Annotated in this window: 43 protein-coding genes, 1 tRNA gene and 1 pseudogene; 17 read left to right on the forward strand and 28 right to left on the reverse strand. The window is 38.0% G+C overall.

The features are described 5' to 3' along the window. The 11 genes and pseudogenes from Q0039_RS00605 to Q0039_RS00655 all read right to left on the reverse strand — a co-directional run. Positions 1-1,962 (reverse strand): annotated as a pseudogene (locus tag Q0039_RS00605) (hypothetical protein); the annotation flags it as partial. A 332-nt stretch (positions 1,963-2,294) separates the two neighbouring features. Then, a tRNA-Pro gene (locus Q0039_RS00610) sits at positions 2,295-2,368 on the reverse strand. A gap of 44 nt (positions 2,369-2,412) precedes the next feature. Further along, complete coding sequence (locus tag Q0039_RS00615) at positions 2,413-3,543, reverse strand: methionine aminotransferase (RefSeq protein ID WP_297507455.1); 1,131 nt, start codon at positions 3,541-3,543, stop codon at positions 2,413-2,415. Positions 3,544-3,631: 88 nt separating this feature from the next. Next, positions 3,632-4,318, reverse strand: coding sequence for a hypothetical protein (locus Q0039_RS00620; protein ID WP_297507458.1), 687 nt, complete (start codon positions 4,316-4,318; stop codon positions 3,632-3,634). 150 nt (positions 4,319-4,468) lie between these two features. Continuing rightward, on the reverse strand, positions 4,469-6,595 hold the full coding sequence (gene scpA, locus Q0039_RS00625; protein WP_297507461.1) for a methylmalonyl-CoA mutase: 2,127 nt from the start codon (positions 6,593-6,595) through the stop codon (positions 4,469-4,471). Positions 6,596-6,597: 2 nt separating this feature from the next. Further along, entirely contained in the window at positions 6,598-7,962 is a 1,365-nt protein-coding gene (locus Q0039_RS00630) for a methylmalonyl-CoA mutase subunit beta (protein ID WP_297507465.1), read from the reverse strand. Between the two features lie 92 nt (positions 7,963-8,054). Further along, the gene (locus tag Q0039_RS00635; protein WP_297507468.1) at positions 8,055-8,405 is read right to left on the reverse strand and encodes a septum formation initiator family protein; all 351 of its coding nucleotides are present in this window, start codon (positions 8,403-8,405) and stop codon (positions 8,055-8,057) included. A gap of 2 nt (positions 8,406-8,407) precedes the next feature. After that, positions 8,408-9,016 (reverse strand): uridine kinase, encoded by a 609-nt coding sequence (gene udk, locus Q0039_RS00640; RefSeq protein ID WP_297507471.1) that lies wholly within the window; start codon positions 9,014-9,016, stop codon positions 8,408-8,410. A 93-nt stretch (positions 9,017-9,109) separates the two neighbouring features. After that, entirely contained in the window at positions 9,110-9,874 is a 765-nt protein-coding gene (locus tag Q0039_RS00645) for a TIGR02757 family protein (RefSeq protein ID WP_297507473.1), read from the reverse strand. Beyond that, positions 9,852-11,561: a hypothetical protein gene (locus Q0039_RS00650; protein WP_297507476.1), complete on the reverse strand. Its 1,710-nt coding sequence runs from the start codon at positions 11,559-11,561 to the stop codon at positions 9,852-9,854. Before Q0039_RS00650 ends, Q0039_RS00645 begins: the two co-directional genes overlap by 23 nt. A gap of 2 nt (positions 11,562-11,563) precedes the next feature. Further along, on the reverse strand, positions 11,564-12,220 hold the full coding sequence (locus tag Q0039_RS00655; protein ID WP_297507479.1) for an ABC transporter ATP-binding protein: 657 nt from the start codon (positions 12,218-12,220) through the stop codon (positions 11,564-11,566). A 148-nt stretch (positions 12,221-12,368) separates the two neighbouring features. Between Q0039_RS00655 and folE the strand changes: the two genes are divergently transcribed. Both folE and Q0039_RS00665 read left to right on the forward strand, forming a co-directional pair. Continuing rightward, positions 12,369-13,040, forward strand: coding sequence for a GTP cyclohydrolase I FolE (folE, locus tag Q0039_RS00660; RefSeq protein ID WP_297507481.1), 672 nt, complete (start codon positions 12,369-12,371; stop codon positions 13,038-13,040). 30 nt (positions 13,041-13,070) lie between these two features. Then, the gene (locus Q0039_RS00665) at positions 13,071-13,628 is read left to right on the forward strand and encodes a CIA30 family protein (protein ID WP_297507483.1); all 558 of its coding nucleotides are present in this window, start codon (positions 13,071-13,073) and stop codon (positions 13,626-13,628) included. An 85-nt stretch (positions 13,629-13,713) separates the two neighbouring features. Here Q0039_RS00665 and Q0039_RS00670 read toward each other — a convergent pair whose 3' ends face one another. The 5 genes from Q0039_RS00670 to Q0039_RS00690 all read right to left on the reverse strand — a co-directional run bounded on the left by Q0039_RS00670 (position 13,714) and on the right by Q0039_RS00690 (position 17,858). Next, the gene (locus Q0039_RS00670; RefSeq protein WP_297507485.1) at positions 13,714-14,031 is read right to left on the reverse strand and encodes a DUF6787 family protein; all 318 of its coding nucleotides are present in this window, start codon (positions 14,029-14,031) and stop codon (positions 13,714-13,716) included. Between the two features lie 20 nt (positions 14,032-14,051). Continuing rightward, positions 14,052-14,483: a DUF6146 family protein gene (locus Q0039_RS00675; protein ID WP_297507487.1), complete on the reverse strand. Its 432-nt coding sequence runs from the start codon at positions 14,481-14,483 to the stop codon at positions 14,052-14,054. Between the two features lie 87 nt (positions 14,484-14,570). Further along, positions 14,571-15,527, reverse strand: a complete 957-nt coding sequence (locus Q0039_RS00680; protein ID WP_297507490.1) for a D-2-hydroxyacid dehydrogenase — start codon at positions 15,525-15,527, stop codon at positions 14,571-14,573. Positions 15,528-15,600: 73 nt separating this feature from the next. Continuing rightward, complete coding sequence (gene serC / locus Q0039_RS00685) at positions 15,601-16,671, reverse strand: 3-phosphoserine/phosphohydroxythreonine transaminase (protein WP_297507493.1); 1,071 nt, start codon at positions 16,669-16,671, stop codon at positions 15,601-15,603. 128 nt (positions 16,672-16,799) lie between these two features. Then, on the reverse strand, positions 16,800-17,858 hold the full coding sequence (locus tag Q0039_RS00690) for an acyl-CoA reductase (RefSeq protein ID WP_297507496.1): 1,059 nt from the start codon (positions 17,856-17,858) through the stop codon (positions 16,800-16,802). 60 nt (positions 17,859-17,918) lie between these two features. Between Q0039_RS00690 and Q0039_RS00695 the strand changes: the two genes are divergently transcribed. The 7 genes from Q0039_RS00695 to Q0039_RS00725 all read left to right on the forward strand — a co-directional run bounded on the left by Q0039_RS00695 (position 17,919) and on the right by Q0039_RS00725 (position 28,511). Beyond that, on the forward strand, positions 17,919-18,269 hold the full coding sequence (locus Q0039_RS00695; protein ID WP_297507499.1) for a 4Fe-4S dicluster domain-containing protein: 351 nt from the start codon (positions 17,919-17,921) through the stop codon (positions 18,267-18,269). A 106-nt stretch (positions 18,270-18,375) separates the two neighbouring features. Continuing rightward, positions 18,376-19,545: a hypothetical protein gene (locus Q0039_RS00700; protein WP_297507502.1), complete on the forward strand. Its 1,170-nt coding sequence runs from the start codon at positions 18,376-18,378 to the stop codon at positions 19,543-19,545. 59 nt (positions 19,546-19,604) lie between these two features. Next, entirely contained in the window at positions 19,605-20,699 is a 1,095-nt protein-coding gene (gene ychF / locus Q0039_RS00705; protein ID WP_297507507.1) for a redox-regulated ATPase YchF, read from the forward strand. Between the two features lie 266 nt (positions 20,700-20,965). Then, positions 20,966-22,111, forward strand: a complete 1,146-nt coding sequence (locus tag Q0039_RS00710) for an FIST N-terminal domain-containing protein (RefSeq protein WP_297507510.1) — start codon at positions 20,966-20,968, stop codon at positions 22,109-22,111. 6 nt (positions 22,112-22,117) lie between these two features. Continuing rightward, positions 22,118-23,635, forward strand: coding sequence for a response regulator (locus Q0039_RS00715; protein WP_297507513.1), 1,518 nt, complete (start codon positions 22,118-22,120; stop codon positions 23,633-23,635). A 127-nt stretch (positions 23,636-23,762) separates the two neighbouring features. Next, the gene (locus Q0039_RS00720; protein ID WP_297507515.1) at positions 23,763-25,619 is read left to right on the forward strand and encodes a DNA topoisomerase IV subunit B; all 1,857 of its coding nucleotides are present in this window, start codon (positions 23,763-23,765) and stop codon (positions 25,617-25,619) included. Positions 25,620-25,790: 171 nt separating this feature from the next. After that, positions 25,791-28,511, forward strand: coding sequence for a DNA gyrase/topoisomerase IV subunit A (locus Q0039_RS00725; protein ID WP_297507518.1), 2,721 nt, complete (start codon positions 25,791-25,793; stop codon positions 28,509-28,511). Between the two features lie 91 nt (positions 28,512-28,602). Here the strand turns inward: Q0039_RS00725 and Q0039_RS00730 are convergent, their stop codons facing one another. The 7 genes from Q0039_RS00730 to Q0039_RS00760 form a co-directional block, all read right to left on the reverse strand. After that, positions 28,603-29,445, reverse strand: coding sequence for a TerC family protein (locus Q0039_RS00730; RefSeq protein WP_297507522.1), 843 nt, complete (start codon positions 29,443-29,445; stop codon positions 28,603-28,605). A 38-nt stretch (positions 29,446-29,483) separates the two neighbouring features. After that, positions 29,484-29,861: a DNA topoisomerase IV gene (locus tag Q0039_RS00735; protein ID WP_297507524.1), complete on the reverse strand. Its 378-nt coding sequence runs from the start codon at positions 29,859-29,861 to the stop codon at positions 29,484-29,486. Between the two features lie 106 nt (positions 29,862-29,967). Beyond that, a complete protein-coding gene (locus Q0039_RS00740) occupies positions 29,968-30,198 on the reverse strand; it encodes a DUF6095 family protein (protein ID WP_297507528.1) in 231 nt (76 codons plus the stop codon). Between the two features lie 280 nt (positions 30,199-30,478). After that, positions 30,479-31,291 (reverse strand): N-acetylmuramic acid 6-phosphate etherase, encoded by an 813-nt coding sequence (gene murQ, locus Q0039_RS00745; RefSeq protein ID WP_297507530.1) that lies wholly within the window; start codon positions 31,289-31,291, stop codon positions 30,479-30,481. Between the two features lie 2 nt (positions 31,292-31,293). Beyond that, on the reverse strand, positions 31,294-31,674 hold the full coding sequence (locus Q0039_RS00750; RefSeq protein ID WP_297507533.1) for a PH domain-containing protein: 381 nt from the start codon (positions 31,672-31,674) through the stop codon (positions 31,294-31,296). Between the two features lie 96 nt (positions 31,675-31,770). Further along, a complete protein-coding gene (locus Q0039_RS00755) occupies positions 31,771-32,442 on the reverse strand; it encodes a ZIP family metal transporter (protein WP_297507536.1) in 672 nt (223 codons plus the stop codon). Between the two features lie 156 nt (positions 32,443-32,598). Then, complete coding sequence (locus Q0039_RS00760; RefSeq protein WP_297507539.1) at positions 32,599-33,354, reverse strand: class I SAM-dependent methyltransferase; 756 nt, start codon at positions 33,352-33,354, stop codon at positions 32,599-32,601. A 133-nt stretch (positions 33,355-33,487) separates the two neighbouring features. Between Q0039_RS00760 and Q0039_RS00765 the strand changes: the two genes are divergently transcribed. Beyond that, positions 33,488-34,657, forward strand: coding sequence for a THUMP domain-containing protein (locus Q0039_RS00765; protein WP_297507542.1), 1,170 nt, complete (start codon positions 33,488-33,490; stop codon positions 34,655-34,657). Further along, positions 34,650-34,883: a hypothetical protein gene (locus tag Q0039_RS00770; RefSeq protein ID WP_297507544.1), complete on the forward strand. Its 234-nt coding sequence runs from the start codon at positions 34,650-34,652 to the stop codon at positions 34,881-34,883. Before Q0039_RS00765 ends, Q0039_RS00770 begins: the two co-directional genes overlap by 8 nt. Here Q0039_RS00770 and Q0039_RS00775 read toward each other — a convergent pair whose 3' ends face one another. Genes Q0039_RS00775 through rlmD form a run of 3 tightly spaced genes read right to left on the reverse strand, consistent with a single transcriptional unit; the run spans position 34,884 to position 37,626 of the window. Then, a complete protein-coding gene (locus Q0039_RS00775; RefSeq protein ID WP_297507547.1) occupies positions 34,884-35,729 on the reverse strand; it encodes a DUF6048 family protein in 846 nt (281 codons plus the stop codon). Further along, positions 35,701-36,204, reverse strand: coding sequence for a DUF6452 family protein (locus Q0039_RS00780; protein WP_297507550.1), 504 nt, complete (start codon positions 36,202-36,204; stop codon positions 35,701-35,703). Before Q0039_RS00780 ends, Q0039_RS00775 begins: the two co-directional genes overlap by 29 nt. Positions 36,205-36,213: 9 nt before the next feature. After that, the gene (gene rlmD, locus Q0039_RS00785; RefSeq protein WP_297507553.1) at positions 36,214-37,626 is read right to left on the reverse strand and encodes a 23S rRNA (uracil(1939)-C(5))-methyltransferase RlmD; all 1,413 of its coding nucleotides are present in this window, start codon (positions 37,624-37,626) and stop codon (positions 36,214-36,216) included. 93 nt (positions 37,627-37,719) lie between these two features. On the opposite strand from rlmD, the gene Q0039_RS00790 reads away from it, so the two are divergent. The 3 genes from Q0039_RS00790 (at position 37,720) to rocD (ending at position 40,282) form a co-directional block, all read left to right on the forward strand. Next, on the forward strand, positions 37,720-38,253 hold the full coding sequence (locus Q0039_RS00790; RefSeq protein WP_297507556.1) for a DUF1697 domain-containing protein: 534 nt from the start codon (positions 37,720-37,722) through the stop codon (positions 38,251-38,253). A 61-nt stretch (positions 38,254-38,314) separates the two neighbouring features. Then, on the forward strand, positions 38,315-38,779 hold the full coding sequence (locus tag Q0039_RS00795; RefSeq protein ID WP_366520856.1) for a DUF1003 domain-containing protein: 465 nt from the start codon (positions 38,315-38,317) through the stop codon (positions 38,777-38,779). Between the two features lie 228 nt (positions 38,780-39,007). Beyond that, positions 39,008-40,282, forward strand: a complete 1,275-nt coding sequence (gene rocD / locus Q0039_RS00800; protein ID WP_297507559.1) for an ornithine--oxo-acid transaminase — start codon at positions 39,008-39,010, stop codon at positions 40,280-40,282. Between the two features lie 51 nt (positions 40,283-40,333). On the opposite strand, the gene Q0039_RS00805 is transcribed toward rocD, so the two are convergent. Then, positions 40,334-40,669, reverse strand: a complete 336-nt coding sequence (locus Q0039_RS00805) for a CCC motif membrane protein (protein WP_297507563.1) — start codon at positions 40,667-40,669, stop codon at positions 40,334-40,336. 12 nt (positions 40,670-40,681) lie between these two features. Then, positions 40,682-40,966 carry a DUF2752 domain-containing protein gene (locus Q0039_RS00810; protein ID WP_297507566.1) on the reverse strand — a complete coding sequence of 95 codons (285 nt, stop codon included), beginning with the start codon at positions 40,964-40,966 and terminating at the stop codon, positions 40,682-40,684. Between the two features lie 92 nt (positions 40,967-41,058). On the opposite strand from Q0039_RS00810, the gene Q0039_RS00815 reads away from it, so the two are divergent. The 3 genes from Q0039_RS00815 to Q0039_RS00825 form a co-directional block, all read left to right on the forward strand. After that, positions 41,059-41,235, forward strand: a complete 177-nt coding sequence (locus Q0039_RS00815; protein WP_297507569.1) for a hypothetical protein — start codon at positions 41,059-41,061, stop codon at positions 41,233-41,235. Further along, positions 41,222-41,785: a Smr/MutS family protein gene (locus Q0039_RS00820; protein ID WP_297507572.1), complete on the forward strand. Its 564-nt coding sequence runs from the start codon at positions 41,222-41,224 to the stop codon at positions 41,783-41,785. The genes Q0039_RS00815 and Q0039_RS00820 overlap by 14 nt, the downstream gene beginning before the upstream one ends. Positions 41,786-41,813: 28 nt before the next feature. Next, a partial coding sequence (locus tag Q0039_RS00825) for a cysteine desulfurase family protein (RefSeq protein ID WP_297507577.1) occupies positions 41,814-42,903 on the forward strand: 1,090 nt, incomplete at its 3' end.

The raw sequence follows: 42,903 nt of genomic DNA on the forward strand, positions 1-42,903 counted from the left end.
CAATGCGGGCGTCCAAGTTCCAGTGATTCCTTCGTTGGAGGTTGTAGGCAATGCAGTTAAAGTTGTTCCTGCGCAAATTGGCGCAATGGAATTAAAGGAAGGGGTTGTGGCTGGATTTACCGTAATGGTCTGACTTGCAGTTGTAGCACATTGCCCGGCATTTGGCGTAAAGGTGTAGGTTGTGGTTGTTGTATTGTTCAATGCGGGCGTCCAAGTTCCAGTGATTCCTTCGTTGGAGGTTGTAGGCAATGCAGTTAAAGTTGCACCTGCGCAAATTGGCGCAATGAAATTAAAGGAAGGGGTTGTGGCTGGATTTACCGTAATGGTTTGACTTGCAGTTGTAGCACATTGCCCGGCATTTGGCGTAAAGGTGTAGGTAGTAGTTGCCGTGTTGTTTAATGCGGGCGTCCAAGTTCCAATGATTCCCTCGTTGGAAGTTGTAGGAAATGCAGTTAAGGTTGCTCCCGCGCAAATTGGCGTAATGGAATTAAAGGAAGGGGTTATGGCTGGATTTACCGTAATGGTCTGACTTGCAGTTGTGGCACATTGCCCGGCATTTGGCGTAAAGGTATAGGTGGTAGTTGCCGTGTTGTTCAATGCGGGCGTCCAAGTTCCAGTGATTCCTTCGTTGGAAGTTGTAGGTAATGCAGCCAAGTTTGCACCAATACAGATTGGGTCAATCGCTGTAAATGTAGGTGCGACTTGCGAATTTACAGTTACTGTAATTGTTTTTGTTTCGATACAACCTGCACTGTCAGTTATTGTAACTGTATAGATACCACTCGCTAATGAAGTAACATTGGATAAAGTGGGCGAACTGATTGAGCTACTAAAATTATTAGGCCCTGTCCATGACCAAGAAACCCCTTGATCGACATTAAGTTGAAGGGTTTCGCCTTCGCAAAGTGGACTATTTGATGAAATAATTGGATTTAAATTACAATTGGAACAATTTACAGATGCACCTTCAATTTCAATGTAAAAGGGAGAAACTGCAGCTCCTGTTCCGTCAACAAGAAAATAATACAACTGACCGGGCGTTAAACCACTTAAATTTAATTGATTATTTTTATTTGAACCATTTAAATATTGCGGACTATTGTAGGTGTCATTAATTAGATTAGACGGACATCCACCTACAAGAACTTGATTGTCTGAGGAAGTACATGGATTTCCATCACTTCCTGCATCAAGTCCTAAAATTTGTAAATTATTAGTAATCCCTGAAATAGTAATTTTTACATTGGGTGATGCAGCTCTAAATTTAAACCATGCAGAATTATTTTGGGCTGCATTCCATGAACACGAAGTTGTACTTGGATTATACATATCTCCCGGTTGATTTGTAAAACCATTATTAGAAGCTACAATTATTTCAGATATTCCTAAACAATAGGGGGTTTGACAGTTATCATAACTATTCAAAGAGGTGTAATCTAAAACTGTAAATGGATTTCTAAATACTAACTCTACTTTATTAAATTGAGCACCTGAAGCAAATGAAGTCTCGTTAAATTGAACAGTCCATGTGCCATTCGGATCAAATCCATTAAAAGCACTTAAATCATCTTGAGTTCGGTAGTATCCTATATCAAAAGGCTCTGCTGTAGCACCATGTTCAAAAGGTCTTCGTAGAAAAATATTATAACGAAATTTTCCATTGATTCTATTGATATTAGCATTTGGTAATCCACCTGTAGCAACCAATTGAATAGATACAGTTCCTTTTGTTAAGGTAATTGAATAAGTATTAAAATTTCGTGTTGTTGTAGACTCTCCAAGATCTAAATTAATCTGGGCGAGTTCAAAAAAACCTGATTGTAGTGTTGGTAAGCCACTTACTGAGATGGTTTTTGTCAAACTACCATTCCAACTACCCGTTGGGCTTATGGTTGTATTGGTGAATGTTTGTGACCAAAGCGAATATTGAAACAATAATAAGATCCAGATTTTTTTGTTCATTATATTTACTTTTTTTGTGAATTTAGGAATCATTCCTAGTTGAAACAAAATTACCATAAATTACAATAGATTACATAAAATATAGTTTTTTGAATATCAGTAAATTACTACTCGAAAAAGATTTTTATCTTTTTAATAAAACCCGCAGTTCCGCTTTAGGTTTTAATGTATTTAAAACTGGATTATTTCATGATCCAGAGAAGGGATAAGTTGCTCGAATCAAAACCCGCAGCTACGCCGCAGTTTTTTTATTTTTAAACCTTCGCTACAAAGTAAACTTTGCGCTAGATTTAAAAATAAAAAAAACCGGACAATATCCGGTTTTTCTTCGGTCGGGATGACTGGATTCGAACCAGCGACCCCTAGCACCCCATGCTAGTACGCTACCAGGCTGCGCTACATCCCGATTTTTGCGTTGCAAATATAGACTTATTTTTTATTTATTAAATACTAAATCCGACGTAATCTTTCTACTGCTTGTTCTAAGGTTTGATTGTCCTTAGCAAAACAAAACCGAATACATTGATTTTGAATGTTATCCTTGTAAAAAGGAGAGAGCGGAACGGAAGCCACGCCAAATTCGGTAACCAACCTTCGGGTAAAATCCAAATCGTTTTCGGAGCTAATTGATGCATACGAAACCAATTGAAAGTAGGTACCCTCACAGGGTAATAAATCAAATCGGGTTCCCACCATTAAGTGCCTAAAATAATCGCGCTTCTCTTGATAAAAAGTGCCCAATTGTTGTATTTCAACACTATCCATGTATTCGTTAAGTGCTGCTTGAGCAACAGTATTTACACTAAATACTAAAAATTGATGTACTTTTTTAATTTCGGACAGTAAAGGCGCAGCAGCAATTAGATAACCTACTTTCCAACCTGTGATATGAAAGGATTTGCCAAAAGATGAAACCGTAATGATACGATCCCATAAATTCGGGAAATGATGAACCGAAATATGCGCTTGCTCAAAAGTGATATATTCATATACTTCATCAGATAATACCAACAATTGAGGATGCAAATTTAGTAACCGTTCCAATTCCAAGAAGTCGCTTTTTTGCCATATGCGTCCTGAAGGATTATGTGGATTATTAATAATTAGCATGCGGGTATTTGCTGTAACGGTATTTTCTATCCGTTCCCAATCGGGCGTAAAGTCGGATCGCATTGCTATTCGTACAGGCTTGGCTTGGCACAATACAATAGGCGTTTCATAACAGTCGTAACTCGGGTCCAGAATAATGACTTCTGCTCCTGAAGGAACTAAAGCTTGTATTGTGGCAAAAATTCCTTCAGTTGCCCCTGCTGTTATCAAGACCTCTGTCGTTGGGTTAACGATACGTCCATATGATTCTTTTGTGAGTCGTGCCAATCGTTCCAATAGCGGTGGATAGCCGCTCATAGGAGCATATTGGTGTTGATCAGATTGTGCCCAACGGGAAAGGCAATCTCGTAATCGAAGGTCTACAGCAAAATTTGGAAAACCTTGCGACAGGTTGATGGCTTGGTGCTCAACAGCCAATTGCGACATTACCGAAAAAATACTTGTCCCTACTTGAGGAAGTTTGGATTGCATACCCAGCGTGTTTCTTACAAATTTAGAAATAAATTCAATGCTGATTTACCATAAGTATATAAAAAAAGCACCCTAAAGGTGCCTTGATTTATAGTGTACTTAAAAACGCTGTGAGTAGTAATAAATCATTTTCGTCATTAAAAGAAATTTTCTTTTCTTTTAAAAATTGTTCGATTTGACTCGCTTTTTCTGGAAATAATGTCAACAATTCTTTTTTCTTGCGAGGCATTTGCAAAATTCCAAGTGAAGTCGATAAAAAATAAACTGGATCTTCTTTCGTTAGTGAAGCAGGTTTGTCAGTTTGGTAACTCGTTGATGCTAATACAGGTTGGTTGTATCTGATTTTATCTTTACGAAACAACAAGTGTTTTGCTTTCAAATCGGAAGATAGTACCAACAAATATCCTTTAGTGGTTTCACTATTTTCTTGATAATAAACATGGCGGTAGCGGCGGTTGTCAATCGTAACATCGCAACTATCGGTTTTTACAATATAATACAGTTCATTATCTTTTTTAAATTCAATTTCATCCTTATAAGCATTGTATCGTAAGGGTGGTACGATTTCTTTAAGGCATTCGATTTTTGCGGGCATAAAGGCATCAATAATATACATTGATCCTTGCACATCATTGGCATCCATTTGTGGTGTTTTGAAATAATAACCCGTCGATGTGGCATTATTTGTAGAAGTATAGGGCTGATTTGTTTGAGCTATAATTGCTGTATTTACAAAAGCAGCTATTAAAAGGGAAAGGACAAAAGATTTTTTCATTTCGTTAAATATTTCCGCAAATATACTAATCCCATTATAACAATTTTCTAAAAGTTTCAAAGGATAGGTTTTCATTAGTTAAAAAAGAATCCGATTCAATAATTCGACTTATTCGCAGAAAGGGCAAACACTAGTAATAATTATCTATACCTAGTCTTCTAATAAAACTTCTAAAATTTTAATGGCAGCATCGCTAATTTTTGTACCAGGGCCAAATACGGCTACAGCTCCAGCATCAAATAAAAATTGGTAGTCTTGTGCGGGTATCACACCACCGACTATTACCATAATGTCTTCGCGTCCATACTTTTTCAGTTCATCAATTACTTGAGGAACCAATGTTTTATGTCCAGCTGCAAGGGATGAAACCCCCAATATATGCACATCATTTTCTACAGCTTGTTTTGCGGCCTCTGCAGGTGTTTGAAATAAGGGCCCGATATCTACATCAAATCCAACATCGGCATATCCAGTTGCGACTACCTTAGCCCCTCGGTCGTGACCATCTTGTCCCATTTTTGCAATCATAATCCGCGGACGCCGTCCTTCTTTTTTTGCAAAAGCATCGGCTAATTCTTGCGCCTTTGTAAAACTCGAATCGTTTTTTATTTCTTTACTATACACGCCACTAAAACTTCTAATTTGTGCTTTATACCGTCCAAAAACAAGCTCTAAAGCATCACTGATTTCTCCTAAAGTAGCACGTAATCGCGCTGCTTTTACGGCTAAAGATAGTAAATTTTCACCACCATTTTTTGCCGCTTCGGTCAAATTTAACAATGCTTCTTTAACAGCTACATTGTCACGATTAGCCTTAATTTGCGCTAACCGTTCAATTTGTTGACGACGCACGGTTTGGTTGTCAACCTCCAAAATATGTAAAGGATCTTCTTTTTCTAGACGGTATTTGTTTACTCCTATTATCACATCCTGACCACTATCAATTCGCGCTTGCTTTCGGGCAGCTGCCTCTTCAATGCGTAACTTTGGAATCCCGGCTTCAATTGCTTTGGTCATTCCTCCTAGAGATTCCACTTCTTCAATTAATGCCCAAGCTTTTTGTGCAATTTCAGCGGTTAATTTTTCTACATAATAACTACCCGCCCATGGATCTACGGTTTTGCAAATCTTCGTTTCTTCTTGTAAATAAATTTGGGTGTTACGAGCAATACGCGCAGAAAAATCGGTTGGCAAAGCAATTGCTTCATCTAATGCATTGGTATGTAAGGATTGCGTTCCTCCAAAGGCAGCCGCAGCGGCTTCAATAGTTGTACGTGCCACATTATTAAATGGATCTTGCTCTGTTAAACTCCAACCCGAAGTTTGACAATGCGTGCGTAAAGCCAAGGATTTTTCATCTTTTGGGTTAAATTGCTGAACTAACTTTGCCCACAACATTCGTCCCGCCCGCATTTTAGCAATTTCCATAAAATGATTCATTCCAATCGCCCAGAAAAATGACAATCGCGGTGCAAATTGATCAATATCCATCCCTGCTGCAATTCCTGTTCGAATATACTCTAAACCATCCGCCAGGGTATAGGCCAACTCGATATCGGCGGTAGCACCGGCTTCCTGCATATGGTAACCTGAGATTGAAATCGAATTGAATTTAGGCATGTTTTTACTGGAGTATTCAAAAATATCCGCAATAATTTTCATTGATGGTGTAGGAGGATAGATATAGGTATTGCGAACCATAAATTCCTTCAAAATATCGTTCTGTATGGTACCCGATAGTAAATGAGGTGGTACTCCTTGTTCTTCAGCGGCAACAATATAAAATGCCATGATGGGTAAAACGGCACCATTCATCGTCATCGAAACCGACATTTCATTCAGAGGAATCTGATCAAACAAAATTTTCATATCCTCAACCGAGTCGATGGCCACACCGGCTTTTCCAACATCGCCTACTACACGTTCGTGATCTGAGTCATACCCGCGGTGAGTAGCCAAGTCAAAGGCAACCGATAATCCTTTCTGTCCCGCAGCAAGGTTTCGACGGTAAAAGGCATTACTTTCTTCGGCCGTCGAGAATCCGGCATATTGACGAATCGTCCAGGGTCGGCGTACATACATCGTGGCGTAAGGTCCACGTAAATTAGGTGCAAATCCAGCCCCAAAATCAAGGTGTTCCAATCCTTCAATAGCAGCTGCTTCATAAGATGATTGGATTTCAATACCTTCAGCTGTAGTAAAGGTGCTGATGGAATCATTTGTTCTTGAATTCGATTTAGTAGGGGCTAACTCGAGTTGTTGTATATTTTTTCTCATCACTATTCTTCTGAAGCTAAACGTTCTTGTTCAATTTTTTCTGCCAAACGTTTTTCAATAATTGGGACAATTAAGGTTTTTCGTGGATTTTGTTTCACGAAAGGATATAATTCCAAATCGTCTTTCATCCGGTCGTTTTTATTCGGATATTTATTCGTGCCTAGTAAAATCTCCTTTCCATTATCAAAAGCAGCTTGTTCTTTCTGAGCACTTTCATTAATTTTTCGTTGAATTGTCCCCTCTATCAATTGCGTGATTAAGCCACCGTTGGCTTCTATATCTTTAAATAAAACGAGCGCTTTTTCAGCCATTTGTTGGGTTAGCGTTTCAATATAATATGCACCATCAGCAGGATTGTGAACCGTGTCAAAATAACTTTCATGCTTTAAAATCAACAACTGATTACGCGCAATTCGATCGCCAAATTCGTTGTCTTTATGATACAAAGCATCATACGGTAAATTGGTTATAAAATCAGCACCACCCAATACCGCACTCATACATTCTGTAGTGGTACGCAACATGTTCACATTGTAATCATACAAGGTTTTGTTACGACGACTAGGTATGGCAATAATTGTAATATTAGGATTGAATTGGTATTCGTTAGCTAATGTTTCAAACAACCAACGCATGGCGCGTAGTTTGGCAATTTCAAAGAAGTAATTTGAACCCACCGCAACTTCTATAGTAATTGGAATCGTATGCGGATTTATCCGGTTAAAGTATTCGTTAGCATGGGCTAGAGTATAGGCCAATTGCTGTATTATGTTGGCTCCCGCATTTTGATACAGACTACTATTAATTGCTAGATAAGGAACGTCAACCGTTTGCGAAAGCCTATTTAGTTTTTCAATATCAGATTCAAGATTTTCAAACCAATTTCCGTCTTTACACAACTGACCAATAGGATCAACTTGTAGGATAAAACGCGCTTGATTTTGTGCAGCATACGCGTTGATTTGGTCAATATAATCGGTAGCAAAGAAGGGTAGGTGAAAAAAATAGGTCGTTCCACCCAACGGCAATCCGGCCATTAAAGCCGTTATGTTAATTTGCTCGTTTTCAAGCGTAAAACGAATAGCCTCGGCACCGCGATTGAGTGCATCAAGGGCACGTGCATTGGATTTGGCCACATCGTGAACAAATATAGCTTGGGTAATATGAAACCCATCTGTTTTGGATGAATAACCAAGAGATGTTCCTGTTTCGTCTCGATGATAAAACGGCTTTACTTTAATACCTTCAGGACTTTCCCAAACCAAGGTGTCGTTGTAATCGGCACCTTTGAGTTCGAACTGAATCTGTTGTTTCCATTGCTTTGAGTGTAGGGCTTTAAAGTTGGAAAAAAGGTTGTTTTGACTCACGAATTCCTATGTTTAAATTTGTATTCTAATTTTTAATTTGGCCCTTAGGGCTACGGAATATTTAAAAACAGTGAAAGCGGACTAAAAATGGATTATTGTTCTGCTTCCGCACTATCTTTTCGACGTTCTTCTTCGTACTCAATGATGTAGATATCTTCGCTGTCGCGCTTCATGTAATATTTTTCACGCCCATACCGTTCAATATGACCGGGGTAATTCATTTCTTTAATGCTTTTTTCGTCTTTAGTAATTTCCTGTTGGTAATATTCTCTATTGGCTTCCAATTCGTTTATTTCGCTATCGAGAATACGGTGATCAAAAAAAGAATAGTTATCCAAAAACAGCAACCATACACAGAAGAAAATCAAAACCAAAGTATAACGGCTCCCTAAGATTTTTAGGAAAGGATAATCCGAAATAAGGTTTTGATACCAAGTTCTCATGGTTAAGCAATTCGTTGGTTAATCACAGCACGAACCACATCAATAGCTACTGTATTGTATTTGTCATTCGGAATAATAATATCGGCAAATGCTTTGGTGGGTTCTATAAACTGTTGGTGCATGGGTTTTAACGTCGATTGGTAGCGGTTTAAAACTTCTTCCATATCGCGACCACGTTCAGAAATATCCCGTTTTAACCTCCGAATTAAACGCTCGTCTGAATCAGCGTGAACAAAAACTTTTACATCAAATAGATCGCGTAAATCGGGACTATTAAAGATTAAAATTCCCTCCACGAGCATCACTTTCCGCGGATGTGTAATGATGGTGTCATCGGTACGGTTATGGGTTACAAATGAATAGACAGGCTGTTCAATGGTTTTACCTTCTTTTAAGTCTTTTAAATGCTGTACCAATAAATCGAAGTCAATCGCACGCGGATGATCAAAATTAATCATACAACGTTCTTCAAAACTCAAATGGGGATTGTGTTTGTAATAGGAATCTTGCGAAAGGATACCCACCTCCGTTTGGGGAAGTTCGTTCATAATTTGGTGTACGACTGTAGTTTTTCCGGAACCGGTTCCGCCTGCAATTCCAATTATCAGCATAGGTGCGCTTTTCTTGTAGATTTCAAAAACAAAAGTAACAATTTTAGTTCGAATGCAACGCTTCGAAAACCAATAAAAGTTATCGCATTTCCATTAAAACCCCTCAAACACGCCCAACCCAAATAGTGCAAAATCATACTTTACAGGGTCGTGGGGGGCCAATGCTCGTAGGGCAGTGTCCAATTCCAGAAGTGCTTTGGCATCGTTTTGTTTACGCAAAAGTAGTCCCAATTTACGTGCTACATTTCCAGAATGTACGTCAAGTGGGCAGGATAGGGCACCCATAGGAATGTCGTTCCATAGACCAAGGTCGACCCCTTTTTTATCCTGCCGTACCATCCAACGCAGGTACATATTAATCCGTTTGGCTGCGGAATTATTTAAGGGATCTGATACATGTTTTTGGGAACGTTCCTTGTGTTCGATTGCAAAAAAAAGTTTTTTAAACGTACTAATAGCCGGTTGCATAGTGTTGGTTTCCTGGTATTTTGTAAACACAGCTTCGAGTCCGCCGTGCTCCCTATAAATATGGCGTAAACCCATTATAAAAGTTCGTAAATCAGTCGAATTAAACGTGCGGTGTACAAATCCGTCCAATGATTCCAAATGGTGGTTCTGATGCGACATCACAAAGTCATAAGGTGAATCTCCCAGGAGTTGCATGATCCTATGGGCCGACTTAATAATCATTTTTCGATTGCCCCATGCGATGATGGCCGTTAGAAATCCTGCAATTTCAATATCTTCTTTTTGGGTAAACAGATGCGGAATTTGAATTGGATCCGATTCGATAAAGTCGGGTCGATTATACAATTCTACTTTTTCGTTTAAAAAATCACGGAGTTCGTTGCTTGTCATCGGTAAGGTGTTTGGAATAGAATCCGTCTTTGATATGTGCAGTCCGTTGTTGTGGAATCAAATGGAAATAGGTTTTGAAATAGTTGATTTGGTCTTTGTTAACTGTAGGTAAGGGGCCGTTGAATGTACCCCAGAAAAAAGTGGAGTTCTTCGGACTAAAGTACTCAAGATTTCCTTCGTGTTTTTTTTCAAATTCGAGCGAGTATTTTGAATTGGCATGGGGGAAAACAATATTTTCCGATTGGAACTGACTGAGTTCCATCATAAATTTATAATTGGAAAATCGATTTAAATTGACGGGCAAAAAGACAATTAAAAGTATAGGAATGCTGCTTAAAATTAGAAGCGAATAAACCGTTCTGCGTTGATAAATCAAAACACTTACCCAAAGACATCCCAAAAAAAGTATCCCATTGAGAAAGAAACGGTATTGGGGCGAGGTGGCAAAAAGAAGCACCATTTGAATCACCAAAATAAAGTAAATAACACGGAAGGCATTTTCTTTAATTTTAAAAATCAAAAAAGGAGTAGCAAAAAGGATAACAACCCCCATTATGTTAAACAATCCATTCAATTTTGGCAGTTGAAGCCATCGAACAAACAAGTCCCATTTGGAATAGGAATCATAGTCTGCTGTGGTCAAGAAATAGCCATATTTTTTTAATTCTTCGTAATAAAAATGCTCAATTTCAACGGGTAACGAATAGTCAAAATAGGCACCAGAAAACAGTTTGGATGGAAAAACAGGGACTCCACAAATGATTAAATTTTTAACAACAAAAAGTCCTAAAGTAAGCGTACACAAGAGGAATACCTTTGGGAAAACTTGTTTTAGCGATTGATAATGGACAATAAACCAATAGATTGGGAGTAATGCCAAAGTCATCGCCGTATTTTTAATAAACAAAGTAAACAATACGAGCAGTGTGAGCTGTACAAAAGTTGCACGACTCGGATTAGAATATTCTTCGATAAACAAATAAAATATTACAAACGTAAGCACATAAACGACAATGTCGGGTGAAGGTGCACTAATGAATTGAAATAGTAAAATTCCGGTAATTGGAAACAACCCAACCACCAATGCATGACGTTTTTTGGTAGTAAAATAGTGGTTGATTTGTTGCGTGGCAAAGCCAATCCCATAGAGTAAAAACAATCCACTTAAATCGTTATAGCGGTCATATAGAAAGGAAAAATTCAACGCGCTTTGGGTTATATGCCAACCGCTCAGTTGCCCCAAAAAAAAGTGCAAATTAATCAGCCCTTTAACCATACCATAGGCATTAAGCCATTTGATGTTTTGGATGTAATACGATTCGTTGTCAATAACATAAGGAGCAGCTGCGCATTGCGCTAAAATTAATAACGCCATTCCAAACAGGTATAGTTTTAAAAACAACGGCAAGGAAATAAATCGTTTTTTGGTTGCGTGTAAATCATCGATCCAGTCCGATTTATACCAACCCATAAAAAATAGATTGGTGAGGAATAGCACGGCGTGAAACTCCCAATGTATGCGGCCGAAAATCGACCACACAGCCGCAAAAAAAGTGACCAATGCAAAGCCTGTAGTAGTTTGAACTATGGGTAGTTTGGTCGATAAGCGAAGGATTTGGTTTCCTGCAATTCCCCAAAGGTGGATTGTCCAAGCAATATATAGCCAAGATAACAGGATGAGTACCATTGTTAAGCGATTTTACCGTCGATCATCACCAATTTTCGGTCGGCTTTATTGGCCAATTCTTCATTATGGGTAACAATAACAAATGTTTGCCCATATTCATCCCGTAATTTGAAAAACAATTGGTGTAAATTTTCTGCCGCTGCCGTATCGAGATTTCCTGAAGGTTCGTCGGCAAAAATTACGGCTGGGTTATTGATTAGTGCCCGTGCAACCGCTACGCGCTGCTGCTCGCCCCCCGATAACTCAGAAGGTTTATGATGCAATCGTTCGCTCAAACCCAAATACGTGAGGTGCTGTTTAGCTATTGTTTCGGCTTCTGTTTTTGATTTGCCTGCAATAAAAGCAGGAATACAAACATTTTCCAAGGCAGTAAATTCAGGTAAGAGTTGATGAAATTGAAAAATAAAACCCAGTTTTTGGTTGCGAAACAATGACAACTTATGATCGTTTAAATCCAAAACATTAACTCCATCAATTTGTAATGCAGTAGTTCCTTTATCGACGCGATCCAGCGTGCCTAATAGTTGAAGTAGCGTTGTTTTGCCTGCCCCTGAAGCGCCAACAATAGCAACAATTTCACCCTTTTGGATGTCCAAATCTACTCCTTTTAAAACATGAAGCTGGTCGTAATGTTTTTGAATGTTTTTGGCCGTTATCATAGGTCGCATTTTTTACAAAGAAACAAAGAAAAACGGGAAAATTGCAAGTTTGAAATGGCAAACTTCATTTATGTACAGCTATTAAATATTCGTTAAAAACCACTTTTTGTTTAATTGTTATGTATATTTGTTAAACAAAAATACAATTATGAGCACCGTCACAGAAAAACAACTTTTTGAAATCCTTGGTGATGACCACCAAATGACCGCTGCCGACACTCCTTTACGTCCGGATGCCTTTGCCAAAACGGATGCCGAAAAGATGACGGTAATTGAACACCATTTTGAACAAATTATGGAGGCTTTGGGTTTAGACCTTACTGACGATAGTCTTCGCGGTACACCCCATCGGGTGGCTAAAATGTTTGTAAAAGAAATTTTTTCTGGGTTACACCCCGATAATAAGCCGAAAATCTCTGTTTTTGATAACTCGTACCATTATGACAAAATGTTGGTAGAGGCCAATATCAATTTCAATTCTACATGTGAGCATCATTTTTTGCCCATAATTGGGAAAGCCCACATTGGTTATGTTTCCAATGGAAAAGTAATCGGTTTATCCAAACTCAACCGTATTGTTGACTATTTCGCCCGCCGTCCACAAGTGCAAGAGCGCATGGTAATGCAAGTATTTAATGAACTAAAAGAGGTGTTAGATACCGACGATGTCATGGTCGTTATGGAAGCAAAGCATTTGTGCGTTTCAAGTCGCGGAATCAAAGACGAAACTAGTTTTACTTCGACTTTACAGTATGGTGGTATTTTTGAGAAAAAAGAGTACCGAGATGATTTCTTTCGCTTATTAGGCGAGTGTAAATAGTTTCTATACAATCATTGACCGCTTTATATTATGAAAATTAGTGCCTTTTTACTGCTATTTACGTCTTTACTCAACCCAAGCGGAACCCATTTGGTGTTTGATTTTGGTTCATCCCCCAACAAAACAAGCGATTGGATTATGATTTCAGACCGCATAATGGGTGGTGTTACTCAATCTAAGCTTGAATACAACGATAATGCAATGAGGTTATCCGGTTCGATTTCGTTGGCGAATTATGGCGGATTTGCTTCTGTAAAAACGAAATTTAATGCGTATGATTTATCCGGATACAAAGGGGTAAAGATACGTTTCAAAGCCACTAATCAGCAATTTGCATTTACATTAGAAGCGAGTAGAAATTGGACGTATCCCTACTTTAAAGGCGATTTCTCAAGAAAAAAAGACAACACTTGGGAAGAGGTCGTTATTTATTTTAGCGATTTTAAAGAATATCAAATTGGGGAGCCCACGGGTGAAAAGTTACCCCAATCTACACTTAAAAACATTGTTCGTTTAGGAATTATTACCACTGAAAAAAAAGAAGGCCCTTTTTCTATTGAAGTCGATTCGATCGAATTTATAAACTAATGCTTAAAGTGTAAGATTGAATTAGAGAAGCGCTAGACTCTTTTAATTTGAATCAAGAACATACCAATAAAGGGACTTCGGTTCCTTATTTTTTTACGAAAAAATCGACAATAAATCCTAATTTTAAAGTGCGCAGCATATTTTTTTCAAACAACCAAAAGAATTTAAATTGCCCGAAAAGAAAGCCAAAAGAAAGCAAAATGATCTGATAAACTGGAAAGATAAGTATAACGTAAAGCATCCAATAGATCCAGCTCGCGTAAGTCGTTTTGGTAATTCCTAAAAACGCCAAAATAGGCTTCGCAACAAATGCCGATGTAGATCCGGTAAGGGCAAAAACAATGATAATGACCCCATATTGCCAGTTTGAAGTGATCGCATAACGTTCTTTAAAATTTCCCATACCGGTACAAAAGTAATGAATTACGGACGGACATCAAAAAAACCTAATCGTTCCTTGTAGTGAAGTTGAAAATAGATGAAATAATTGTAAATCAAATAATTGACCTCATATCCGTAATGTAGGGTTGGGTCATAATTAATTTGCATTTCATACCAATTGGGGTTGAATTGTTGGGGTTGTAAAACTCTTCGGTTCCATTCTTGAACCCAAATACGATTTCTGTTTTCCAAAAATTGTTCAGAATAATACCCGCGACCGCGTGCTGTTCCATTTAGCCAAGAATTAAATCCAGGTTCGATAATCACTACTTCATACGCGAGTGAATCATTAGCAATACGAACGGTGTCTTGCTTGCTTTCGGCAGTAAGACGCGAGGTCGCTATAGTTTTCTTAGTGCCCGAACAAGCCCAAAACAATACTATAAAACCAACAACTATCCATCCGTTTTTCATATAATAAAGGTAAGCAATTTTATTAAATCCCTTTACTTTTTAACCGATTTAACATAAAAAAAGCACCTTTTTAGGTGCTTAATCATTTTATTTTTTTTCGAAATGTCCGATAATCTGTTCTGCCAATTCGGTTCCTATTCGATCTTGTGCTTCCCTTGTCGCTGCTCCAATATGGGGTGTCAATGAAATCTTTGGATGCATCAGGATTTGAATTTCAGGTTGCGGTTCATTTTCAAACACATCCAAACCTGCAAAAGCAATTTTCTCTTGATCCAGCGCTTCAACCAATGCTACTTCATTAATTACGCCCCCTCGCGCACAATTTACGATTCCGGCTCCATCTTTCATCAGGGCTAGTTCTTCGGTATCAATTATATATTTTTCTTGCGCTGGCACATGCAGCGTTATGAAATCAGCATGCTGAAATACATGGGCTAGAGGCTCGGTTATGATTTCAATATCCATAAATTGGCCATTAAAAAAATTGACCCGAATCGATGCTTTTTCAATATAGCTATCGGTAGCAATGACTCGCATACCCAAACCTAATGCAATTTTTGCAACCGCTTGCCCAATTCGTCCAAACCCAATAATGCCTAAAGTTTTTCCGCGAAGCTCGGTTCCATTGGCATAGGCTTTTTTTAACCCATTAAAGTTGGAGTCACCCTCTAAAGGCATGTTTCTATTGGCATCTTGCAAAAAACGTACACCAGTAAACAAATGAGCAAACACCAATTCGGCCACACTTTCAGTAGAAGAAGCCGGAGTATTAATTATGTGAATACCTTTGCTTCGTGCATATTCGACATCAATATTGTCCATGCCAACACCCCCACGGCCAATAACTTTGAGTCCGGGACAGGCATCGATGATGTCTTTCCGAATTTTGGTCGCACTGCGCACTAAAACTATTTCAATTCCTTTTTCATTGATAAAATTGGCCACTTGCTCTTGTGCTACTTTGGTCGTTATAACCTCATAACCTCCTTTTTCTAAAGCTGCAATTCCACTTTTGGAAATACCGTCATTTGCTAATACTTTCATTTCTTTTCTATTTAAAGCGCTTTTTCGATTTTTTATTTTCAACCTTCTTCCTTACGCGTGGTTAGATTTTAATTTACAACACACGTTCTAATTCTTGCATGGCTTGAACTAATACTTGAACGCTTTCAAGTGGAAGGGCATTGTACATCGATGCGCGATAGCCACCTACCGAACGGTGCCCGTTTAATCCCGAAATTCCTGCCGCTTTCCATAGGGCATCAAATTGTGCTGCGTGTGTGTGGTTTTTTAATACGAAAGTTGCATTCATCACACTTCGATCTTCTGCCTCAGCAGTGCCTACAAACAAAGGGTTTCGGTCAATTTCTTGATATAAAAGTAAGGCTTTGGCTGCATTGATTTTTTCAATAGCCGCTATACCGCCTAGCTTTTTCAACCATCTTAATGTAAGAAGGGAAGCATAAATAGGAAAAACAGCCGGAGTATTGTACATACTATCGGCTTTGATCTGCTTTTGATAATCCATCATGCTCGGCAGCGTACGACCGGTTTTACCCAATAATTCTTCCTTAATCACCACAAGGGTTGTACCGGCCGGTCCCATGTTTTTTTGCGCACCTGCATAAATAAGGGCAAATTTTGAGAAGTCAAGGGTACGCGAAAAAATATCCGAACTCATATCGCAAACCATAGGAACTTCCGTATTGGGAAAGTCTTTCATTTGCGTGCCAAAAATGGTGTTGTTACTGGTGCAATGAAAATAATTTGCATCTGAAGGCAGGGAATAATTTTTGGGTATATAATTAAAATTCCTATCTTTTGAAGAAGCTACTACAACAGTTTCGCCAAATAATTGTGCCTCTTTAATGGCATTGGAAGCCCATGTACCGGTTTCGAGATATGCCGCTTTTCCATCGACCTTCATAAAGTTGTATGGGATCCGCAAAAATTCCATACTCGCTCCCCCTTGAAGAAACAAAACGCGATAACCTTTGCCTTCCAAACCTAAAAGTTCAAGCACCAAAGCACGGGCTTCTTCCATTACGGCAATAAAATCCTTGCCACGGTGCGAAATCTCCAAAATCGATAATCCCGAATGGTTAAAATCCAAGATGGCTTGGGCCGATTGCTCAAATACTTCTTGTGGAAGAATACAAGGGCCCGCACTGTAATTATGTTTTTTCATACCAAAGCGATATTATAAGTGGTGAATGAATTGGTTTGCAAATTTCAGCAATCCCTTAAAACTATGCTAACGAACGTCCATTGATTCGTATAGAAATTATTAACAAAAACGATTTCGTTTACGTTAACTTACAAAGCATTTAAAAATTCTAACGTATTCACATGATCGGCATAATCCCATAAGTCAGGTCGTTGGGTTTTTCCAAAGGGAATGCTGTTGGGTGTCAAAGCATTGGAAACAATACATTGGAGGTTTTCAGCATCGTCTTGCAATCGGTTCTGCAACGTGTTTAAGTCGCTGTAGTATTCATAAAATACCGACGAAATGGGTGATGCATAGCCGGTATCTTCTTTTATTGTCATAAAGCCATTGTCCAAAATTTTAAATAAACTCATCAAGAATACCGCTTTATTGTAGTCGTAGTTGTTGGCATATTTATCATAGTGAATGCAATCATGATAGGTATACATTGCTTCAAAAAAAGCTTCAAAATTATATCCTTCGGGAACAAAAAGTTTGGAAACGTTGCGGCAACCCAACCCAAAGTAGCGAAATATATCCTCTCCTAAAAGGATTAAGTCTTCTTTTGATTCCTGACCGTTTAAAATAGCAACCGAATTTCTATTTTTTCGAATGATTGACGGTTTGTCTTTAAAGTAATAGTCAAAATAGCGCGCGGTATTATTACTGCCTGTAGCGATTACTGCATCAAATCCGTCGAGTTTTCCTTCGGAAAAAGTTACCGCATCTTTTAAGGCCGGTTCAACACAAATTAGATACTCCATTAAAAAAGGCAATAATTTTTGATCATTGGAAGATGTTTTAATTAGGGCTTTATGACCCGATACCAATACACATAGTACATCATGAAAACCGACCAAAGGAATATTACCCGCCAAGACCAATCCAACTTTTTTAGGCGTAGTATTCAAAAATGAAGTGTTGTTTAACCATTGTGTTAAATTGGATTCGGTGAGTGCTTCCGCCCAAGACTGAAGTGCAAAGCGTATTTGATCGGGTGTAAACCAGCCGTTGTAATTTTGTGCGGTTTCAATTTGAGCAAGCATGCGATCATAGAACAAATCATTGAATAAAACGTTCGGATTTTTTGTTGGATTTTCGGAACCGAATTGGGCTAAAAAGCGTCCTAATTGAAGGAAAGCCGATTTTTTATCGATTTGTACCATAGGTTACTTGTGTATGAAGGGTATTGATTGTAAATTTGCTCAAAAATAACAAATTTCGCTATGGCAATCATTATAACTGACGAATGTATTAATTGTGGCGCTTGTGAGCCAGAATGTCCAAATACCGCAATTTATGAAGGCGCTGACGATTGGCGTTATAAAGATGGAACGAAACTCCGCGGAAATATTATTTTACCCGACGGTACTGCAATCGATGCCGATGCACCTCAAAAGCCAATTTCGGATGATTTATATTACATCGTTCCGGGTAAATGTACCGAATGTAAAGGGTTTCATGAAGAACCCCAATGCGCAGCGGTTTGTCCAGTAGACTGTTGTGTGCCCGATGATAATCACATTGAAAGTGAGGAAACGTTGTTGAACCGCCAAGCGTTTTTACATAACGAATAAATAAAACAAGCACTTTGGATTTTCTAAGTGCTTTTTTTTCAGGGTTTTGAATCTGTAGTACAGTTGTCCCCATATTTTTGTAAATTTGTTTCAAAGCCCTAGTCTAATGCGACGATTACTTCACGTTTTATTGGTTTTTTCTTGCTTTACTGTACATGCGCAGCAAAGTGAATTGCAATTAGTATTTAAAGATGCAGAAACGCTCGCACCCATTGGGGATGTTACGGTCACTGTGCTCCGAACAAAACAAAATCATCTAAGTAATGCAGATGGTAAAGTAATAGTTATATTAAATGGTATCTCGAGTATTCAGATTACCCATACCGCATACCAATCGCAAACTCTTCGTTCGACAGCATTAAAGGATAAAGAAAATGTAATTTTATTGAAAAGTGCCGTAAATACATTGGATGAAATTATCATTACAAAGCAACATCCGCAAAAAATACTTAAGAATTTAATAGAAAACTCCATTAATAAATTAACGACACCCTGTCGATTGAAGGTGTACTCGCGTGAATTTTTTAAACGCAATGGAAATTATGTTTTTTATAATGATGGATTATTAAATTTTCAAATTTCTGGCAAAAAACAGGATTTTAAAAACGCTATTCTCGTTGAGCAAAACCGTTCGGTTGGTCTTTTAGATGCTGCTGTTCCTTATGATTTGTTGGGCTATGATTTAAATAATATCATGCTAAATTACTACAATTTTAAATACCTCGAACCTTTATTGGAAGCGCGTGCTCGAAAAGATTATGATTTTTTAATCAAGTCGTATACCCAAAACGATAATTACTATTGTATGGTTATCAATCCACTAGATCCAGTAAAAGGATTTAAAGATGATTACACGATTATCTATGATAAAAAGAAAAAGGTAATTCTTGAGGTGCGTTCTTCGTTAACGCCCAATTCAGTCGCTAATGCCAATGAGAAAACAACCGTAGGAACTAAAAACAAGTACAAGTCCAATTTTAAAAACATCTATCGATATGTTGGGGATCAAGAGTATTATTTGGTTTCGTCGCGAGAGGAAATTGGATTTGAGCGCGTTGATAAAAAAGATAGCCGAACTGAAATAGAGGTGCGTAATTATTTTGTAACTACCGGTTTTAGTCAAAAAGAGTTTTCGTTTAATGAAAGCGAAGTGTTCAAAGACAAGGCCTTATTTAACTTAAAAGATAAAATTTTAACCGATTATTGGAATGTATCGGGTTTAACGCCAACACCAGAAGAAGCTGAAATAATTAACAGTATTGAAGACGAACCCTAAAAGGCTGTTTTGTAAATGGGTTGAATGCGTTATATTTGCCCACTTAAAAATCAATTTACATGAAAGCAGGAATAGTAGGGTTGCCCAATGTTGGAAAATCAACGTTGTTTAATTGTTTGTCAAATGCGAAAGCACAAAGTGCAAACTTCCCATTTTGTACAATTGAACCCAATATTGGGGTTGTTAACGTACCCGATCCCCGTTTAGAAAAGTTGGAAGAATTAGTGAACCCCGAGCGTGTTTTACCTGCAACTGTAGAAATCGTAGATATCGCCGGATTGGTAAAGGGGGCTAGTAAAGGGGAAGGACTAGGGAATCAATTTTTAGCCAATATTCGTGAATGTAATGCGATTATTCATGTGCTCCGTTGTTTTGATAACGATAATATTGTCCATGTTGATGGAAACGTTAATCCGATTCGCGATAAAGAAACTATTGATATTGAGTTGCAATTAAAAGACCTTGAAACGGTTGAAAAACGATTAGAGAAAGTAAATCGCACCGCCAAAGCCGGAATAAAAGAAGCCCTTTTAGAGCAATCCTTGTTAAACCAAATTCGGGATTTATTATTGCAAGGCAAGTCGGCACGGACCGTAGTAGCACAAAACCAAGATGAAGCCGATTTATTGGAAGCGTTTCAATTAATTACTACCAAACCGGTTTTGTATGTATGTAATGTGGATGAAACTGCAGCGGCAACTGGAAATCAATATGTAGATCAAGTACGTGAATTGGTGCGGTCAGAAGATGCCGAGGTAATTGTTTTGGCTGTAGCTACAGAAGCCGATATTACCGAACTAGAAACCTATGAAGAACGTCAGCTTTTCTTAGAAGATATGGGCTTGACCGAACCGGGTGTTTCAAAGTTAATTCGTGCGGCTTACACCTTGTTGAATTTGCAAACGTATTTTACCGCAGGTGTTAAAGAAGTGCGCGCTTGGACCATACATGTAGGCGATACGGCTCCCAAAGCAGCAGGTGTTATTCACACCGACTTTGAAAAAGGGTTTATTCGAGCTGAAGTTATTGCTTATGATGATTATGTAGCTTTTGGTTCAGAAGCCAAAGTGAAAGAAGCCGGTAAATTACGCGTAGAAGGAAAAGAATACATTGTAAAAGATGGTGATGTGATGCACTTCCGTTTTAACGTATAATAAAAACATAAAACTAAACTTCAGGAAACACGGTGGAATGCCGTGTTTTTTTATTTTAAATTCAATGGATTCAACAAAAGATAAAAATAGTTCCATGGGCTAAATTTCGTTGCTTTTTGATTTAAAAGTTGCACGTTAATCAAAATAGGGTTACAAAAGCACATTTTATGGGTGAGGATTCGAATCGTAAATTCGAGAAATTAATAAGGAATTATGTGTTGTATTTATTTTTTTTATATATTTAGGAAATAACTAATGACCTTCTCATGATGAAAACACAACAACTACTGCTCGATAAAGGGCTTGCTGTAAAAAATGTGCAGGAGAATTCCCTTTTTTCATCAGATAAAGCCCAATTGGTACTTGCCTTTGGTCAACGAACGCTATTGGATGAATTACGTCCGTATAATCAAATAAAAAAATTGTATCCCAATGCTTTAATTGTATTATGCTCTTCTTCAGGACAAATTTCAAATCAAGTGGCCATTGAAGAAGAAATAGTGGTCACCGCAATCCAATTTGAAAAAACCAAATTAAAGTCGGTTGTTTATGATGTCTTAGATGGTGACGCAATCTATGAGTTAGGTAAAAAAGTCCAAGCCGAATTGGCTGCTCCCGATTTAAAAGCCATCATGATTCTCTCTGAAGGTACTCATGTTAACGGTTCTGAACTTATCCATGAGTTAGGTCAGCAAACCCAATGGAAAATTCCCTTTTTTGGAGGTCTAGCAGGAGATGAATATCGTTTTGAAAAAACCGTAGTGGGTTGCAATGCCGATGCAACTCCAGGAAAAATTGTAGCTATTGGTTTTTATGGCGATGCCATTGAATTTGGTTTTGCATCAGAGGGAGGATGGGCTGATTTTGGTCCCGAACGCGAAGTAACCGCTTCAGAAAACAATGTATTGTTCAAGATCGGTGAACGTTATGCCTTAGACTTATATAAAGAATATTTGGGTAAATATGCCAATGAACTTCCGGGTTCTGCGTTGTATTTTCCATTATCGATGAAAGAAACACCTAATTCAGCTCCGGTTGTTCGTACAATTCTATCAATTGATGAGACTCAAAAGTCAATGACGTTTGCTGGAAATATTCCTATTGGATCTCATGTGCGTTTGATGCGGGGTAATATGGATCGGTTGATTGATGCTGCTGCCGATGCCGCAACCACGATTCGCCAATTGTTACCCAACCAACCGCAAATCGCTTTTTTAGTGAGTTGTGTTGGAAGGCGTATTGTTTTAGCAGAACGCGTTACCGAAGAATTAGAATTTATTAAAAATACATTTGGGAAAGAAACGGTATTGTTTGGTTTTTATTCCTATGGTGAAATATCCCCAAATAAACAGCAATTAGGTTGTGAATTATACAATCAAACCATGACCATTGCAACGATGTACGAAGCGTAAAAAAATATGAATAAAATAGTGCTCCACCGCCATTTAAGCCGACAGATTGATAAATACTTATCTGTAAATGAACTTGCCAAAAATACCCAATTGGAAGCCTTTATCACGGCTATCAATCAAACGTACATGAACTATGAAAAGGATGCTGAACTTTTTGAGCAATCTACCTTATTAAACGAGCAAGAATATTCGGAGGTTAATGCCCGTTTGAAAGATGAGTTGGCCAAAAAACAAGTATTTGAAGCCCATTTGATTGAGTTGATTCAGCAATTAAATGGCGAAAGTAAACCACTAGAAGGGGAGGCCAATTTGCTTAATTTAATTCATATACTCAACCGCGAGATTGAAGTCAAACACGAATACCAAGTGCAACTCAATCAGGCGCGAATTGACGCTGTAAATGCCAATGAAGCGAAGTCGGAATTTCTATCGATTATGAGTCATGAAATCCGTACTCCGTTAAATGCGATTATCGGCCTCGTTTATATCATGGAAAAAGAAGATGTTCTTGAAAGTTATCGAGAAAACATTCAGGTTTTGAAGCTTTCAGCGCAAAATCTTTTCTTATTGATTAATGATATTTTGGATTTTAACAAAATTGAAGCAGGTAAAATCGAACTCGAAAAAACTGCATTTGATTTTAAAAATTTAGTCCAACAAATAATGCGTGCGCTGCATGCTCGTGCTAATGAAAATTTAAATTCAATCAGCTTAGAAATCGAGGATGATTTTGTCACAAATTTGGTTAGTGACCCCCTTCGTCTCAATCAAATTATCACGAATTTGGTTTCTAATGCGATTAAGTTTACTCAAAACGGAACCATTACAATTCGATTGTCACAATTGGATGTCACTGCAGGTATTTCTACCTTTAAAGTAGAGGTTATCGATACCGGAATCGGAATTGATAAAGCGCAGTTTACCTCAATTTTTGAAAAATTTACGCAGGCTGAAACCCGAACTTCGCGTCAATTTGGTGGAACTGGACTCGGACTCGTTATTACGAAACGGTTGTTGCATTTGTTTGATTCAGATATTGCTTTTGAAAGCACATTGGGCGTTGGTACAAATTTTTATTTCACCCTCAGTTTGCCGATTGATGCACATTCTAAACCGTCATCCTATTCTGATGATTTGCAAAGTGAAGTCATGTTAAATGGACTCAATATATTGCTGGTAGAAGATAATAAAATCAATATTAAAATTGCCGATAAAATCATGAGCCATTGGGGTGTGCATGTTACTGTTGCAGAAAATGGTTTAATGGGGGTAGAAATGTATGAAAAAGGAAAATATGATATTGTGTTAATGGATTTGTCGATGCCTGTAATGGATGGCTATGAAGCGACACGGATTATTCGTAAAACCGATGCTGAGGTTCCAATTATTGCATTTACTGCTTCGGCTTCTTTTGGGTATTTAGAACGCGCTATGGAGGTAGGAATTAATGAATATGTTATCAAACCCTTCAATCCGAAAGAACTGAATTTAAAGTTGAAAAAATTTGCAAAAAACAACCGTTAAAATTGATTTTTAACATATAAAACTCTCCAAAAAACTGTCAAAAACATTTTTGATAACTTTCCTTTTTACTTCTTTTAGAAACACCTCATAAACCTTATATTAGCTAAAAATCGATACGTTTTGGATTATGGCTGATCAGGTGCAATATAATGAGGATAACATACGTTCGCTCGACTGGAAAGAACACATTCGGATGCGTCCGGGGATGTATATCGGAAAGTTGGGTGACGGTTCTTCACCCGATGATGGGATTTACATACTGCTCAAAGAGGTAATCGATAACTGTATTGACGAATTTGTCATGGGTACCGGTAAAACCATTGAAGTTACCATTAAAGATAAATTGGTAACCGTTCGCGATTTTGGACGTGGAATTCCACTGGGAAAAGTCGTTGATGTAGTTTCTAAAATGAATACCGGAGGAAAATATGACTCCAAAGCCTTTAAAAAATCGGTTGGTTTAAATGGGGTAGGTACCAAAGCGGTAAATGCGTTGTCTAACTTTTTTAGGGTTGAATCGGTAAGAGATAACCAACAAAAAGCAGCCGAATTTTCAGCAGGTAATCTAACAGTTGATGAGCCTATTCAAGAATCGACCAAACGCCGTGGAACTAAAGTATCTTTTGTTGCTGACGAAACCATTTTCAAGAATTACAAGTACCGCAATGAATATGTGGTGCGTATGTTGAAAAATTACTGTTACCTCAATACCGGTTTAACAATTTATTTTAATGGGGATAAATATTATTCTGATTTTGGGTTAAAGGATTTATTGCAAGAAACCATCACCGAAGAAGATTCGGTTTATCCGATTATTCACTTAGTGGGCGATGATATTGAGTTTGCTTTAACCCATAGTAAAACCCAATATTCTGAAGAGTACCATTCCTTTGTAAATGGGCAAAATACTACCCAAGGAGGAACCCACTTGAATGCATTTCGGGAGTCGGTTGTTAAAACGATACGCGATTTTTATAATAAAAACTTTGAAGCTTCAGATATCCGCAAGTCGATCGTTGCCGCGGTTTCTGTAAAGGTTGAAGAACCGGTATTTGAATCCCAAACTAAAACAAAGTTAGGTTCAACTGACATAGGTCCGAATGGACCCTCAATTCGTACCTTTATCAATGACTTTGTATCGACCAAACTGGACAATTATTTGCATAAAAATCCAGAAACGGCCGAAGCATTGTTAAAGAAAATTTTACAGGCCGAACGCGAACGGAAAGAGTTATCGGGTATTCGTAAATTGGCACGTGACCGCGCTAAAAAAGCGAGTTTACACAACAAAAAATTACGCGATTGTCGAATTCATTTGACCGATTCGAAAAACGAACGTTGTTTAGATAGTACGCTCTTTATTACCGAAGGGGATTCCGCTTCGGGGTCGATTACCAAAAGTCGCGACGTAAATACGCAAGCAGTCTTTAGTTTACGTGGAAAACCTTTGAATTCGTATGGCATGTCTAAAAAAATTGTTTACGAAAACGAAGAATTTAATTTGTTGCAAGCGGCCTTAGATATTGAAGAAGATTATGATAGTTTGCGGTACAACAACATCGTGATTTCTACCGATGCCGATGTTGATGGAATGCACATCCGCTTACTGTTGATTACGTTCTTTTTGCAATTTTTCCCCGAGTTGATTAAAGAAGGCCACTTATTTATTTTGCAAACGCCTTTATTCCGGGTGCGCAATAAAAAAGAAACGATTTATTGTTACAGCGATGAAGAACGCGTTGCAGCCATAGAAAAGCTCAAGCCAAAACCTGAAATCACCCGATTTAAAGGGTTGGGAGAGATCTCTCCTGATGAATTCAAGCATTTTATTGGGGATAATATTCGACTTGATCCGGTGATGCTGGACAAAGCAACCTCAATAGAAACGTTGTTAGAATTCTATATGGGTAAGAATACACCTAATCGCCAGGATTTTATTATCAATAACTTGAAAGTGGAATTGGATGTGGTTAATAGTGATTAGTGATTAGTGACTAGTGATTAGTGATTAGTGACTAGTGATTAGTGATTAGTGACTAGTGATTAGTGATCGGTGACTAGTAACTTGTGGTTAGTAATTAGAGAGGTAATGAATTAAAATGTTTAGGGTTTTTATATTATCAAACAAGTATAGCCTTAAAATTTAAACTTTGATATGAAAGACGAAGAAGAGGATATAGTACCCGAAGATGAGGGATCTCAAGATGATTTTAATGAGAATACGTCACAGGAGCCTGCTGAAGAAGGTTTTGATGATGTAATTCGTCCGGCATCGGGCAGTCATTTTTACGAAAACAATGAAAATCCTGAAGATACCATAACCAAAGTAACGGGTATGTATAAGGATTGGTTCTTAGATTATGCTTCGTATGTAATCCTTGAACGAGCGGTTCCTGCAATTGAGGACGGATTTAAACCCGTGCAGCGTAGAATTATGCACTCAATGAAAGAGTTGGATGATGGGCGCTATAACAAAGTAGCCAACATCGTAGGGCATACCATGCAGTATCATCCCCATGGCGATGCTAGTATTGGTGATGCTATTGTGCAAATTGGTCAAAAAGACTTGCTTATCGATATGCAAGGAAACTGGGGAAATATCCTCACAGGCGATGGTGCTGCTGCATCCCGCTATATAGAGGCGCGTATTTCTAAACTGGGCCAAGATATTCTGTACTCTCCCAAAGTGACCAACTGGCAATTGAGTTATGACGGACGTAAAAACGAACCGATTCACTTGCCGGTAAAGTTTCCGTTACTGCTTGCTCAAGGTGCCGAAGGAATCGCGGTGGGATTATCTACAAAGATTCTTCCCCACAATTTTAACGAACTCATCGATGCGTCAATTAAAGTATTGAAAGGAAAGTCGTTTACAATTTTTCCTGATTTTCCTACAGCAGGAATTGCCGATATGTCCAATTATAATGACGGTATGCGCGGTGGCCGTGTGCGTGTGCGTGCCAAAATTGCTCAATTGGACAAACAGACGTTGGTCATCACTCAGATTCCGTTTTCAACCAATACGTCATCGCTGATCGATAGTATTTTGAAAGCCAATGAGAAAGGAAAAATTAAAGTCAAAAAAATAGAAGACAATACTGCGGCTGAGGTTGAAATTTTAATTCATCTTCCTCCCGGAGTTTCACCCGATAAAACCATTGATGCCTTGTATGCGTTCACGGCTTGTGAAACATCTATTGCGCCGCTTGGATGTGTGATTGTAGATAACAATCCGATTTTTATGGGGGTTTCAGAAATGTTGCGCATTTCAACCGAACGAACGAAGAACTTACTGAAGCGAGAGTTGGAAATCCAATTGGACGAACTCGAAAACAAATTGCATTTATCAACTTTAGAGAAGATTTTTATTCGCGAGGAAATGTACATCGACTTTAAGTTGTATTCGGATCGTGAATCATTGTACCGCTATTTATATACCCGTTTTGAGCCGTTTAAAAAAGACTTTCTTAGGGAAATTCATGATGATGATTTGCAAAAGCTGACGCAAATTCCGATGATTCGAATTACTCGTTTTGATTCGGATAAAGCCGATGAAGCCATTGCAAAACTGGAAGCCGAAATGGAGCAAGTCAAACATGATTTGGACCATCTTACGGACTATGCAATTGCATTTTTTCAAACGATTAAAGACAAGTATGGAAAAGGGCGAGAGCGACAAACGGAAATACGAAACTTTGATACCATTGAAGCAACTAAGGTTGTTTTGCGCAATACCAAATTGTATGTAAATCGTGAAGAAGGATTCATTGGAACTAGTTTGAAACGCGATGAGTATGTAGCCGATTGCTCGGATATTGATGATGTGATTGTTTTCTTGCGCGATGGAAAAATGATGATTGCCAAAGTCGATGATAAAAAGTTTATCGGTAAAGACATTATCCATGTTGCAGTTTTTGATAAAAACGACAAGCGCACCATCTACAATATGATTTATCGCGATGGGAAAAACGGAGCTTCGTTTATCAAACGCTTTAATGTGAGTGGAGTAACCCGCGATAAGTTTTATGATCTGACCCAAGAAAAGCCGGGTAGTATGGTGCTTTATTTTTCTGCAAATCCCAATGGTGAAGCAGAAACAGTGACTATATTGTTACGCCAAGTGGGGAGTGTGAAAAAATTGAAGTGGGATGTCGACTTTGCCGAAATTATGATTAAAGGTAGGGCATCGCGAGGCAATACCGTGAGTAAATACCCAATTAAGAAAATTGAACTCAAAGAAAAAGGAATTTCAACACTCCGTCCACGCAAAGTTTGGTTTGACGATACGGTTCAGCGTTTGAATGTTGATGGTAGGGGCGAACTATTGGGCGAATTTAAACCAAACGATCGTTTGCTACTTATCAATCAAAGTGGAAAATTAAAAACGATAATCCCTGAGTTATCTACCCACTTTGACGAAGATATGATTGTATTGGAAAAATGGAATCCAAACAAGCCGATTTCATGTATTTATTTTGACGGCGAAAAAGAACGTTATTTTGTGAAACGTTTCTTAGTTGAAAACGAAAACAAAGAAGAAATTTTTATTTCTGAACATGAAAAATCCCAATTGGAAATTGTATCCACCGATTGGCGTCCCGTGGCAGAAGTAATTTTTGCTAAGGTGAAGGGTGTACAAAAGGAAAATCAAGTGGTCGATTTAGAGCAGTTTATTGCAGTAAAAGGCATTAAAGCTCTCGGAAATCAACTAACCGCTGAAAAATTAAAACAAGTAAATTTACTTGATCCCTTGCATTTTGAAGAACCAGAAGAGGTAGCGGAGCCTATACCTACTGCGCAAGTTGAATCGGACTTTAATTCAGATATTCCAACTGCATTGGATGATGACGGACAAATCACCTTGGCTTTAGAATAAATAAAAACCTGCTTATTTAAAGCAGGTTTTTTTTCAATGCGTTTAAAGTTGAAACTATTAAGCGTTCAAAACAAAGTTAAAAGTCCACGATTTATTTAGACGAAGCGTCTGTGTCGCCCTGAATTGTATTGTTGTGTAATTGAACAGGCTTACTTGATTTTTTCATTTTCATGTTTAAGAATTCAACAAACAAAGAAAAGAAAATCGAAAAGTACAAATACCCTTTAGGAATACTATGGACTTCGTTGTTGCCAAAAAATCGGAAGGAAGCTAAATGAGATCCTTCCGCCAAGAGCATTACGCCAATCAAGATTAAGAAAGATAGTCCTAATATTTGAATAGTAGGATGTTTGTTTACAAAAACAGAAACCGGATTAGCAAAAATCATCATAATTACAATCGAAATGACTACCGATAAAATCATAATAATAAGTGCTGCTTCACCAAATCCTTTTGGAGCCGGTTCGCTACTAATTAAACCTACTGCCGTTAAAATACTATCAAATGAAAATACGATATTAAGTAATGCGATTTGAATAATGGCATTTGACAGCGAATTGGAAGCTTTTCCATTTTCACCATCCTCGGCACCTTCCAATTTATGGTGAATTTCGCTTACCGATTTATATAATAGGAATAACCCACCTACAATAATAATGATACTCTGTCCCGTAATATGTCCCGACAAAAAGCCCCAGTCAAAGTCGTAAATACTTTCTTTTAGACTCATTACCCATGTGATGCCAAACAATAAAAGGATACGAAACAACATGGCTAAAAGGAGGCCAATTCGACGCGCTTTCGGTTGATCTGCAGGCTTGAGTTTTCCAGAAACGATCGAGAGAAAAACAATATTGTCAATCCCAAGAATTATTTCCAAAAAAGTTAAGGTTAATAGCGCGATTATCGCGTCGGTCGTAAATAAAACTTCCATGATTAATGTTATGTTTATTATAATAGGTTAGACGGAAGTTAGTCCAATTTTGTTACAGTTCCCGTTTGTTTATTTATATCTCCTACAAAGGAATATTCCATAATATACTGATTACCCATAGTTTCTACGATACGCATGCTTATGGCTTTTTTCTCGTTGCGGTTTCGTGGATTTTTTTTTTGAATAATAAGTTCGCAATCGTTGACCCAACGTACATTAGCGGTGTCGGTTCGACCGTGGTAGGTTTCAATCTGTTCGTTTTTGGTGCGAACGAAACGGGTTGTGTCGGCTTTACCATTAATGATTTGAACAAATTCAAACGAACCGGTCGTAAAATCAGTGCAATTGCATTCGGGCATTTTTTGGCACGAGTAGGTCAAAAAAAGAAGTAATGCTGCTAAAATTGTTTTTTTCATAGTTTTTTGAAGCTTATCCTGCTTTCCGCTGTATCCCTTCACCTTGTTACGGGGATGCCGCTTCAATCAGGGCTAGATATTTCGATTGTTAAATCAAATTAAAATATTATTTAGGATTGCCATCAAATAGCGCTTTCATAATGGTTTGTAACCCTTTAAAAGCTAAAAATACGGCAGTAATACAAAATAGGCAACCGATTACCAATACTAAATAATGCCAATGGGTGTGTTTATTCATAAAAGCATTATACATCACAATGGGTCCAATAAACATCAAGGGTAACGACCCGAAGAGATATTTAATGCCTTTAGCTAAAGTTTCTTTGTCTGTACTCATTTTGAAAAGTAAGTGGTCCCGGAACTGTGGGAGAGATTAGTTGTTGGTGACTAGTGACTAGTGATTAGTGACTAGTGACTAGTGATTAGTGATTAGTGATTAGTTGTAAGTCATTAGTCGAAAGTCATTAGTCGTTAGTGATTAGTCGTTAGGAGTCTTGTTTATTTTTACGCTACTATTTATCATTCAAAATTTCTATCTTCTATTTTCTATTTTCCATCTTCTATTTTCTAGTTCACAATTTAAACTCTTCCAACATTTAAAATTTATAATTCAAAATTTATAATTTAAACCCTTCCACCGCTTTGCGCACACTGCCATGCGTTAAAAGCAATTGATTGGCGGTTTCATAATCTACGCCGGTGGCATCCATAATCATACGAGTGCCGCGGTCTACTAATTTGGCATTACTTAATTGCATATCGACCATTTTATTTCCTTTAACACGACCCAATTGAATCATGGCGGTTGTGGAAAGCATATTTAATACTAATTTTTGTGCGGTACCTGCTTTCATCCGACTGCTACCGGTCACAAATTCGGGACCGACGACTACGACTACAGGATATTGTGCAACAAGAGCGAGCGGACTCCCCGCATTACAAGTAATGCAGCCGGTTAGTATTCCTTTGGCGTTACACGCTTCCAATCCCGAGATTACATAAGGTGTTGTTCCTGAAGCGGCAATGCCAACCACTACATCATCAGGGCCAATTCCTTCGGCTTCCAGATCCAGCCAGCATTGGGTTGTACTGTCTTCGGCGTTTTCAACTGCCCGTCGTATGGCTTGATCGCCACCAGCGATGATACCATTGACTAGCTCGTGGGGAACACCAAAGGTTGGTGGACATTCCGATGCATCAACAATTCCCAAACGACCTGAGGTTCCAGCTCCAATATAAAACAAACGACCACCTATTTTCAGCTTTTCTACAATTTTAAGCGCTAAGGCCTCAATTTGGGATAGTGCTTTTTCAACTGCTAAGGGGACCGTTTTATCTTCGGTATTGATATACGTAAGCAAATCGTGAACACTCATTTGTTCCAAATGTTCGTAATTTGAAGACTGCTCTGTAGTTTTAATAAAGTGCATGGTTATTTACAGGTATGGAAGGTGATGATTTTTTGAACATCATAGACGTTAACCGATTTGTTGAATTGTTTAACAATACTAGGGTTTGCTTCGCTAGATACCCAAACCTTCAATTCGGCATCCAGATCAAAAGTACCGGCACTCTCAATGCTAAATCGAGTGATGCTTTTGTATGGAATGGAGGTGTAAGCCACTTTACTTCCTGTAATCCCTTGTTTTTCAACAAGAATAATCCGTTTGTTTGAGAAAATGAATGTATCGCGAATAAGCTTGAATCCAATTTCTATCGCTTCCCCCTCAACCATTAATTTTCCGTATTCTTGTTGTAAGCTTTCTAAACTAGCCGTACCTGCGTTGCCCATTAAGGCTGAAAAAAGTCCCATATTGTGGATTTATTTTAATAAGTATAAATGTACAAAATATGCCTTGAAATTCAAGTCTAAAAAAAAGGAATTAATTGATCAAATAAGACTTAGTTTTTACAAAAAAAGTGCCAATACAACCCCTAAGATAATTACCGATATTTTGGCAATGGAAAATTTATGTCCTTCGCTACTTTCAAAAATAATTGTAGAAGAAATGTGCAATAAAACACCGATTACTATGGCGGTTATTTCGTTATAACAGCTACTCAATGCAGGAATGGTGTCGGACAAAAAAGTTCCAAGCGGGGTCATTAATGCAAATCCGATCATAAAAACAGCTAAGGTATTTTTGGAAAGTCCCGCTTTTGTAAAAAAGAGGGTTAAGATTATTGCTATTGGAAAATGATGTACCGCAATCCCCAGCGCCAAATCATGATGATGACCAATTGGGAATCCCTCCAATAAAGCGTGCAGACACAAGCTTATAAACAACGACCACGGCATTTTTGAAAGGTGTCCATGACCATGCACATGACCGTGTTCGGCACCTTGAGAAAAAAACTCCAAAACAATTTGAAAAATAATTCCCAATAGAATAAAAATACCAATGTGTTTTACACCCGTATGTTCATAAACTTCAGGTAATAAATTCAGTATCGTTAATGATAGTAGAAATGAACCACTAAAAGCCAATAATATTTTCAATTGCTTCTTCTCTTTGGGTTGCAACCAAAGCGCTGCTCCAAAACCAAGTAACACTGAAAGTAAGGGAAGAAGGTAATTCATTTTTAGTATTCTATTCTCTATATTCTATTCTCTATTCTCTATATTCTATTCTCTATATTCTATTCTCTATATTCTATTCTCTATATTCTAATCACTAATCACTACTCTCTATATTCTATTCTCTCCAAACTAACCCCGGGCATTCACTAACCAATCCTACTTAAAAATCAAAATCAATCGTTCGCTGGTTTTTTTATAAAATTTCTTCAGTTTATAATCGCCAAAGATATCCAATAAATAAATGCCGGCGCGATCCATCATTTCCTGAAAGTCTTCTAAACGCAAGGCTCTTACTTTTTCGTAATAACAAAAATCTTCTCCTTGGTCATGAAACCGAATCTCTTTGATAATGTATTTTTCGTCGGTGTAGCGTTTAATATGAAAGGTAATTCCATCAACGGTTTTTTCTTCTTCAGGAACTAAATCGGCAATTACTTGCTCCACGTTCATAAAATCAATCACGCCAAATCCATAGGTGCTTAAGCTATTGTGAATAGCCGCTAAGGTTTTAAAATTGTCTTCATCTTTGTCAAAATAGCCAAAACTGGTAAATAAATTGAATACAGCATCAAACTTTGCTTCAAAAGGAATGCGCATATCGTGAACTTGAAAACGCAACTGTTTGTTTTCATTTTTTGAGGCCTCGGCAATACTATTTGCAGATAAATCAGCGCCCGTCACTTCATAGCCTAACTGACTCAAATAAATAGAGTGGCGGCCCCGACCACAAGCCAAATCCAATACTTTTGCCTTTTCGGGTAGATTCAAATACTGAGTTAAATTATCCATGAACAATTGTGCTTCACGGTAATTTCGTTCTTTGTATAAAATGTGGTAATAGGGCGTATCAAACCATGAAGTATACCATTGGTCGTCAGCAGTTGGTTGCGTCTGTGTATTCAAATCGGACATTTAATCACTTCAAATCAATTTCAACGTGCAAATTTAGTGTATTTTTGCCCATCTAAATCAAATGAACTTTTTTTTGGTTGGGACAGGTTCAATTTTGAATTAGTGTTCGGTCCAAAACTTGGTTGTTGTCTTTATGGAAAATTTTAAAATGATTGCGAAAACCCTTTTTGGGTTTGAAGAACTACTGGCCAAAGAATTACGCGATTTGGGAGCCCAAGAGGTTCAATTGGGGACCCGTGCGGTTAGTTTTTATGGCGATAAAGGATTTATGTACAAAGCCAATTTGTCGTTACGAACGGCTTTGAAAATTCTAAAACCCATTCATCAATTTCGCGCTTTTAATGAACAAGCCTTATATAAAGGTATTCGCGATATTCAATGGAGTCAGTTTTTAAATACCAATCAAACTTTTGTGGTCGATGTCACCTTGCATTCTGAAAACTTTAAACATTCACAGTTTGTAGCTTTAAAAACCAAAGATGCGATTGTCGATCAATTTCGCGAACAAAATGGTGCGCGTCCGAGTATTGATAAAGACCATCCCGATCTTCGTATCAATATTCATAGTGACAGGGAACAAGTTTCAGTTGCTTTAGATACTTCGGGAGCTTCTTTGCATCACCGGGGATATCGCCGCGTAACAAATATTGCGCCCATAAACGAAGTGCTGGCTGCAGGAATGCTGTTGTTATCGGGTTGGAAAGGGGAGTCTGATTTTATGGATCCCATGTGTGGTTCGGGTACACTATTGGTCGAAGCGGCTATGATTGCCTGTAATATTCCGGCAAATATCAACCGTAAAGAGTTTGCCTTCGAGAAATGGTCTGATTGGGATAATGTCTTATTTGATACCATAATCGATAGTTTAATGAAAAAAACACGTGAGTTTCACTATTCAATTATTGGATATGATAAAGCACCGAGCGCTGTTGCCAAAGCTCGTGAAAATGTAATGAATGCCAATTTGGATGACTATGTGACCCTAACCCAAGCCAACTTTTTTGAAACCGAAAAGCAAACCCAGGGCCCACTGCATATGGTTTTTAACCCTCCGTATGGTGAGCGTTTAGAAATTAATATCGAACGCTTTTATCGGGAGCTGGGTGATACACTAAAACAAAGTTATCCAGGCACAGCAGCATGGTTTATTACAGCTAATTTAGAAGGGTTGAAGTATGTTGGACTGAAACCGTCGCGTAAAATAAAATTGTTTAATGGCAGCTTGGAATCCCGATTCGTAAACTATGAGTTGTATGCGGGAAGTCGGAAAGCTAAATTTCAAAATCTACCCGATCATGAATAAAAAAACAAAAGCATTACTTTTCAATTTACTCTGTTTTACTGCTCTTTTTTTGGGAGCCCGTTATTGTGTTAGCACTTATTTTTGGTACCAGGGAATTTGGATTTCGTTAACGGCCTTTGTAATTACATTGCTGTTATCTCCGAAATTTCAAGTAGTGAAAACGGCACAAGGTGAAAAATTATTGATGAGTTGGTTGTTTTTAAAGGGCGTAAAAGAAATCAAATAATTACGTTTTCTTTTTAGTTGCTCTTCGCTGCTCACGCTCCATTTCCTCTTTCATCTTGGCTTCTTGTTTGGCTATTCTTTTGGCTTCCAATTGCTTCGCGTCCATCACTTTTACTTTGAATAGAGGAATCGTGTAGGAAATGGTATAGTTGAATCCAACGCCAAATTTTCCGTCGTAGGTTCGATTAAACCCTGGAATGTATAAGCTTTCAAACGCCTCAGGTGTAGATGCGGCTTTTAATTGGGATTGGGAAAGTAAATAATTCAACCGAAAACTAAATCCAACGTAGCAATTAGGGAAAAGCGCTGCTTTAACTCCAGCGACCACTTCGGTCCAATGCGCAGTAAGTCCATTAAATTCAGTGTTGCTAGAAAGTACAGGCGTAGGGAAATAACTATTGGGATAATAGATAGAATACGAATTTAAGGTTTGGCTGAACGTACTAAATCCATAGCGTAATCCTACATAAATTTGGTTGTTCATTCCAGTCCAGTTTTCATATCCATTGAAATCAAATCCCGCACGAATATAGCTTCCTTTCGTTGTAAAATTCAAATGATCTTCTTGTACCGTTTTCTTTTCGTTACCCAATTCTACTGCAACATAATGTTTTCGGGTAACTGGAAAATCACCGACCAATTCGATGCCTTTATAATTGGAATCAAAAGTGGAGCGACTAAGCTTGAATAGATCAATTCCTACACGTAAGCCAAATGGAACCATTTTTGGCTTTAAGGTGTCTTGAGCAACCGTTACGCTATCTTTGGTAGTCACTTGTGCCTGAACATTTGCGGTGAAAATGAGGCACAACGCGACTCTAGAAATAGAGTTTAATATGAACTTCATTTTCGTTGGTAATTGCATTTTTTTCGAGAGTATAGCTGCTGATCCAAGGGGAATCTGCTGGGGTTGTGTCGGTAAACTGAGCGCCATTGGTTGAAAGTAAAAAATTCATTTTGTACCCACATGCGCGCGAGACATATACCGTTGTTCGGGTGTAATTTAGTGTAAGCAAGTCAATATTGTCATTGCTTGTATCGGTATCATTGCCATTTTGAATCAACTCCAGTTGCGTAGTGTCATTATTTGTGTCAATTGGAACATAAATTTTACTTACACCATTGAATACGATAGTGCCCGAAAGACCAATTGCTTTCACTACAAGGTTGTTCACATTTTTGGGCGTGTTTGGATTGGCCGCATCAAAGCATTCAATTACCAATCGGGGAGTAGTGGCGGTTTCTCCACTGCAAATATCGTCTTTTTCACATCCAAAAAGAATGCCGATAAGTGCTATTAAACTATAACTAGAGATTCGCATATTCATGGGTTATCGCAGTTCCAAAAGTACAACATTTTCTACATGATGCGTTTGTGGGAACATATCCACGGGTCGCACACGGGTTACTTTATAATGTTCGTCCATTAAAGCCAAGTCACGTGCTTGGGTTGCCGAGTTGCAACTCACATAAACGATGCGTTTGGGAGCAATACGTACGATTTGTTCAACTACATCTTTATGCATTCCGTCGCGCGGAGGGTCGGTGATAATAACGTCGGGAATTCCATGCTGTGCAATAAATGCATCGTTAAATACATTTTTCATATCCCCAACAAAGAAGTCGCAATTGGAAATGTTGTTGCGTTTAGCATTTTCTTTGGCATCGGCAATTGCTTCTGGAACGGCTTCCACACCGATTACTTTTTTAGCTTTTTTGGAAACAAATTGGGCGATTGTGCCGGTTCCTGTATATAAATCATAGACCAATTCATTGCCAGTTAAACCAGCAAATTCGCGCGTAATTGAATACAACTCATAGGCTTGTGCTGAATTGGTTTGGTAAAATGATTTGGCGTTGATGCTAAAATAAAGGCCTTCCATTTCTTCTAAAATATAGTCCCTGCCTTTAAACAAAATGATTTCTTGATCGTATAAAGTATCGTTTGCTTTTTGGTTAATAACATATTGTAAAGACGTAATTTGTGGAAACGTCGCAGCGAGATAATCCATCACTAGATTGCGTCCGGTTTGGTCATCTTCAAAAAACTGAACCAAAACCATAATTTCACCCGTTGAAGCCGTGCGAATCAATAAGGTTCGTAAAAGACCGCTATGGTGGCGCGCATCAAAAAAGGTGAGTTGATTAGCATTGGCAAAATCTCTAATTCCGTTGCGAATCGCATTCGAGGGATCGGCTTGCAACCAACAGTGATTAATGTCTAAGATTTTATCCCACATTTTAGGAATATGAAAACCCAATGCATTTTGGTTGCCAAATTGGGTATCGGATTGAATTTCTGCCTCGGTAAGCCAACGTGCATTTGAAAACCCAAATTCCATTTTATTGCGATAGAAAAATTGTTCATGGGAACCGAGTATCGGTTCGAAGTCCGGCAATTCAATTTTACCTATACGCTTAAGGTGGTTATATACTTCATTTTGTTTGTATTCGAGTTGCTGACTATAGTGCATGTTTTGCCATTTGCACCCTCCGCACACCCCAAAATGTTGGCAAACAGGTTCGACACGATGTTGAGAATACGAATGAAAATGAATTGCTTTCCCTTCATAATACGCTTTGCGTTTGCGAAAAGTTTGTACATCGACTCTATCGCCGGGAACCACATTGGGGATAAAAATTACTTTTCCATCGGGTGCTTTGGCTACAGAAACTCCTTTTGCACCGGCATCTAAGACTTCCACGTTTTCAAAAATAACGCGATCATTTTTACGTTTTCTCATTGCGCAAAAATAACGTATTGCTTGAGAATGAACGAATAAATGTTTATTTTTAGAACAGAAATTTCAAGTTTAAAATTATAATCGAAATCAACCATGACACATCTAGCCTTATTGCGCGGAATAAATGTTTCTGGACATAAGTTAATCAAAATGGATGATTTAAAACGTTGTTTAGAGGGCGTTGGATTTGAAAATGTGCGCACCTATATTCAGTCGGGCAATATTTTTGTAAATACGCATGAAACAGATCCGGGAAGTGTAGGGGAAACTATTCAAAAAGCAATAGTGCAATCCTTTGGTTTTGAAGTTCCTGTTTTTGTAGTGGGGAAAGAGGATTTAGAAGCTTGTGTAACGCGCAATTTATTTTTAAAAGAGGAAGGGGTTGATTTAAAAAAATTGTACGTGTCTTTTATTTCAATAGAAGCACCCGAAAATAGAATTATGCAGCTCAATTTTAATTTTATTGAACCCGATAAAATTCAACTGGACGGCCGTCGTATCTACTTGAAATACCATTCATCACCAGCAAATACAAAGTTGGACAATAAATGGATTGAAAAAAGTATGAATGTTTTGTCTACCACGCGCAATTGGAATACCGTTACCAAACTTTTGACCTTATTTTAAGCGTAAATCATAAAAAACATTACTACTTTATCGTACCTTTAGTAAACTAAAAAAAATAGGTATGCGAACGTTGAAAGATATTCAAAGCATTGTGGAGTTGGAAGAACAAGAAGATCATCGTACATCCGGACAGCGGATCGCTGATAAAGTAGCTAGTTTTGGAGGTAGTTGGGTCTTTATACTTTCATTTTTATTCTTTTTAGTTATATGGATTCTGTTGAATGTGTATTGGCTTCAAAACAAGGGTTTTGACCCTTATCCGTTTATTTTTTTGAATTTAATATTATCCTGTATTGCAGCGTTGCAAGCTCCAATTATCATGATGAGTCAAAATCGATTGGAAGAAAAAGATCGAGAGCGTGCTAAAAAGGACTTTATTATAAACCTAAAAGCCGAACAAGAAATTCGGGTATTGCAACAAAAAATGGATCAACTATTAAAGCATCAGCATGAAGAGTTAATGGCGATTCAAAAACAGCAAATTGAATTGATGGAGCAAATTATTCGAGGTCAATCGAATCTTTGATTATTTATTATTTTAATTTAAATAATTTATTTTAAAACAATGTTAATCATAATATTATATTGTAATATAAATAAAAATTATGATCTGAAATTACCGTGATTTTACGCAATAGATTTTTTTGCAGGTCGCTAAATTAATTCGCTGAATTGTGTAGTTTTGCCAAACATTACGGATGATTTCTCTCCCATAAGTAGGAATAAAGGATTTTCTTTTATTAAATTTTCAAACATGATTAGCGAAAAATTACGCGCTCACGAAGCTATTGAATTAGAAGATAAATACGGTGCGCACAATTATCACCCGTTACCGGTAGTTTTGAGTAGAGGCGAAGGGGTTTTTGTGTGGGATACAGAAGGGAAAAAGTATTATGATTTTTTATCGGCTTATTCGGCTGTAAATCAAGGGCATTGTCATCCAAAAATTGTTGGAGCAATGGTAGAGCAAGCACAAACATTGACCTTAACTTCGCGTGCTTTTTATAATGATAAGCTTGGGGTTTATGAGCAATATATAACCCGTTACTTTGGTTTTGATAAGGTTTTGCCTATGAATACTGGAGCAGAAGCAGTTGAAACGGCATTGAAGATTTGTCGAAAATGGGCCTATGAGAAAAAGGGAATTGCTGAAAACGAAGCGCAAATTATTGTGTGTGACGGGAATTTTCACGGAAGAACCACGACCATCATTTCGTTTTCTAACGATGAAAACGCCCGAAAGAATTTCGGCCCCTATACCGCTGGATTTATTAAGATTCCTTATGATGACATCGAAGCTCTAGAAAATGCGCTTAAATCGTCTAAAAACATAGCAGGTTTCTTGGTTGAGCCTATACAAGGCGAGGCTGGCGTATATGTGCCTTCCGAAGATTTTATTGCAAAGGCAAAAGCGCTATGTGAGCAACATCATGTTTTATTTATTGCAGATGAGGTACAGACAGGGATTGCCCGAACAGGTTCATTACTTGCTGTATGCGGTAATTGCTCATGTGAGAAGGCTTGCGAAAAACAAGCAACGTATGTGAATCCCGATATTTTGATTTTAGGAAAAGCACTTTCAGGTGGGGTTTATCCTGTGTCTGCCGTTTTGGCTAATGATTCTGTGATGAATGTGATACGGCCTGGTCAGCATGGTTCTACTTTTGGAGGTAACCCAGTTGCAGCAGCTACCGCTATAGCAGCATTGGAAGTAGTGCAGGAGGAGGGGTTGGCAGGTAATGCACGCCGCTTAGGGAAGTTGTTTCGTGAATTACTGCAAGACTATGTAGCTCAAAGCAATGTTGTTACACTGGTGCGTGGGAAAGGATTGTTGAATGCGATAGTAATCAACGATACCGAAGAGAGTGAAACGGCTTGGAATATTTGTGTACAATTGGCAGAGAACGGACTTTTGGCAAAGCCAACGCATGGAAATATTATTCGCTTTGCACCGCCGTTAGTAATGACAGAGGAGCAATTGCGCGACTGCGTTTCGATTATAATTAAAACTTTAAGAGGGTTTGAGTAAAATTCTCTATATCAATATAAAAGTCGGATTATTTCCGGCTTTTTTTGTAGATTATCTTGCTCCAAATAGCGTTTCCAGTTTCCGGCGAAGTAATTCCTCGTCTTGCATGTTCTCAGGTCCGATTTTTACAATGATCCAAATGTAAAATAGGAGCGACAGCACGCCTAAAGCTAAACCGATAATGCAAAGCACTTTCCCGACTTTATAGGTAGTGTTATTGTCATAAATAGCTGGATTTTCACGCAAACGCTTGCCGTCTTTCCAGCTCAAGATTAAGCCGATTACGCCAAACAGTATTGCGAAAATTCCATAACAGCAAAAAGTTAGAAAGGCAAGAATGCCTAAAATAAGGGTTGCTGTGGTGTTGGGTAGTTTTTGTTTTTCCATGATATTGTAGTTTTATAAAAAAAGCGCTTTCATTTTAATGCAATAGGCCAATACAATGACAACTGCATTTCCTGCCGCAACAAAGATAACTATTCGGCCTGTTTTTTCAGTGGGTTTTAATGCATATTTCAGTAAAGTGAGGGCTAGTATGAGTAAGGGGTAGATAGCGGGATACATAAAGAATGCTGCAACAAATTTGCCTTCGCTAAGGAGTAGAGCTGCGCGTTGTAGTCCGCACCCCATACAATCAAAGCCAAAAGTTTGTTTAAATAAACAAGGGAGCATATAGTTTTCCATGCTAAATTGTTTTTGCAATTTTACAAAATATCAGTTATCAACACCTCGCGTGCGGGTGTTTTTTTACTTTTGAAATCTTAAATAAAGTACCGATGAACAAATGGTTATTGCCGTTGCTTTTGGTTTCGGCAGGAGTAGCGTTGTATGAGCAAAGTTTGCCCAATCCAAATTATTATTTAATAGGAGTAGCAGTAGTGCTTTTTGTTTTTTGTATGGCTAAATTAAATGCTAAAATCCCGTCAAAAAAAGAAAATCATGAAGACGAATAAATTTGAAGTAGGCGACCGTGTTTCGGTTTTGGATGAGGTGATTAGTGGGGTAGTTGTGCAGGTGCAAAATGATCAAATTTTGATCAAAACAGCGGATGATTTTATGATGACATTTTTTGTCAACGAATTAGTTAAAGAAAACATTACCAATGATTTGAATTACTTTAATAAAAGTGATGAGTTATATAAGAAGAAAATTGACTCAACACCTACTCGTCAACAGAAAAAAGTTGTTTTTAAGTCGGATAAACGCGAAAAAGGTGCTCCCGAATTTGATTTACATATTGAAAAATTAGTGAAGAATTTTCGCGGCATGTCCAATTTTGACATCCTCACCATTCAATTAGAAACCGCTCAACGGCATGTTGAATTTGCACTCAAAAATCGCATTCCAAAAATCGTTTTGATTCATGGTGTGGGTGAAGGTGTTTTGAAAACGGAACTCGAATTTTTATTGCGAAAAAATCCAAAGATCACATTCCAAGAAGCCAATTATCAAAAATACGGTATGGGAGCTACCGAAATCTATTTTCAACAAAATTCAAAATAATCGTACTTTTATCTCTTCAAAAAAATACATGAAAAACGTATATCTAGATAATGCGGCTACAACGCCAATGCGACCAGAAGTAATTGATCACATGGTGCAAATCATGCAATCCGAATATGGTAATGCATCTTCAACCCATAGTTTTGGTCGCAGCGCAAAAACCATTTTGGAATCAGCACGTAAATCGATTGCAAAAATTATGGGATGTGAGGCGCGCGAACTCATTTTTACTTCCAATGCAACCGAAGCAACTAATTTGATTTTAACAAGTGTGGTGCGTGACTTAGGAGTTCGTCGTTTGGTTACTTCAAAAATGGAGCATCACGCTACTTTGTATACGGTTTCTAAATTGGAAAAAGACTATGCGGTAGAAGTTGTTTATTTACCTTCAAATACCGATGGCACGATTGATATTTCGGACTTACACTCGATTTTGGCTGATGAAAAGCCTACGCTGGTGACGTTAATGCACGTAAACAACGAAACGGGCGCATTGTTGGATATTAAAGCAGTAGGCGAACTATGTCATGCACACCATGCTTTATTTCATTGCGACACGGTGCAATCGGTTGGAAAATGGGACTTTAATTTGCATGAATTACCGGTAGATTTTATTGTGGCTAGCGCTCATAAGTTTCACGGCCCCAAAGGTGTTGGATTTGCTTATATTTCTAAGGCAGTAGTTTTAAAACCTTTGATTGTAGGCGGTGAACAAGAGAAAGGATTGCGAGCAGGCACAGAAGCAGTTCATCAAATTGCAGGAATGTCAAAAGCATTAGCGTTGGATATTGCTGAGTTGGCCCATGATCAAGGGTATATTGAATCGCTAAAAAATTATTGCTGGGAACAATTTGAATTGGCTTTTCCAGGGATTAAAATGAATGGAAGTTCGACTTTTTATAATATTTTGAATGTAACCTTACCCATGAGTGAGGAGAAAGCAGCCATGCTATTATTTAATTTGGATATGAAAGGTATTGCGGTTTCTCGTGGAAGCGCATGCCAAAGCGGAAGTTCAAAGCCCTCACACGTATTAGAACAGTTTGTTGCTGCCGAAGATTTGAAGCGACCTGCTCTGCGAATTTCGTTCAGTCGATACAACACGAAAGAAGATATAG

It is taken from the genome of Flavobacterium sp., from assembly GCF_027484945.1.
In the GTDB taxonomy this organism is placed as follows: Bacteria; Bacteroidota; Bacteroidia; order Flavobacteriales; family Flavobacteriaceae; genus Flavobacterium.

Bases quoted from the DNA above. Each gene is read 5' to 3' on its own strand.
- Q0039_RS00805 (WP_297507563.1), bottom strand. From the start codon at position 40,669: ATGGAAAAACAAAAACTACCCAACACCACAGCAACCCTTATTTTAGGC.
- ychF (WP_297507507.1), top strand. From the start codon at position 19,605: ATGAAAGCAGGAATAGTAGGGTTGCCCAATGTTGGAAAATCAACGTTG.
- rocD (WP_297507559.1), top strand. From the start codon at position 39,008: ATGATTAGCGAAAAATTACGCGCTCACGAAGCTATTGAATTAGAAGAT.
- Q0039_RS00725 (WP_297507518.1), top strand. From the start codon at position 25,791: ATGAAAGACGAAGAAGAGGATATAGTACCCGAAGATGAGGGATCTCAA.
- Q0039_RS00780 (WP_297507550.1), bottom strand. From the start codon at position 36,204: ATGCGAATCTCTAGTTATAGTTTAATAGCACTTATCGGCATTCTTTTT.
- folE (WP_297507481.1), top strand. From the start codon at position 12,369: ATGAGCACCGTCACAGAAAAACAACTTTTTGAAATCCTTGGTGATGAC.
- Q0039_RS00810 (WP_297507566.1), bottom strand. From the start codon at position 40,966: ATGGAAAACTATATGCTCCCTTGTTTATTTAAACAAACTTTTGGCTTT.
- Q0039_RS00675 (WP_297507487.1), bottom strand. From the start codon at position 14,483: ATGAAAAACGGATGGATAGTTGTTGGTTTTATAGTATTGTTTTGGGCT.
- Q0039_RS00820 (WP_297507572.1), top strand. From the start codon at position 41,222: ATGAAGACGAATAAATTTGAAGTAGGCGACCGTGTTTCGGTTTTGGAT.
- Q0039_RS00795 (WP_366520856.1), top strand. From the start codon at position 38,315: ATGCGAACGTTGAAAGATATTCAAAGCATTGTGGAGTTGGAAGAACAA.
- Q0039_RS00710 (WP_297507510.1), top strand. From the start codon at position 20,966: ATGATGAAAACACAACAACTACTGCTCGATAAAGGGCTTGCTGTAAAA.
- Q0039_RS00790 (WP_297507556.1), top strand. From the start codon at position 37,720: ATGACACATCTAGCCTTATTGCGCGGAATAAATGTTTCTGGACATAAG.
- Q0039_RS00690 (WP_297507496.1), bottom strand. From the start codon at position 17,858: ATGGTACAAATCGATAAAAAATCGGCTTTCCTTCAATTAGGACGCTTT.
- Q0039_RS00775 (WP_297507547.1), bottom strand. From the start codon at position 35,729: ATGAAGTTCATATTAAACTCTATTTCTAGAGTCGCGTTGTGCCTCATT.
- Q0039_RS00750 (WP_297507533.1), bottom strand. From the start codon at position 31,674: ATGGGACTTTTTTCAGCCTTAATGGGCAACGCAGGTACGGCTAGTTTA.
- Q0039_RS00665 (WP_297507483.1), top strand. From the start codon at position 13,071: ATGAAAATTAGTGCCTTTTTACTGCTATTTACGTCTTTACTCAACCCA.
- Q0039_RS00655 (WP_297507479.1), bottom strand. From the start codon at position 12,220: ATGATAACGGCCAAAAACATTCAAAAACATTACGACCAGCTTCATGTT.
- rlmD (WP_297507553.1), bottom strand. From the start codon at position 37,626: ATGAGAAAACGTAAAAATGATCGCGTTATTTTTGAAAACGTGGAAGTC.
- Q0039_RS00715 (WP_297507513.1), top strand. From the start codon at position 22,118: ATGAATAAAATAGTGCTCCACCGCCATTTAAGCCGACAGATTGATAAA.
- Q0039_RS00740 (WP_297507528.1), bottom strand. From the start codon at position 30,198: ATGAGTACAGACAAAGAAACTTTAGCTAAAGGCATTAAATATCTCTTC.
- serC (WP_297507493.1), bottom strand. From the start codon at position 16,671: ATGAAAAAACATAATTACAGTGCGGGCCCTTGTATTCTTCCACAAGAA.
- Q0039_RS00815 (WP_297507569.1), top strand. From the start codon at position 41,059: ATGAACAAATGGTTATTGCCGTTGCTTTTGGTTTCGGCAGGAGTAGCG.
- Q0039_RS00670 (WP_297507485.1), bottom strand. From the start codon at position 14,031: ATGGGAAATTTTAAAGAACGTTATGCGATCACTTCAAACTGGCAATAT.
- Q0039_RS00755 (WP_297507536.1), bottom strand. From the start codon at position 32,442: ATGAATTACCTTCTTCCCTTACTTTCAGTGTTACTTGGTTTTGGAGCA.
- Q0039_RS00735 (WP_297507524.1), bottom strand. From the start codon at position 29,861: ATGAAAAAAACAATTTTAGCAGCATTACTTCTTTTTTTGACCTACTCG.
- scpA (WP_297507461.1), bottom strand. From the start codon at position 6,595: ATGAGAAAAAATATACAACAACTCGAGTTAGCCCCTACTAAATCGAAT.
- Q0039_RS00765 (WP_297507542.1), top strand. From the start codon at position 33,488: ATGGAAAATTTTAAAATGATTGCGAAAACCCTTTTTGGGTTTGAAGAA.
- udk (WP_297507471.1), bottom strand. From the start codon at position 9,016: ATGCTGATAATTGGAATTGCAGGCGGAACCGGTTCCGGAAAAACTACA.
- Q0039_RS00695 (WP_297507499.1), top strand. From the start codon at position 17,919: ATGGCAATCATTATAACTGACGAATGTATTAATTGTGGCGCTTGTGAG.
- murQ (WP_297507530.1), bottom strand. From the start codon at position 31,291: ATGCACTTTATTAAAACTACAGAGCAGTCTTCAAATTACGAACATTTG.
- Q0039_RS00635 (WP_297507468.1), bottom strand. From the start codon at position 8,405: ATGAGAACTTGGTATCAAAACCTTATTTCGGATTATCCTTTCCTAAAA.
- Q0039_RS00760 (WP_297507539.1), bottom strand. From the start codon at position 33,354: ATGTCCGATTTGAATACACAGACGCAACCAACTGCTGACGACCAATGG.
- Q0039_RS00650 (WP_297507476.1), bottom strand. From the start codon at position 11,561: ATGGTACTCATCCTGTTATCTTGGCTATATATTGCTTGGACAATCCAC.
- Q0039_RS00645 (WP_297507473.1), bottom strand. From the start codon at position 9,874: ATGACAAGCAACGAACTCCGTGATTTTTTAAACGAAAAAGTAGAATTG.
- Q0039_RS00720 (WP_297507515.1), top strand. From the start codon at position 23,763: ATGGCTGATCAGGTGCAATATAATGAGGATAACATACGTTCGCTCGAC.
- Q0039_RS00615 (WP_297507455.1), bottom strand. From the start codon at position 3,543: ATGCAATCCAAACTTCCTCAAGTAGGGACAAGTATTTTTTCGGTAATG.
- Q0039_RS00680 (WP_297507490.1), bottom strand. From the start codon at position 15,527: ATGAAAGTATTAGCAAATGACGGTATTTCCAAAAGTGGAATTGCAGCT.
- Q0039_RS00770 (WP_297507544.1), top strand. From the start codon at position 34,650: ATGAATAAAAAAACAAAAGCATTACTTTTCAATTTACTCTGTTTTACT.
- Q0039_RS00700 (WP_297507502.1), top strand. From the start codon at position 18,376: ATGCGACGATTACTTCACGTTTTATTGGTTTTTTCTTGCTTTACTGTA.
- Q0039_RS00620 (WP_297507458.1), bottom strand. From the start codon at position 4,318: ATGAAAAAATCTTTTGTCCTTTCCCTTTTAATAGCTGCTTTTGTAAAT.
- Q0039_RS00730 (WP_297507522.1), bottom strand. From the start codon at position 29,445: ATGGAAGTTTTATTTACGACCGACGCGATAATCGCGCTATTAACCTTA.